Source organism: Cupriavidus sp. 05N39 (assembly GCF_056397325.1).
This window is the reverse complement of sequence record NZ_JBFTNE010000018.1, coordinates 1-56,095: the sequence shown is the minus strand read 5'-3', so window position 1 is coordinate 56,095 and position 56,095 is coordinate 1. Positions and strand designations below refer to the sequence as shown.

The following is a 56,095-nucleotide window of genomic DNA, read 5'->3' as shown; positions in this document are numbered from 1 at the left end:
CAAGACCCGCAGCAACGCCATCATGTCGCCCTACGCGGCAGCCTTGTCCGAGCAGGAAATGAAGGACGTCGGCGCCTACCTGGCCAAGCAGAGCCTGAAGCCTGCCACCGCCAAGAGCAAGGACACCATCGAAGCCGGCCAGAAGATCTACCGTGGTGGCATCGCCGCCAAGGGTGTGCCCGCTTGCGCGGCCTGCCACGGCCCCACCGCCGCCGGCATCCCGGCCCAGTACCCGCGCATCGGCGGACAATGGTCCGAATACACCGAGGCGCAACTGGTCGCGTTCCGCCAGGGCACCCGCAAGAACAATCCCGTGATGACCACCATTGCCGCCAAGATGTCGGATGCCGAGATCAAGGCCGTGGCCGACTACGTCGCAGGGATTCGCTAAGTCGTTCAGCGCCGGGTAGCCGGAGCGCCCACGCGGGCCTCGCCGTTGCGAGGTGGACCGCAGGGGTGCAACCAGGCAGCACGGCAACAATCGAAGAGGGTGGCCTGCGCAAGCATGTCCACCCTTTTTCATTTCAAGGCCGAGGGCCCCACTGCACATGTCGACCGCTTCCACGTCAGGACTGCACCTGAAGACTTCTCACCGCTTGCTGCGCGACGCGGTGGAACTGCTGTCCTCGATGCGTTTCGCCATCGCGTTGCTGACGGTCATCGCGATCGCCAGCGTGATCGGCACGGTCCTCAAGCAGAACGAGCCCTATCCCAACTACGTCAACCAGTTCGGCCCATTCTGGGCTGACCTGTTCCACACGCTGTCGCTGCAGAAGGTTTACGGCTCCTGGTGGTTCCTGCTGATCCTGGCCTTCCTGGTGGTCTCCACCTCACTGTGCCTGACGCGCAACGCGCCCAAGATGATCAAGGATATGCGTTCGTGGAAGGACCACGTGCGCGAGCGCAGCCTGCGCGCCTTCCATCACCGCGCCGAGTTCGATGCAGGCCGCCCGCGCGCCGATGCGGTGACGCGGCTCACTGCGCTGCTGGCCAATCGCGGTTATCGCATCAAGACCGTGCCCCATGACGGCGCCACCTTGCTGGCGGCCAAGGCGGGCGCGGCCAACAAGCTGGGCTACATCCTGGCGCACACCGCCATCGTGGTGATCTGCATCGGTGGCCTGCTCGACGGCGACATGCTGATCCGTGCCCAGATGTGGTTTGGCGGCAAGAGTCCGATTACCGGCAACGCCGTGATCAGCGACATTCCGCCGCAGCACCGCTTGTCGGTCAACAATCCCGGTTTTCGCGGCAATGCCTTCGTGCCCGAAGGCGCGACCGTCTCCACTGCCATCCTGAATATCTCGGACGGTGCGCTGGTGCAGGATCTGCCGTTCAATATCACGCTGAAGAAATTTACCGTCGAGCATTACTCGACCGGCATGCCCAAGCTGTTCGCCTCCGATGTGGTCATCACCGACCGCACCACTGGCCGCAAGACCGAAGCCACTGTCAAGGTCAACGAACCGCTGGTGGTGGACGGCATTGCCATCTACCAGTCGAGTTTCGAGGACGGCGGCTCCAAGCTGAAGTTCGTCGGCTACCCGATGCAGGGCGGCAATGACAAGACCTTCGCCTTCGCCGGTACGGTGGGCGCCAACTCGCCGCTGACCGGCACGGGCAGCGCCGCCGACGCCGAGGGACTGACGGTCGAGTTCAGCGATTTCCGCCTGATGAATATCGAGAACGTCACCGACGCGTCGGGCAAGCCCGATGCCCGCGGCGTGGCGCGCAAATCGCTCAACGAGAAGCTGGAATCCCACCTGGGCTCGGCGGTCAATCCTGATCGCGCGAAGGAACTGCGCAACGTGGGTCCGTCGGTGCAGTACAAGCTGCGCGACCGCAACGGGCAGGCGCGCGAGTTCAACAACTACATGGTGCCCGTGCAGCTCGATGGGCAGTCGGTCTTCCTTGCCGGCATGCGCGATTCGCCCAGCGAGCCGTTCCGTTACCTGCGCATCCCGGCCGACGAGCAGAACAGCGTAGCCGACTGGATGCGCCTGCGCGCCGCGCTGCAGGACCGCGCGCTGCGGGTCGAAGCGGCACGCCGCTTTGCCCTGGCCTCGATGCCGGGCGAGGATCGCGAGGTGTTGCGCGGCCAGCTTGCCGAGAGCGCCCTGCGCGCGCTTGATCTCTTCGCTGGCGCCGCACGAAGCAATCCGCAAGCGCCGCCTGGCGGCTTCACGGCAATCGCCGCCTTCCTGGAAAAGTCCGTGCCGCCGGCCGAGCAGCAGAAGGCCGCCGACGTGCTGCTGAAGATCCTCAACGGCTCGATGTGGGAACTCTGGCAACTGGCACGCGCGCAGGACAAGCTGCCGGTGGTGCCGAATAGTGCTCAGAGCGGCGCTTTCTTGCAGCAGGCCATCAATGCGCTATCCGACAGTTTCTTCTACACCGCGCCGGTCTTCCTGCAGCTCGACGACTTCACCGAGGTGAAGGCCAGCGTGTTCCAGATGACCCGTGCACCAGGGAAGAACATCGTGTATCTTGGCTGTCTGCTGCTGGTGCTGGGCGTGTTCTCGATGTTCTACATCCGCGAGCGCCGCGTCTGGCTGTGGGTCCGGGACCCTGCCGGCGGATCGGCCGGAAGCGAGGGCGGCGGTGCTGCCAGCCATGTGCTGATGGCCATGTCCACGCAGCGGCGTACACTGGATTTCGAGAAGGAATTTGTCGCTCTGCGCGACGATGTAGGCCGGGCCGCCGGTAATCTCGACACGGCCGGCAAGGGCACGCCGGACCCGGCCACGCATTGAACGCGGCCGGCAATTAAGCAGGAACCAATATGTCCTCGAATGTGAATCAGGCCAGGCCGCCCATGCAGGCGAGCCCGGCTCCAGCCGGTGGCGCCGGCGGTGCGGAGCAGGCCTACCTGGAGCCGTCGTTCCTTCGCCGGCTGGGCTGGGTCGACTGGGTCTTTGCCTTGCTGCTGGCAGCGGGCGCGGGCTTCGCACTGGCACGCTACGGCGAGTGGATGAATGTCTACGACAAAGGCGTGCTGATTGCAGCGGTGCCCACCTTTGCGTTGCTGGGATGGCACTGGAAGCCGGTGCGGTTGCTGATGGTGCTGCTGGCGGTGCTGTCGCTGTTCGCGATCCAGCTCTACCAGGGCCAGCTGCCGCGCGCCGAGCAGGCCTTCTTCCTCAAGTACTTCCTGTCCAGCCAGTCGGCCATCCTGTGGATGAGCGCGCTGGTGTTCCTGTCCACCCTGTTCTATTGGGGCGGCCTGCTGACGCGCTCGGAGACCGGGCTGCAGATCGGCAGCAAGATGGCGTGGGCGGCAGTGGTGCTGGGCTTCACCGGCATGCTGGTGCGCTGGTACGAGTCCTACCTGATCGGCGCCGACATCGGCCACATTCCTATCTCGAACCTGTACGAAGTGTTTGTACTGTTCACGCTGATCACTTCTTTGTTCTACCTCTACTACGAAGGCCGCTACCAGACGCGCGCGCTTGGGCCGTTCGTGATGCTGGTGGTGTCGGCGGCGGTCGGTTTCCTGCTGTGGTACACGGTCAGCCGCGATGCGAGCGAGATCCAGCCGCTGGTCCCAGCGTTGCAGAGCTGGTGGATGAAGATCCATGTGCCGGCCAATTTCATAGGCTACGGCACTTTCGCCCTGGCCGCGATGGTCTCGGTGGCTTACCTGTGCAAGGAGCGTGGCATCCTGGCCGAGCGCCTGCCCTCGCTCGAAGTGCTCGATGATGTGATGTACAAGGCGATTGCAGTGGGCTTCGCCTTCTTCACCATCGCCACCATCCTGGGCGCGCTTTGGGCGGCGGAAGCGTGGGGCGGCTACTGGAGCTGGGACCCGAAGGAAACCTGGGCGCTGATTGTCTGGCTCAACTATGCGGCCTGGTTGCACATGCGCCTGATGAAGGGTTTGCGCGGCACCATGGCGGCCTGGTGGGCGTTGGTGGGTTTGCTGGTCACGACCTTCGCCTTCCTGGGCGTCAACATGTTCCTCTCGGGCCTGCATAGTTACGGCGAACTCTGATCCGGATGTTGCGCCGCAATAAGAAAAACCTGCCCCGTCGGTCCGACGCGGCAGGTTTTTTTTCGTCCAGATGGAATAAAGCCGTCACATCCGGTGTTTACTGAAGGGACGGTGCCGGCTGGCGGCGCCGCATCGCATGGAGATCGACATCATGGCCCTTTCCCGTCCCTTCGCAGCCGCTTCTCTCGCATCGCTGTCCCGTCCCGCTGTTCTCGCGCTGGCGTCTGCCGCAGTGCTGCTGTCTGCCTGTTCTGGCATGGGCGGCATGGGTGGCAGCAGTGCGGGCAATATGCCGCCCACGGTGAAAGTCGCCGGCGGCGCGCTGACCGATCCCCAGGGCCTGACGCTCTACACCTTTGACCGTGATGCGGGTGGCAAGAGCGCCTGCAACGGTCCCTGCGCCACCAACTGGCCGCCCCTGATGGCGGCGCCCGGCACCAGCCCCACGGGGGACTACAGCGTCATCACTCGTGACGACGGCGCCAAGCAGTGGGCCTATCGCGGCAAGCCGCTCTATCGTTTCGCCAAGGATGCCAAACCGGGTGACCGCATGGGCGATAACTTCAACAACGTCTGGCACGTGGCCGCTCCCTGATCCGGGCGCGGGCAGCCTGACGGCATGGACGGCTTCGACCGCCAGCTGGTCGCGCTGGCGCCGCGCCTGCGGCGCCACGCCCGTGGCCTGACCGGGGATGCGGCATTGGCCGACGACCTGGTGCAGGACACGCTGGAACGCGCGCTGCGCTACCGCTGGCGCTTCCGGCTGCGCGCCGGCGCCTGGTGGGGCGACGGCGCGGATGGCCTGCTGTCCTGGCTRCTGACCATGATGCACCGGCTGCGCATCAATGCGTACCGGCGTGCCGATCTTGTGACCTTCACCGACACGCTTCCCGACGTACCCAGTGCTGCGCCAGAGCCCGCCTTGCGCCTGGACCTGGTACGGGCGCTGGCTCGCTTGCCCGAAGCCCAGCGCGCGGTCATGCTGCTGGTCGGCCTGGAGCAACTCACCTATGCCGAGGCGGCGCAGGTGCTGGAGGTGCCGGTGGGCACGGTGATGTCCCGCCTGGCACGCGCCCGTGAGCAGATGCGCCTGCTGATGGACGGAGCGTCCGAGGCGAACCCGCAGGCCTCCGGCCGGGCGGCCGGACTGCAGCGAGTCAAATGATGTCCCCAGTCAACGAAGCCGATCTCCACGCCTATGCCGATGGCCAGCTGGATCCCGCCCGCCGTGCCGAGGTGGAGGCGTACCTGGCCGCCTATCCCGATGCCGGAGAGAAGGTCGGTAGCTGGCGGCGGCAGGCAAGTGAACTGCATGCTGCGTTCGACGGCGTGCTCAATGAGCCTGTACCGCTGAATGCACTTCCGTCCCGGCTGCGCGACGGCGCCGCTGACCGGGTGCGCGGCAAGGCGGGGTGGGGCATGGCACTGGCGGCCAGCATGGCTTCGCTGGCTCTGGGCGGCGCGATCGGCTGGTTCGCGCATGGGCGCACGGACACCCTGGCGGCGCGCGTCCCCTCGGTGGAGCGCTTCGCGCGCGAAGCGCTGGCCAGTCATGTGGTATACGCACCTGAAGTGCGCCATCCGGTCGAGGTGGCCGCTACCGATGAAGCCCATCTGGTGGCCTGGTTGTCAAAGCGGCTCGGCGCGCCCTTGCGGGTCCCCGATCTGCGCACCCAGGGATTCCACCTGATTGGCGGGCGCCTGGGCGTCGCCGAGGGCGGCCCATCGGCCATCCTGATGTATGAGACCGACGATGGAACCCGATTGTCGCTGCAGTTACGGCACATGGCACGGGATACGCCGGACACCGGCTTCCGGCTCGAGCGGATGGGCACGGGACCGGGAGATCGTCCGGCCGCCGCCGCCGGCACCATGGCTTTCTATTGGGTGGACCGGGATATCGGCTTCGCGCTGGCCGGACCGCTTGAGCGGGCGCCATTGCTGGCGCTGGCGCAGTCAGTCTACCGGCAATACCAAGGCGGCTGAGGCCGCCAGCCATGCTGTGCAGTCCGGCCGGCCCCCTGCCTGACAAAGGCCCCGGGTGCAGGCGTGGCGCCCTGGCAAAAAAAGATGTCAGGATTCGCGTGCGCCATCCGACTCAAGCCGGAGTCCAATCGTGCACGCGGGGCTGCCAAGGGCCAGGCACGAACGGCGGATCGATTTTTACCCATGGCATGCAACGAGGAACAACGATGCTGATTCCCTCTCCCAAGTGGCTGCGCGGCGACGATATTGCCGCCAGCGAGATCACCCCGCGCGGTGTGTTCGAGTCGCGTCGCCGGCTCTTGGCCATGGCGGCCGCGGGGGCTGCCGGGAGCATGCCGGCCCCGTGGTTCGCGCGCGATGCGCTGGCCCAGGCCCCGCGCGGCCAGAAGCTGCCGGCCGCGCCCAACAATGCCTACGTAGTGACGGAAAAGCGCACGCCGTACGAGGACGTCACCACGTACAACAACTACTACGAGTTCGGCACCGACAAGTCGGACCCCGCGCGCAACGCCGGTACGCTGCGCACGCGTCCATGGCAGGTTGCCGTCGAAGGCCTGGTGAAGAAGCCCAAGGTCTACGATATCGACGAGCTGGTGCGCCTGATGCCGATGGAAGAGCGGGTCTACCGGCTGCGCTGCGTAGAAGGCTGGTCGATGGTGATTCCCTGGAGCGGCTATTCCCTGGCCGAACTGATTCGTCGCGTTGAGCCGCAAGCCGGCGCGAAGTACGTGGAATTCGTCACGCTCAACGACAAGAAGCAGATGCCTGGCGTCAGCGCCCGCGTGCTGGAATGGCCTTACACCGAGGGCCTGCGCATGGACGAGGCGATGCATCCGCTGACCTTGCTGGCCTTTGGCCTCTACGGCGAGGTGCTGCCCAACCAGAACGGTGCGCCGGTGCGCGTGGTGGTCCCCTGGAAATATGGTTTCAAAAGTGCCAAGTCCATCGTCAGGATCCGCTTTGTCGACAAGCAGCCCAGCACCAGCTGGAACCTGGCTGCGGCACAGGAGTACGGTTTCTATTCCAATGTCAATCCGGACGTGGATCATCCCCGCTGGAGCCAGGCCACGGAGCGCCGCATCGGCGAAGACAAGGGCGGCGGCTTTGGCGCGTTGTTCGCGCCCAAGCGCAAGACGCTGCCTTTCAACGGCTATGGCCAGCAAGTGGCGTCGCTGTACCAGGGCATGGACCTGAGGAAGTTCTTCTGATGGCCCCACAGGATCTCTCGCCGCCGCGCCCGGGCGCACCGGCCGCCGGCGCACGCCCGGCACGGGCGAGCGGGCAGCCTGGTCTCGCGACGCTCACGCCAGGGCGTGTGCGCACGGTCAAGCTGGCCGTGTGGCTGCTTGCCATGCTGCCGTTCCTGCGCTTGCTGTACCTCGGCTTTACCGATCAGTTCGGCGCCAATCCGCTGGAGTTCGTCACGCGCTCGACCGGTACCTGGACCCTGGTGATGCTGTGCGTCACGCTGGCGGTCACGCCGCTGCGCCGTTTCACCGGCTGGAACTGGCTGATTCGCTTGCGGCGCATGCTCGGGCTGTTCGCCTTCTTCTACGCACTGCAGCATTTCCTGCTGTGGCTTGGCGTGGACCGTGGCTTCGATGTCGCGTACATGGTCAAGGACATCGCCAAGCGGCCGTTCATCACGGTGGGTTTCGCCGCCTTCGTGCTGATGATTCCGCTGGCGGCAACCTCAGCCAATGCCATGGTCAAGCGCCTGGGCGGGAAGCGGTGGCAATGGCTGCACCGTTCCGTGTACGCCGTCGCCGTGCTGGCCATCATGCACTACTGGTGGCACAAGGCCGGCAAGCATGATTTCGGCACGGTCTCGATCTACGCCGCGGTGGTGTTCGGACTGCTGGCGATGCGTGCCTGGTGGTGGTGGCGCAAGCCCGGGGCACAGCAGCCAGGGCGCTGAGGGCGCGTCAGAGATGGAGCGTGATCTCGCGCGCGGCCGGATGGCGTGGCGGCACGGCTTTGGGCAGCCTGCTGCCGTTGGCATAGCGATAGTCGATCCGCGCCGCGCCCGCGCCGCCCGCCCAGGATCAGGACGCTCCCGGGCACGGGGCTGGGCAGGCGCTTAGCCTTGCAGCAGGCGCTCGTCGCGGAACAGGTCTTCCACGCGCTCGCGGCCGCGCACCAGGTGCACGTCGTCGCCGTCGACCATCACTTCGGCCGCGCGCGGGCGGGTGTTGTAGTTGGAGCTCATGACAAAGCCATAGGCGCCGGCCGACATCACCGCGAGCAGGTCGCCCGGCTGCACCGCCAGCGCGCGATCGCGGCCAAGCCAGTCGCCGGATTCGCACACGGGGCCCACCACGTCGTAGGTCAGGGCCGCGGCTTGCGCCGTCTCGCGCAGTTGCACGGGTTCGATGCGGTGATAGGCCTCGTACATGGCGGGGCGGGCCAGGTCGTTCATGGCCGCATCGACGATGCAGAAGTTCTTGGCGGCGCCCGGCTTGAGGAACTCGACCTGGGTCAGCAGCACGCCGGCGTTGCCCACCAGCGAGCGGCCCGGCTCGAACAGCACCTCGCGATGGCCATGGCCGCGCTCGGCCACGCGGTCCAGCAACGTGCGGGCAAAGCCGGTAATGTCAGGCGGCGTTTCATCGTCATAGGTGATGCCAAGACCGCCGCCCACGTCGATGTGCTCGAGCTTGATGCCTTCGCGTTCGAGCGCTTCCACCACGTCCAGCACCTTGTCCAGCGCTTCCAGGTAGGGCGCCACCTCGGTGATCTGCGAGCCGATATGGCAGTCGATACCCGCCACTTCCAGGTGGGGCAGCGCCGCGGCGGCGCGGTAGGTGGGCAGCACGTCCTCGAACGCCACGCCAAACTTGTTGCCCTTCAGCCCGGTGGAGATATATGGATGCGTCTTGGCATCCACATCCGGATTGATGCGCAGCGATACGCGCGCGCGCTTGCCCAGCCGGCCGGCCACGGCATTGAGGCGGTCCAGCTCGGGGATCGACTCGACATTGAACGACAGCACATCGTGCGTCAGCGCCAGTTCCATCTCGGCAGCGGTCTTGCCGACCCCCGAGAACACCACCTTGCGCGGATCTCCGCCCACTGCCAGCACGCGCTGCAGCTCGCCACCGGAGACGATGTCGAAGCCAGCGCCGAGCCTGGCGAAAACCTGCAGCACGGCCAGGTTCGAGTTGGCCTTCATGGCGTATTGCACGCGCGCGCGGCGCCCCTGGCACGCCGCGGCGTAGGCCTGGTAGGCGGCGGTCAGCGCGGCGCGCGAGTAGACATAGGTGGGGGTGCCGTATTCGGCGGCGATGCGCGCGAGCGGCACGTGCTCGACGGCTAGCACGCCGTCGTGGCGATGGAAGAAGGCGTTCATGGTTATTTGGCGGTGGGGGTGGCGGCTGGCACTGCAACCGGTGCCGTGGCGGACGCCGCTGCCGGTGCGGTGCCCTGGATGGCCGCCGGATTCGGGACAGCCGGATTGGCCAGGCCGGGATCCGGTACGCCGGGCTGGGCCGGTGCGGGAGGCTGCTTGGGCATTGTCAGCGGGCCGCGGATGCCACATCCGGACAACAGGGGCATCGCAAGGCTGGCGGCAATCACCGATACAATCGCAACACGACGCAACATCGGGTCGTCCTTACTTAAAGAGTCTAAGAGGCTAAGAGTCCAACGAGACGTCCAGAGTCGTCCCGGACGGTCCCGGGCAGTCCCTGAAGCAGGGGCGGCGGGACCAACGGAAATACGAAGTACTTTTTCAATACGCTACTGGCCGAATGCCGCGGAATGCTGCAAATGACGCTGGCCGGCGGCCTTGGAGTTTAGCATGCCCCCCATGAGTGAAAGTGAGTTCCTGGCGCTGGCCCAGCAGGAGCTGGACCGRCTGGAGAGCGCGGTGGAAACCGCCGCCGACGCGGCCGACGCCGATATCGAGATCAACCGTGCCGGCAACCTCATCGAGCTCGAGTTCGAGGACGGTTCCAAGATCATCGTCAACAGCCAGGCGCCGATGCAGGAACTGTGGGTGGCCGCGCGCGCGGGCGGATTCCATTTCCGCCACGATGGCCAGCGCTGGATCGATACGCGCGGCGGCGGCGAACTGTATGCGGCACTGTCTGGCTACGTGAGCCAGCAGGCCGGGATAGCCCTGACGCTGGCCTGAGCGCGGCGCCCAGGCACGAAAAAGCCGGCTTGAGGGCCGGCTTTTTCGTTGGCGAAGCCTCCCACGACGGGGATCAGCCGCCGCCAAACATTTCCAGAATGCGCTTCTTCTCGGCCTCGGTATCGGCCGGCGATTGCGTGCTCTCGTCCGGTTTGCCCGGCCACGGATCGCCCAGGCCAACCGAAGCCACGCCGGCGCCGCCCGCGTTTTCCTCGAAGGTCCAGTCGCCGCCGACGGTGATCACGCCTTCCGGGGGCTGGCGCTCGGGCATTTCGGGCACGCCCTTCAGCATCTTGCCCATGTAGCCCACCCAGATTGGCAGCGCGAGGCCACCGCCGGTCTCGCGCACACCCAGGCTCTTGGGCTGGTCGTAGCCCATCCAGGCGATGGCCACCAGCTTGGGCGTGTAGCCGGCGAACCAGGCGTCGACGGCGTCGTTGGTGGTGCCGGTCTTGCCGGCCAGGTCGTTGCGGCCCAGGCGCTGCTTGGCGCTGTTGGCCGTGCCGCTGCGCACTACCTCACGCAGCATGGTGTCGGCGATAAAGGCGGTGCGGGCATCCAGCACGCGTACCGCATCCGCGCCAGCGCGCTGGGGCTTGGTTTCGGAGAGCACATTGCCGCGCGCATCGACCACCTTCTGGATCAGATAGGGATTGACGCGGTAGCCGCCGTTGGCAAAGACCGAGTAGGCGCCAGCCATCTGCAGCGGGGTGACGCTGCCGGCGCCCAGCGCCATCGGCAGGTAAGCCGGGTGCTTGTCGGCGTCAAAGCCAAAGCGCGTGATGTAGTCTTGGGCGTACTGGGTGCCGATGGCGCGCAGGATGCGCACCGACACCAGGTTCTTGGACTTGGCCAGCGCGCGGCGCATGGTCATCGGGCCTTCGAACTTGCCGTCGTAGTTCTTCGGCTCCCACACCTGGCCGCCGTTGTCGCTGATCGAGAGCGGCGCGTCGTTGATCACGGTGGCGGGCGAGAATCCTTTTTCCAGTGCCGCCGAGTAGATGAACGGCTTGAAGCTCGATCCCGGCTGGCGCCAGGCTTGCGTCACATGGTTGAACTTGTTGCGGTTGAAATCGAAGCCGCCGACCATCGAGCGGATCTCGCCGTCTTCCGGATTGAGCGAGATAAAGGCCGCGGATACTTCAGGCAACTGCGTGACCGTCCACGCGCCTTTCTCGTCCTGCGTCACGCGGATGATCGCGCCCGGCCGGATCTTGGCCTTGGGCTGCGCGTTGGCCGCGAGCGACGGCGCGATGAATCGCAGCGCCTGGCCTTCGATGGTAGCGACTTCGCCCGACAGCAGCGTGGCCTGCACCTGCTTGGCGGTCACGCTGGTGACCACGGCCGAGCGCAGGTCGTCGCTGCCGGGGTGCTCCAGCAGTGCGTCGTCGATGGCCTGCTCGCGCTCGTCCGCGCTGGCGGGCAGGTCGATGAACGCCTCAGGCCCGCGGTAGCCGTGGCGGCGCTCGTAATTCATGATGCCCGAGCGCACGGCCTCATAGGCGGCGTCCTGGTCGGTCTTGTTGAGCGTGGTGTAGACGGTCAGGCCGCGGGTGTAGGTTTCCTCGCGGTATTGCGCATACATAAGCTGGCGCACGATTTCGGCGACGTACTCGGCATGCGTGGAGAACTCATTGCCTTCGCCGCGCACCTTCAGTTCTTCGTGGATAGCCTGGTCGTACTGCTCGGGTGTGAGGTAGCGCAGGTCGCGCATGCGCTGCAGGATGTATTCCTGGCGTACCTTGGCGCGCTTCGGGTTGACCACCGGGTTGTAGGCCGAGGGCGCCTTGGGCAGGCCGGCCAGCATGGCGGCCTCGGCCGGCGTCACGTCCTTGATCGACTTGCCGAAATACACACGTGCCGCGCTGGCGAAGCCATAGGCGCGCTGCCCCAGGTAGATCTGGTTCATGTAGAGCTCGAGGATCTGGTCCTTCGAGAGGTTGGCCTCGATCTTGTAGGCCAGCAGCATTTCATACAGCTTGCGGGTGTAGGTCTTCTCGCTGGAGAGGAAGAAGTTGCGCGCCACCTGCATGGTGATCGTGGACGCACCCTGCGACAGCCCGCCGCGCAGGTTGGCGAGCCCCGCGCGTAGCACGCCGACGAAGTCGACCCCGCCGTGTTCGTAGAACCGGTCATCCTCGATGGCCAGCACCGCCTTCTTCATCACATCGGGTATTTCGGTAATCGGCACGAAATTGCGCCGTTCCTCGCCGAATTCGCCAATCAGCACGTTATCCGCGGTATAGATCCGCAACGGAATCTTCGGCCGGTAGTCAGTGATGGTATCCAGCGATGGCAGGTTGGGCGCGGCCACCAGCAGCGCATATCCCACCAGCAGCGCCACCGCCACGATCCCGGCCACCAGCAGGCCCAGAGCCCAAAAGGTCAGCCGCATCCAGATCGGACGCCGGGCGGGTAGGGCAGGCTTTTGTTGTGCTGTGGCCATAAGGGAAATACCTAGTTAGAGGTGCCGGGATTATATCTCCCGGGATCCGCGGGGCCCGGCGCGTTGTGGCGTGCGCGCCGCTATCGCGCTGTTACAAGATGTAATGGGATTGAGATCTGCATGAAACGAAAAGATGAGCGGATCGGGGGAGGGGCAGGGCTACCGTGGGATTTTGGCAACGCTTTGCAAGGGGCGCTCATTAAAAGCAATCGTGGTCAAACCGGCACATTGCCAGCGCCCCGATTTTTGGTGAGAATCCACCAACCAAAAGAGCAAAACGTTTCATCCAAGAAACAATAAAGACTCGCCAAATTAGAGCAACCAAGCCAAGGCGAGTTCAACGGTCAGGGGGTCACCTTGCGGCGAGGTATCTTGTCGGGGTTGTTGCGCCGTACGACGGTCGGCGTGGACATCGGGTCGTCCAGCGTGAAGGTAGTCGAGCTGTCGGTAGGCAGCGGCAAGAACGACTATCGGCTGGAAAAATGCGCCAGCGAACTGCTGGATCGCAATGCCGTTGCCGATGGCAACGTGGTCAATATCGAAGCGGTGGGCATCGCCCTCAAGCGTGCACTCGGCAAGGCCGGGATTCGCACGAAAGAGGTCGTGCTGGGAGTGCCGTCGATGCTGACCGAATCGCAGACCGTCAGCCTGCCGGACAACCTGTCCGAGGATGAGCTTTACGTCCAGGTGGAATCCGAGGCGCATCGCCTCTATCCGCCGTCGCAGGCCGTCAATTTCGATTTTGCCGTGATCGGCCCCAGCGAAACCGAGGGGGGCATTGGCGTGCGCGTTACCGCCGCCAACAGCGATCGCGTGCAGGAACGCGTCACCGCGGCCGAAATGGCCGGGCTGAAGCCGCACGTGATGGACGTCGAGGAATACGCGGTACAGCGCTCCGTGGTGCAGATGCTGGGCGTATCGGCCGACATCAGCGCGACCGATGCCAAGGAGTTGCCCGTGGTGGCGGTGATCCACCTTGGCGGCAGCCGCTCCAAGGCGATCTTCTACCAAGGCTGGAAAGAACTCTACGAGCAATCGCTCAACAGCTACGGCGACCAGCTCACCCAGAGCGCCGCGCGCATGTTCACGCTGGACGCGCTCAAGGCCGAGATCAAGAAGCGCAAGAACACGTTGCCGGAATCCTGGCGTACCCAGCTGCTCGGTCCCTCCCTGGAGGCGCTGGCGGCGGAGGTGCATGGGGCCGTGCGCAACTTCCTGTCTGCTTCGAGCATCGGCCGGRTCGACGAGAYCCTGCTCTCGGGCGGCCACGCCTCGCTGGTCGGCGTGCAGGCGGCCATCGAGCAACAGACCGAGATCACCACCACGCTGGCCAACCCGTTCGCGAACATGATGACAGCCGGAAAGGTCAACGAGCGCTATCTGCAGCGCGACCTGCCGGCCTATATCGTGAGCGCCGGGCTTGCGCTGCGCGGCCTGCAGTAAGCGAGCGAGGAAGCCGCATGCCTACCAATACGATCCCGACAGTCAATCTGCTGCCTTACCACGAAGCCCGCAAGGCATCGCGGCGCAAGAAGGTCTACACCCTGTTGGGCGGGGCCGCCGGCGCCGGCGCGCTGGTGGTGCTGCTGGGCGGCATGTACATCGATCACCGCATCGATGCCGTTGCCAGCTTGAACCAGGTGCTCACCGCCGAGAACAGCCGCATGGACGGGCAGATCCGAGAGGTCAATACGCTGCGCAAGGACATCGAAGGCCTGCTGCAGCGGCAGAAGGCCATCGAAGGCCTGCAGAACGAGCGCAACCGTCCCGTGCAACTGCTGGAGGAACTGGTGCGGCAGGTACCCGAAGGCGTCTACCTGACCACGCTCAAGCAGACCGGCGAGTCGTTCACCGTGAGCGGCGTCGCGCAGTCGAACGAGCGCGTCTCGGAGCTGCTGCGCAACCTCAGCCAGGTGCAGTGGCTGGACAAGGCCGAACTGGTCGAATCCAAGGCCGTGATGATGACCAATAATCTGCGTGAGCAGCGCCGCCTGTTCGATTTCTCGATGCGTTTCGCCTACCGTGCGGCTGAAGTGCCGGACGACGGCAAGAAGGGCAAATCCGGGCCGGCGGCCGCAAGCGCCGTCGTTGGCGGAAAGGGCTGACCATGGCACGTGATATCGAAATCTCGATGGCCACGCTGAACGACCTCGGCGCGCAGTTCCGTGGCCTCAACCTCAATGAGCCGGAAACCTGGCCAACCGCCCCGCGCCTGCTGTTCGCCGTGCTGGCGGCGGTGCTGGTGCTGGTGCTGGGCTGGCAGTTCTACTGGAGCGGCAAGCTCGACGACCTCGATCGCAAACATATCGAGCAGGACAGCCTGAAGCAGTCCTACCTGAGCAAGGTGGCGCAGGTGGCCAACCTGGACGCGCTGCGCAAGCAGAAGGCGGAAGTGGAGCAGCGCGTGGCCCTGGTCGAGCGCCAGTTGCCCAACAAGACGGAGATGGATGCACTGCTGGCCGACGTCAATCACGCCGGCGTGGCGCGTGGCCTGCAGTTCGAGCTGTTCAAGCCGCAGGCCGCCGTGATGAAGCCCTACTTTGCCGAGATCCCGGTCAACCTGAAAGTCACCGGGCGCTATCACGACGTGGCGCAGTTCAATGCCGACGTGGCTGCGCTTTCCCGCATCGTGTCAATGCAAGGGTTGCAGTTCACTACCGGCAAGGATGGTGGCCTGGCGATGGAAGCCGTGGCGATGGCCTATCGCGCGCTTGATCCCGATGAACAGGCGGCACAGCGCAAGGCGGAAGCCGCGGCGGCCAAGACGGCTGCGGGAGTGAAGAAATGATGCCTGTGATCCAGGCCCCGGGCCTGCGTGCCTGCGCTTGCGCGCTGATTGGCGCCGCGTTGCTGGCGGCCTGCGGCGGCAGCGAGGAAGACAGCCTGCGCCAGTGGATGGCGCAAGCCCAGGCGGCCAAGGTGCCGCCGCCGGCCCCGTTGCCCGAGCCCAAGCCCTATGCGCCGCGCGAGTACGCGGCGCGCAGCGCGCCTGAGCCGTTTGCCCAGAACAAGATCGGCGACCTTAACCGTGTGCTGTCCGAATCGCCGGAGTCCGGGCGGCGGCGAGAGCCGCTGGAGGATTACCCGCTGGAGAACTTCAAGATGCTGGGCGCCATGAAGAAGAGCGGCGAGACCTACGGCGTCGTGCAGGTAGATAACAAGATCCACCACGTCAAGGTGGGTCAGTATCTCGGCCAGAACTACGGCCGGGTGGTCCGCATCAGCGATCAGGAGATCGTGTTGCGCGAATTGGTCCGGGAAGGGGTAGCCGAGTGGAAAGAGAAAATCACCAGCCTGAAGCTGGAGGGGTCGGCATGATCATCGGTCGTTGGTACCGCGCGCTTGCTGGCGCCGCGGTGATGGTGCTGGTATTGGGCGCGCCGGCTGCGCAGGCGCAATCGACAACGGGCAATGCGGTCAAGCGCGTCGATGCCACGACGGTGGGCGAGCAGACTGTCTTCACAGTCGAGCTGCAGGGGCCGCCATCGCAGAAGCCGGCCGACTTCACTACGCAGAACCCGCCCAAGCTCGCCATCGATTTCATCGATACCGGCTTTGCGGCCGGACGGGCCCAGTACGACCTCGGCGGCAAGTTGCTCAAGAGCGCCAACGTGGTGCAGATCGGCGACCGCACCCGCGTCGTCCTCGACCTGACCCGCGTGGCGACCTATCGTACCGAAGTGCGCGGCAACCTGTTCGTGGTGATGCTCGACAACGTTGCCCAGACGGCACGGGCGGCGGTGCCGACGTTCGCCCCAAGTTCGGCGCAAGCGCCGCTGGCGCCGTCGAACCGGTCGACCGTGCGCAATATCGACTTCCGCCGTGGCCAGGATGGCGCGGGCAGGATCGTGGTGGACCTGTCGTCGCGGGATTCCGGCATCAATATCGCGCAGCAGGGCCAGAACGTCGTGGTCGATTTCCTCAATACGACATTGCCCGACAGCCTGCGGCGGCGCTATGACGTGACCGACTTCGGCACCCCCGTGCAGGGCATGCGGGCGAGCGAAAACAGCGGCAACACCCGCCTCACCATCGAGCCGCGCGGAAACTGGGAATACAGTTCCTACCAGACCGATACGCAGTTCGTGGTGGAGGTGCGCCCGGTCAAGGAAGATCCGGCCAAGCTGATCAGCGGCGCGGGCTTCCGCGGCGACCGGCTCTCGCTGAACTTCCAGAACATCGACATCCGCTCGCTGCTGCAGGTGTTTGCCGATTTCACCAACCTCAACATCATCACCAGCGAAAGCGTGCAGGGCAATCTGACGCTGCGCCTGAAGGATGTGCCGTGGGACCAGGCGCTGCAGATTGTGCTCGACGCCAAGGGCTTGGCCTCGCGCCGCAATGGCAATGTGCTGCTGGTTGCGCCCAAGGCGGAGCTGGCCACCAAGGAAAAACTCGAGCTCGAATCGCAGCAGCAGATCAACGACCTCGAGCCGATCCGCAGCCAGGTGTTCCAGCTCAACTACCAGCGCGCCGAGGACGTGCGGCGCATGCTGCTCGGGCTGGCCGCGGGCGGCGTCGGTGGCGGGGCGCTGGGCGGCGCGGGTGCGATCGGCGGGGTGGGTGGAGTGGGCGGCGCGGCGGCCAGCAACACGCGCATGCTGTCCAAGCGCGGCTCGCTGACAGCCGATCCCCGTACCAACCAGCTATTCGTGTCAGATATCGCGACCAAGCTGGAAGAGGTGCAGAGCTTCCTCGGCAAGATCGACATTCCGGTGCGCCAGGTGATCATCGAGGCGCGCATCGTCGAGGCCAATGACACTTTCAGCCGCAACCTGGGCGTCAGGCTGGGCTTTGCCTCCAAGACGGCTGGCGCCGGCTACGGCAACAACTACACCAATGTGGTCAGCCCGATCACGAACCCGCTCACGGGTGGCACCTGGGATAGCAGCCCGGCACTGAGCCTGCCGGCCGCAGCGATCAACGGCGTCAATCCGGGCTCGGTCGCGGTCAGCTTGTTCAGCAACACGGCCGGCCGTTTCCTGGCGCTGGAGCTGTCGGCGCTTGAGGCCGACGGGCGGGGCAAGATCATTTCCAGCCCGCGCGTGGTCACCGCCAACAATATCAAGGCACTGATCGAGCAAGGCACGGAACTGCCCTACCAGGCCGCCACTTCCAGCGGCGCCACCTCGGTGCAGTTCCGCAAAGCCAACCTGAAGCTGGAAGTGACGCCGCAGATCACGCCGGAAGGCAATGTCCTGCTGGACGTCGACGTCAACAAGGACAGCGTGGGTATCCAGACCACGTCGGGCTTCGCCATCGACACCAAGCACGTGCAGACGCAGGTGCTGGTCGAGAACGGCGGCACCGTGGTGATCGGCGGCATTTACAGCCAGACCGAGTCCAACAATGTGAACAAGGTGCCCCTGCTGGGCGACATCCCGATACTCGGCAACTTCTTCAAGGACAATGCCAAGGTCAATAACCGGACCGAGTTGCTGGTGTTCCTGACGCCGCGCGTGCTGAACGACAGCATGTCGCTGAAATAGCCCCGGCCGCGCCGGATGCAGTAGACTGACAGGCCGCATCGATCCGATGCGGCTTTTTTATTGCCCAGGCGGGCGAGCAGGCGCGAGGGTGCATGGCAGGCGCGCAAGGCGGGTCGCGAGGCGGGTTGCCTTGTGCCGATTGCGCCGCGCCACTTGCCCGCAGCGCCCCAACATAAGAAGATGATGCAGTTTCCTACCGCGAGGACCGGCCAGAGACCCGGCTCCCGCCCGACACGCCAGTGACATTCACCCGCCCGAACCTTTTCTTTGTTGGCCTGATGGGTGCCGGCAAGACCACCGTTGGCCGCACCGTGGCCCGGCGCCTGAACTACCCGTTCTTCGATTCGGACCACGAACTCGAGGCGCGTTGCGGCGTGCGTATTCCGATCATCTTCGAGCATGAGGGCGAGTCCGGCTTCCGGGACCGCGAGGCGTTGATGATCGACGAGCTGACCCAGCGGCACGGCATTGTGCTGGCGACCGGCGGCGGCGCGGTGCTGCGGCCCGAGAACCGCGCCCACCTGAAGGCTCGCGGCACCGTGGTCTACCTGCGCGCCAGCCCGCACGACCTGTGGCTGCGCACCAGGCACGACCGCAATCGCCCGCTGCTGCAGACCGAAGACCCCAAGGGGCGGCTTGAAGCGCTCTATGGCGAGCGCGACCCGCTTTACCGCGAGGTGGCGGATTTCATCATCGAAACCGGCAAGCCTTCGGTGGCGCAGCTTGCTAATATGGTGTTGATGCAACTTGAGATGGCCGGTTTTGCCGTTGCCGCCGAGGAGCCCGAAGAGGGCGACGGCGCGTGCGCGGACAATCTTCCGGCGCAGGACCAGAAACACGATGATCACCCTTGAAGTCAGCCTTGGGGAGCGCAGCTACCCCATCCACATCGGTACCGGCCTGCTCGATCAGGTCGAATTGTTCCGTCCCCATGTACGTGGCCAGCACGCTGTTATCGTCACCAATGAGACGGTGGGGCCGCTTTACGCCGCCCGGGTCGAGGCCACCCTGGCGGCGCTTGGCAAGACCGTGCGCACCGTCACCCTGCCCGACGGCGAAGCCTTCAAGCAGTGGGAAACGCTCAACCTGATCTTCGACGCGCTGCTGACGGCGGGTGCCGACCGCAAGACCACGCTGATCGCCCTTGGCGGCGGCGTGGTGGGCGATATGACCGGGTTTGCCGCGGCCTGCTACATGCGTGGCGTGCCTTTCGTGCAGGTGCCCACCACGTTGCTGGCCCAGGTGGATTCCTCGGTGGGCGGCAAGACCGGCATCAACCACCCGCTGGGCAAGAACATGATCGGCGCCTTCCACCAGCCCAACGCGGTGATCGCCGATATCGACACGCTGCGTACGCTGCCCGCGCGCGAACTGGCGGCCGGCTTGGCCGAGGTGATCAAGCACGGCGCGATGGCCGATGCCGAGTACTTCGGCTGGATCGAACGTAATATCCGCGCGCTCAATGCCTGCGACCCGGACACCATGGCGCTGGCGGTGAAGCGTTCCTGCGAGATCAAGGCCGCGGTGGTGGCCCAGGACGAACGCGAGGGCGGCCTGCGCGCCATGCTCAATTTCGGCCACACCTTCGGCCATGCCATTGAGGCAGGCCTGGGCTACGGCGAGTGGCTGCATGGCGAGGCGGTGGGGTGCGGCATGGTGATGGCGGCGGACCTGTCGCACCGGCTCGGCTTTATCGACACCGAAACGCGCGCCCGCGTAGTGCAGCTCACGCGCGCCGCAATGCTGCCGGTGGTGGCGCCGGAACTCGGCACCGACCGCTACATCGAACTGATGAAAGTGGACAAGAAGGCGGAAGCTGGCAGCATCAAGTTCATCCTGCTGAGGAAGCTTGGCGAAGCCTTCATTACCACCGTGCCGGATCCTGACCTGCGCGCTACGCTGCAGCACGCGGTGCTCAGGCCGCCTACCGAGGCGCCGGTCGCCTGACGCGATCGGTTGTGCCTTGCAACCCCGGCCGGACGGCGCGTAGCCGCCCGGCCGGATGCCTGACCGGATTGCCGCATGACCGACCTCGAAAGCCACCTCGCTCCCTATGCCGCCCGCTCCGCGCAGACCCTTGGGCGGGCGCATCTCGAAGCGGCTTCGTCTTCGCGCACGGAGTTCCAGCGCGACCGCGACCGCGTTATCCACAGCACAGCCTTCCGGCGGCTCGAGTACAAGACGCAGGTCTTCGTCAACCATGAGGGTGATCTGTTCCGTACCCGGCTAACCCATAGCCTGGAAGTCGCGCAGATCGCCCGCTCGATTGCGCGCAACCTGCGCCTGAACGAAGACCTGGTCGAGGCCATCTCGCTGGCGCATGACCTGGGGCACACGCCTTTCGGCCATGCCGGCCAGGACGCACTGAACAATTGCATGAAGAACCATGGCGGCTTCGAACACAACCTGCAGAGCCTGCTGGTGGTGGACGAGTTGGAAGAGCGCTATGGCGGGTTCAACGGGCTAAACCTGACCTTCGAGACCCGCGAGGGCGTGCTCAAGCACTGCTCGCGCGTCAATGCCTCGGCGCTGGGCGAACTGGGCCGGCGTTTCCTGGAGGGCACCCAGCCTTCGCTGGAGGCGCAACTGGCCAACCTGGCCGATGAGATCGCCTACAACAACCACGATATCGACGACGGCCTGCGCTCCGGCCTGCTCACGCTCGAGCAGATGGACGAAGTACCGATGTGGGGGCGCCACCGGGCCGAGGCGATGGCGGCGTTTCCCGGCATCAACGGGCGGCGCGTCATTAACGAAACGGTCCGGCGCATGATCAACACCCTGATCGTCGACCTGATCGAAACCACCAGCCAGAATATTGCCGCCGCCAACCCGCGCAACATTGACGCGGTAAGGGCCGCCGGCCCGCTGGTGGCCTTCAGCCCGGCAGTGCGCGAGGAAGCGGCGGCGCTCAAGCGTTTCCTGTTCCGCCATCTGTACCGCCACTACCTCGTGATGCGCATGTCCTCCAAGGCGCACCGCATCATCACCGACCTGTTCGACGCCTTCATGGCGGATCCGCGCCTGTTGCCGCCGCAGTACCAGGCCGGGCAGGGGCGCGACCAGTCTCGCCTGATCTCGCATTACATCGCCGGCATGACCGACCGCTATGCGATTCGCGAGCACCGCCGCATTTTTGCGGTTGACGAGGGGAACTAGGCAGCCATAAACGGCGGGGAAATTGGGGACGGATCAGGCGGCGACTAGGCTATCATCGGGTATGGCATCCGCTTGAGCCATTCATCCGGTGATCGCTGGTCACCGATTCTCCTCGCTCACCATGGCCCGACTTCCTCGTTTTTCCCCGGCGTCGCTGCCGGCGCTTGTGTTGCAACGCGGCAACAATCGCCAGCCGATCTTCCTTGGCGCCGACGATCGCCCGCACTACCTCGACTGCCTGCGGATGGCCGCGCGCGAGCACGATCTGGCGATCCACGCCTACGCCTTGCGGCCAAATCATGTTCACCTCGTGGCAACCCCTCGCCATGCCGACTCGCTCAGCCTGACCATGCAGGCGGTCGGGCGCCGCTACGCGCGCCATTTCAACCGGGTTGCCGGCCGCACGGGCACGCTGTGGGATGGCCGCTTCCGTTCGGCGGTGTTCGATCCCGCGGCCTGGATGTTGCCCGCGATGCTGTATGTGGAGGGTAACGCCGTGCGCGCGGGCGAAGTGAGTTCGCCCGAAGGTGACCGCTGGAGCAGCTATCGCCACCACGCCGGCATCGAAGCCAGCCCATTTGTGAGCGATCACTCTGCATACTGGGCGCTGGGCAATACGCCATTCGAGCGCCAGTCGAATTACCGCTCCGTGACTGCCGAGGGCTTGTCCTCGATGACGCTGGCCACGCTGCGCAGCCATGCGCATAGCGGCTGGCCCCTGGGCGATGCGGCCTTCCTCGCCCAACTGGAGCGCCAGGGTGGGCGGCGCGTGCATCAGTTGCCCAAGGGAAGGCCGGTGGGCCGCTCGGCGGCCGCCAGGGAGGCAGAGCCGGACTCGATCTAAGGTCGGCCGCCGCCACGTGCGGCGGAGTCATCACCTACAGCAACAGCGCATCACAAATCGTCGTTGCAATGCACCAGGATTAATCTGTCCCCAAATAAAGACCATCCCTGAAGTGGTGCGAGATTAATTATGTTCTGACCCCATTTAAAAATTTTGCGGGACGGGTACGATTCTTTTATAGTTCCTCCACCCACATTCATTGTGCGGCGCGTCACGCCTGTGTACGCCGCTGCGGCCCCGCTGTCTCTCTCGTTGCCCCGATCCCGGTTTACGACCGGCCCCGGTGGAAGAGTGCGGTTCCCGTTCCGGTCTGCCTTGCTGGCTGCGCAGCCCTCACCGGAATCAAGCCCGTGGACCAATCGCAATCCCAATCGAAGCCAACGATGGCCCAAGCGCAGGCCGCAGAGTCTGCCGCCGCGTACGCGCCTGCCTCGCGTCCCCAAGCCCAGGGCATGTACGACCCCGCCAATGAAAAAGATGCCTGCGGCGTCGGCATGGTCGCCCACATCAAGGGCAAGAAGAGCCACGAGATCGTCCAGCAAGGCCTGAAGATCCTGGAAAACCTGGACCACCGGGGCGCGGTTGGCGCCGATGCGCTGATGGGCGACGGTGCCGGTATCCTGATCCAGATCCCGGACCAGTTCTACCGCGAGGAAATGGCCAAGCAGGGCGTGACCCTGCCGCCGTCCGGCGAGTACGGCGTGGGCATGATCTTCCTGCCGAAGGAACACGCATCCCGCCTGGCTTGCGAGCAAGAGCTCGAGCGCACCGTGCGCCTGGAAGGCCAGGTCGTGCTGGGCTGGCGCGATGTGCCGGTGGATGCCGCCATGCCGATGTCGCCGACGGTGCGCACCACCGAGCCGGTGATCCGCCAGATTTTCATCGGTCGCGGCCGCGACATCATGACCACGGACGCACTGGAACGTAAGCTCTATGTGATCCGCAAGACCGCCAGCCACGCCATCCAGGCGCTCAAGCTCAAGCACGGCAAGGAATACTTCGTGCCGTCGATGTCGGCGCGCACGGTGGTGTACAAGGGTCTGCTGCTGGCCAACCAGGTCGGCGAATACTATCTCGACCTGCAGGACCCGCGTGCCGTGTCGGCGCTGGCCCTGGTGCACCAGCGCTTCTCCACCAACACCTTCCCGGCCTGGGAACTGGCCCACCCGTATCGCATGGTCGCCCACAACGGCGAAATCAACACGGTCAAGGGCAATGTGAACTGGGTCAACGCACGTACCGGCGCGATCTCGTCGCCGGTGCTGGGCGACGACCTGCCCAAGCTGTGGCCGCTGATCTACCCCGGCCAGTCGGATACCGCATCGTTCGACAATTGCCTCGAACTGCTGACGATGGCGGGCTACCCGCTCGTCCACGCGATGATGATGATGATCCCGGAAGCCTGGGAACAGCACACGCTGATGGACGACAACCGCCGCGCCTTCTACGAATACCACGCCGCCATGATGGAGCCGTGGGACGGCCCCGCCGCAATCTGCTTCACCGATGGCCGCCAGATCGGCGCCACGCTGGACCGTAACGGCCTGCGCCCGGCGCGTTTCTATGTGACCGAGGACGACATTGTGGTGCTGGCGTCGGAAGCCGGCGTGCTGCCGTTCCCCGAGTCGCGCATCGTGCAAAAGTGGCGCCTGCAGCCGGGCAAGATGTTCCTGATCGACATGGAGCAAGGCCGCATCATCGACGACAAGGAACTCAAGGACAACCTGGCCAACGCCAAGCCCTACAAGAGCTGGATCGACGCCGTGCGCATCAAGCTCGACGAGCTCGACGCCAAGCCCGAGGACGTGGCCGCCGAGAAGAAGCCCGACGCGCGCCTGCTGGATCGCCAGCAAGCCTTCGGCTACACCCAGGAAGACGTCAAGTTCCTGATGGCGCCGATGGCGCTGGCCGGCGAGGAAGCCACCGGTTCGATGGGCAATGACAGCCCGCTGGCCGTGCTGTCGTCCAAGAACAAGACGCTGTACCACTACTTCAAGCAGCTGTTCGCCCAGGTCACCAACCCGCCGATCGACCCGATCCGCGAGAACATGGTGATGTCGCTGGTGTCCTTCATCGGACCCAAGCCCAACCTGCTCGAGCTGAACAACATCAACCCGCCGATGCGCCTCGAAGTGTCCCAGCCTGTGCTGGACTTCAAGGACATCGCCAAGATCCGCAACATCGAGCACTACACCGGCGGCAAGTTCCGTTCGTACGAGCTGAACATCTGCTATCCGAAGGCATGGGGCAAGGAAGGCATCGAAGCCCGCCTGGCCTCGCTGTGTGCGGAAGCCGTGGACGCGGTGCGTTCGGGCTACAACATCCTGATCGTGTCGGACCGCCGCGTCGATGCGGATCACGTGGCGATTCCCGCGCTGCTGGCCACGTCGGCCATTCATCACCACCTGGTGGACAAGGGCCTGCGCACCTCGGCTGGCCTGGTGGTGGAAACCGGCACGGCGCGCGAAGTGCACCACTTCGCATTGCTGGCCGGCTACGGCGCGGAAGCCGTGCACCCGTACCTGGCGATGGAAACGCTGGCCGACATGGCGCAAGGCTTGTCCGGCGACCTGTCGCCCGAGAAGGCGGTCAAGAACTTCGTCAAGGCGGTCGGCAAGGGCCTGCAGAAGGTGATGTCCAAGATGGGCATCTCCACCTATATGTCGTACACCGGCGCGCAGATCTTCGAAGCCATCGGCCTGTCGCGCGAACTGGTGCAGAAGTATTTCCACGGTACCRCATCGAATGTCGAAGGCATCGGCATCTTCGAGGTGGCCGAGGAAGCGCTGCGCCTGCACCAGGACGCCTTTGGCGACAACCCGGTGCTGGACACCATGCTCGACACCGGCGGCGAGTATGCCTACCGTGTGCGTGGCGAAGAGCACATGTGGACCCCGGATTCGGTGGCCAAGCTGCAGCACGCCGTGCGTGCCGACGACGGCAAGGGCGCGTACCAGACGTACAAGGAATACGCCAACATCATCAACGACCAGAGCCGCCGTCACATGACGCTGCGCGGCCTGTTCGAGTTCAAGGTTGATCCGGCGCGCGCCATTCCGCTGGAAGAAGTGGAATCGGCCAAGGACATCGTCAAGCGCTTCGCGACCGGCGCCATGTCGCTGGGCTCGATCTCCACCGAGGCGCACACCACGCTGGCCGTGGCGATGAACCGCATCGGCGGCAAGTCCAACACCGGCGAAGGTGGCGAGGACGAGAAGCGCTACCGCAACGAACTGCGCGGCATCCCCATCAAGAAGGGCGACACCCTGCAGGGCCTGCTGGGCTCCGAAGCCGTGGTGCGCGACCTGGAACTGGAGGCCGGCGACTCGCTGCGCTCGAAGATCAAGCAGGTGGCCTCCGGCCGTTTCGGCGTGACCGCCGAGTACCTGGCTTCGGCAGACCAGATCCAGATCAAGATGGCGCAGGGCGCCAAGCCCGGCGAAGGAGGCCAGCTGCCCGGCCACAAGGTCTCGGACTACATCGGCAAGCTGCGTTACTCGGTGCCGGGCGTTGGCCTGATCTCGCCGCCGCCGCACCATGACATCTACTCGATCGAGGATCTGGCACAGCTGATCCACGACCTGAAGAACGTCAACCCGGCATCCGATATCTCCGTCAAGCTGGTGTCGGAAGTGGGCGTGGGCACCGTGGCCGCGGGCGTGGCCAAGGCCAAGGCGGATCACGTCGTGATCGCCGGCCATGATGGCGGCACCGGCGCTTCGCCGTGGTCGTCGATCAAGCACGCCGGCACGCCTTGGGAGCTCGGCTTGTCCGAGACGCAGCAGACGCTGATGCTCAACGGTCTGCGCAACCGCATCCGCGTGCAGGCCGACGGCCAGATGAAGACTGGCCGCGACGTCGTCATCGGCGCGCTGCTGGGCGCTGACGAGTTCGGCTTCGCCACCGCGCCGCTGGTGGCCGAAGGCTGCATCATGATGCGCAAGTGCCACCTGAACACCTGCCCGGTGGGCGTGGCCACGCAGGATCCGGTGCTGCGCAAGAAATTCCAGGGCAAGCCCGAGCATGTGGTGAACTTCTTCTTCTTCGTTGCCGAGGAAGCCCGCGAGATCATGGCGCAACTGGGTATCCGCACCTTCGACGAACTGATCGGCCGTGCCGACCTGCTCGACACCAAGCCGGCCATCGAGCACTGGAAGGCGCGCGGCCTCGATTTTTCGCGCATCTTCTACCAGGTGCCGTTCCCGGCCGAGCTGCCGCGTTTCCACACCGATGGGCAGGACCACGGCCTGTCGGTCGAAGCCGGCAAGGCGCTCGACCATGTGCTGATCGCCAAGGCCCGCCTGGCCATCGACAAGGGTGAGCGCGTGTCGTTCATCCAGCCGGTGAAGAATGTCAACCGCACCGTCGGCGCGATGCTCTCGGGCGTGGTGGCCAAGCAGTACGGCCACGAAGGCCTGCCTGACGACACCATCCACATCCAGTTGCAAGGCACCGCCGGCCAGTCCTTCGGCGCCTTCCTGGCGCATGGCATCACGCTGGACCTGGTGGGCGACGGCAACGACTACGTGGGCAAGGGCCTGTCGGGCGGCCGCGTGATCGTGCGCGCTCCGCACGAGTTTCGTGGCGATCCGACCCGCAACATCATCGTGGGCAACACCGTGCTTTACGGCGCGATTGCCGGCGAAGCCTTCTTCAACGGCGTGGCAGGCGAACGCTTCGCGGTGCGCAACTCGGGCGCGTCCGCAGTGGTGGAAGGCACCGGCGACCATGGCTGCGAGTACATGACCGGCGGTACCGTGGTGGTGCTGGGCGGCACCGGACGCAACTTCGCGGCCGGCATGTCGGGCGGCATGGCCTACGTCTATGACGAGGACGGCCTGTTCGACAAGCGCTGCAACACCTCGATGGTGGCACTGGAAACGGTGCTCGCCGCGGCGGACCAGGAGAAGGGCCAGTCCCCGGCCTCCTGGCACAAGGTGGACGGCCAGCGCCAGCTCGACGAAGTCATCCTCAAGGGCCTGATCGAGCAGCACTTCCGCTTCACGGGTTCCGAGCGCGCCAAGGCGTTGCTGGCCGACTGGGCTACCTCGCGCCGCAAGTTCGTCAAGGTCTTCCCGACCGAGTACAAGCGCGCGCTGGGCGAAATGTACGCCAAGGAGCAGGAAGCGAAGGATAGCGACCGTATCGCAGCCTAAGCCGGCCCGGGCGGCGAGCCCGACCAAGCATGAGCGGCGGCGCATCGGCGCCGCCGGCCTCACAAGATACTGACCTCACAGCGGGACCGGCGCGAGCGCCGGTCCCGCCCAGCAAGACCAAGGACGCAACATGGGTAAGGCGACTGGCTTTCTCGAATTTCCGCGCCAGAATGAAGGTTACGAGCCCGTAGCCAAGCGCGTGAAGCACTACAAGGAATTCGTTTTCGCGCTGTCCGACAGCGAAGCGAAGATCCAGGGCGCGCGCTGCATGGACTGCGGCATTCCGTTCTGCAACAACGGCTGCCCGGTCAATAACATCATTCCCGACTTCAACGACCTGGTGTATCGCCAGGACTGGAAGTCGGCCATCGAGGTGCTGCACCAGACCAACAACTTCCCCGAGTTCACGGGCCGCATCTGCCCGGCACCGTGCGAGGCCGCCTGCACGCTGGGCATCAATGAAGCACCGGTCGGCATCAAGTCGATCGAGCACGCCATCATCGACAAGGCCTGGGAAGAAGGCTGGGTTGCCCCGCAGCCGCCCAAGCACAAGACCGGCAAAACCGTTGCGGTGGTCGGTTCCGGCCCCGCCGGCATGGCCGTTGCCCAACAGCTGGCGCGCGCCGGCCACGACGTGACGGTGTTCGAGAAGAACGATCGCATCGGTGGCCTGCTGCGCTACGGCATCCCCGACTTCAAGCTGGAAAAGTGGCTGATCGACCGCCGCATGGAGCAGATGCAGGCCGAAGGCGTGACCTTCCGCGCCGGCGTGATGGTGACCGACGGCGAATTGCCGGCCGGCATCAAGAACTATGCGCGTGAGACCATTTCGGCACAGGCGCTGCAAGACCAGTTCGACGCCGTCGTGCTGGCGGGCGGCTCCGAAGTGCCGCGCGATCTGCCGGTTCCCGGCCGCGACCTGTCCGGTATTCACTACGCGCTGGAATTCCTGATCCCGCAGAACAAGGAAGTGGCTGGCGACGCGCCCAACGAGATCCGTGCCGAAGGCAAGCACGTCATCGTGATCGGCGGCGGCGATACCGGCTCCGACTGCGTGGGCACCTCGAACCGCCACGGCGCCGAATCGGTCGTCCAGTTCGAACTGCTGCCGCAGCCGCCGGAAGAGGAAAACAAGCCGCTGGTGTGGCCGTACTGGCCGATCAAGCTGCGCACCTCGTCGTCGCACGATGAAGGCTGCGATCGCGACTGGTCGGTTGCTACCAAGGAATTCATCGGCGAGAACGGCAAGATCACCGCGCTCAAGGCCTGCCGCGTCGAGTGGAAGGACGGCAAGATGCAGGAAGTGCCGGACAGCGAGTTCATCCTCAAGGCTGACCTCGTACTGCTGGCGATGGGCTTCACCAACCCGGTGGGCTCGCTGCTGAGCGCCTTCGGGGTGGACACCGACGCTCGCAAGAACGCCCGTGCCGCCACGGAAGGCGAGCGCGCGTACCACACCAACGTGCCCAAGGTGTTCGCCGCTGGCGACGTGCGCCGCGGCCAGTCGCTGGTGGTGTGGGCGATCCGCGAAGGCCGCCAGGCCGCGCGTTCGGTCGATGCCTTCCTGATGGGACACTCCGAGCTGCCGCGCTAAGGCGCTGCTCTCGTTGCAAAACCCGCCCCGCGCAAGCCGGGCGGGTTTTTTTTATTGGCGTCCGGTCAGGCCGGCTGCAGGGCGCGGCCCATCAGCACGGCGTCGGCGCCATAGGCCGACAGCTTGGCGTCGAATGCGTCGTCAGCCGAGGCAATTTTTTCGTACCCGAGTCTGCGCCACCACGGTGCTGCCGATTGCACGGCGACCAGCCGCGACGAGCGCAGCCCGGCGTCCAGCGCCGCCGCGCGGGCGGCTACGTAAAGTCCCTGAGCCAGACCCTTGCCCTGGCCGGCAGGCGCCACCGCCATATCGTGCACAAACCAGGTGAGTGCCGCAGCCGGCTCGGCTGGAGCCCGCCCGGACTCATCACTCCACGCCCAGTGAGGTTCCAGGACGCCGTCGAGCGGTGGCAGGCTGTCCTGCGGCCACATATGGGTAAACAGATAAGCTGCCAGCGTCTCGTTCCGTCCGGCGCGCGCCGCCACCCAGCAGGTGGCCGGCGACAGCGTCAGCCGGCTGGCCAGGGCGGCGCCGGATTCGAGCAGCATGCCGCGATAGCACTGGGCCTGGATTTCCAGCACGGCGGGCAGGTCGGTGGGCCGCATGGGCCGGAGAATGCATTCGCTCATGGCCGGCGATTATAGGGGGCGTTGCGTGCCGAAGGCACGGCGATGCCGCACTCGACACGCCGCAAACCGCCGGAGCAGGGTGCTGCCGGACGGCCCGGCCACTCTCGAGGCTGGCCATGCGTCAGTGTGCCGGAGCCGGCCGGGAAGCTGCGGCATGCCCTCCCCACAGGGTTGTCCCGGCTATGGTTAACGTGGTCTGTGCGGCTCTAGGCAATCTTCGTAGAATGACCTGACAATTAAATCAAAGACTGCCTCGCTAACCCCCTTTTCAGCCGATAGAGATGTCACCGGCAATGCCTGTGGCCCGGAGGAATTGATGTCCGAAGTGCGCATTTTTTCGCGGCTTTGGCGAGGTAAGGCGATGTTGCTTCACCCCGCTGCAAAGCCGGCTGGTCAGCAGCCCCACTTGCGTGCCAGGCATCCGCTGTTTGTTTCGCCTGTTTTTTGCTTCCCTTGGCAGGGGATGGCATCGCGCGTCGCGTCCCGGATCCGGGTCTTCGCGCTGCTTTGCCTCGCCGGCCTGGTGGCCGGCACCGGCGGCCCCGTCCAGGCGCGGCCGGCAACCCCACAGGCAACCCCGACTCAAACCGCATTCACCCGCCCCATATCGTTTCCTGTCCGGCCGATCCGCCTGATCGTGCCCTTTCCCGCCGGCGGCGTGCCGGACGCCGTGGCGCGCTTGCTGGCCGAGCGGCTGGCGGTACGCCTCGGCGTGCCGGTCGATGTCGATAACCGGCCCGGCGCGGGCGGCACCACAGCGGGCGACGTGGTGGCCAAGGCGAGTTCCGACGGGCATACCTTGCTGTTCCACCAGGCCACCATGCTGATCCAGCCCGGCCTGGAGCCCGTGCCCTACGACGTGGTGCGCGACTTCACGCCGGTGGCGCGCGTGGCCACCATGCCGCTGTTCCTCGTGATCGATGCGCGTCTGCCGATGCGCACGCCGCAGCAATGGCTGACGGCGGTCAATGCCAACCCCGCCTCCTACAGTTATGGCTCCGGCCAGGCCGGTAGCCCTTCGCACCTCTATGCCCAATACGCCGTGCACGGCGTCCCCAACGGGGTGYCGCTGGTTATAGCCAAGGGCGAGGGAGCCGTGGTGCAAGAGATGCTTGCCGGACGCATCAGCGCCTGTTTTTGCTCGTTTGCATCGGTACAGGCACACGTCAAGAATGGCAACCTGCGCCTGCTTGGCGTGACTGGTGTGGTGCGTTCACAAGTTGCGCCCGCGGTGCCCACCCTGCAGGAATCCGGGCTGGACGGCTACGGGGCGGGAGCCTGGTATGGCGTCATTGCCCCGGCCAAGACGCCGCATGCCATCGTGGCGCGGATCGCCAGCGAACTGGACGCGGTGATGGGCGAACGCGAAGTCCGGGATCGCTTGCTGGCGGCCGGCCTGACGCCGTTGCGGGACTCGCCCGAAGCGTTCGCCACAGCGATTCGCTCGGAGTCGATCCAGTGGCAGGTGATTCTTCGGCAGGCGGGCGGGCCAACCGAACCCTAGGTGGCGCCTGGTCTGGCGCCGGCACACGTCAAATGTGATGAAACAATTATTTGCGATCCATCGATGTGGATTGCGGCACACTGGCGCGGGCGCCGCTAGGTAGTAGCCCTTATAATGGCGGACCGCCTAACACGGTGCCAACGTGACCGATTCCGCCTCAAACCTCGTCGAGCTCCAGTCTGTCGATTTTGCCTACACGGCGAATGGCAAGCCTATCCTGTCGGGCCTTAGCATGCGCTTCCCGCGCGGCAAGGTGGTGGCCGTCATGGGCGGCTCGGGCTGCGGCAAAACCACCGTGATGCGCCTGATCGGCGGTCAGGTCCGCCCGCAGAAGGGACAAGTGCTCTTCAACGGCGCCAATATTCCCGCCCTGGACCGCCATGACCTCTATGCCGTGCGGCGCCAGATGGGCATGCTGTTCCAGTTTGGCGCCTTGTTCACCGATCTCTCCGTGTTCGACAACGTTGCCTTCCCGTTGCGCGAACATACGGACTTGCCGGAGTCGATGATCCGCGACCTGGTGCTGATGAAGCTCAACGCCGTCGGCCTGCGCGGCGCGCGCGAACTGATGCCCTCGGAGATCTCCGGCGGCATGGCGCGCCGGGTTGCACTGGCGCGCGCGATCGCGCTCGATCCCGCCCTGTTGATGTATGACGAGCCCTTCGCGGGACTCGACCCGATCTCGCTGGGCCTGACCGCGCGCCTGATCCGCAGCCTGAATGACGCGCTTGGCGCCACCACCATCATCGTGTCGCACGACGTCAACGAGACCTTCCTGATCGCCGACTACGTCTATTTCATCGCCAACGGCCGCATTGCCGCCGAAGGCGAGCCCGAGGCCCTGCGCGCTTCGTCGGATCCCTTCGTGCACCAGTTCGTCCACGCCGAGCCCGACGGGCCAGTGCCCTTCCACTATCCGGGCCCGTCGCTGGCCGAGGACTTCGCGAGCGGGGCGGGGCGATGATAGGGTTCTTCACAAGCATCGGCTCTGCCGTGCGGCAGTCGGTCATCGGCCTCGGTCATGCCACCCGCATGTTCTTCACAGTGCTGGCGATGTCGCCGGCGCTGCTGCGACGCTTCCGGCTGGTAAGCGACCAGATTTTCTTCGTCGGCAACCTGTCGCTGGTGATCATCGCGGTATCGGGGTTATTTGTCGGCTTCGTGCTGGGATTGCAGGGTTATTACACATTAAATCGCTATGGTTCCGAGCAGGCACTCGGCCTGCTCGTGGCCCTGTCGCTGGTGCGCGAACTGGGTCCGGTGGTGACGGCGCTGTTGTTCGCCGGCCGCGCCGGTACCTCGCTCACGGCCGAAATCGGCCTGATGAAGGCCGGCGAACAGCTCACGGCCATGGAAATGATGGCGGTCAATCCGCTGCAGCGCGTGATCGCGCCGCGCTTCTGGGCTGGCGTGGTGGCGATGCCGGTCCTGGCGGCGATTTTCAGTGCCGTCGGTATCCTCGGCGGCTATGTGGTCGGCGTGCAGATGATCGGCGTGGATGCGGGCGCGTTCTGGTCGCAGATGCAGAACGGGGTTGACGTTCGGAATGACGTGCTGAACGGCGTCATAAAGAGCTTCATTTTTGGCGTCGCGGTGACGTTTATAGCGCTGTACCAGGGCTATCAGGCCAAGCCCACGCCGGAAGGTGTGTCGCGCGCCACCACGCGTACCGTCGTGATTGCCTCGCTGGCCGTGCTGGCGCTGGATTTCCTGCTGACTGCGCTGATGTTCAGCTGACCTGCCGGTGCGGTCGTCGGAGCCGGAGTACTTGAAGAAGAGACGCAGATGAAAAGAAATACACTCGATTTCTGGGTTGGGCTGTTTGTTGTGGCGGGTTTCGTGGCACTGCTGTTCCTGGCGCTGAAGGCCGGCAACATGAGCTCGCTGTCGTTCCAGGAGACCTACTCGGTGCAGGCGCGCTTCGACAATATTGGCGGCCTGAAGCCGCGCGCCCCGGTGAAGAGCGCCGGCGTGGTGGTGGGGCGGGTGGCCGACATCCGCTTCGACGACAAGACCTACCAGGCGACCGTGACGGTCAACCTGGAAAAGCGCTACCAGTTCCCCAAGGACACTTCGGCCAAAATCCTGACCTCCGGCTTGCTGGGCGAGCAATACCTGGGTCTTGAGGCGGGTGGCGATTCCGCCATGCTGGCCGAGGGTTCGCGCATCACAATGACGCAATCGGCCGTGGTGCTGGAAAACCTGATCGGGCAGTTCTTGTATAACAAGGCCGCCGACGCCGGTGCCGGCGGCAACAACGCTGGCGGGGGTGCCGCGGGCGCCGCCAGCGGTGCGGCAGGGGGGCTGAAATGAATGGCAACCGAGCCGCCGCGCGCTGGTGCGCGGGGCGAAATTGGTTGCTGGCAGTGTTGGCAGCGGGTTTGATGGCAGGTTGCGCGAGCGGCCCGACCGCCAACCCGAAAGATCCCCTCGAACCCTTCAACCGGGAAGTCTTCAAGATCAACGACGACTTCGACAAGGGCGTGTTGCGCCCGGTCGCCGAGTTGTACACTGACTTCATTCCGTCGCCGATCCGTACCGGGATAGACAACGCTTTCTCCAACGTCAGCGACGTCTACTCGGCTGTCAACAACCTGCTGCAGGGCAAGCCCGCCCGCGCCGTGGAAGACACCATGCGCGTGGCCATGAACAGTGTGCTGGGTATCGGCGGCCTGATTGACATCGCTACCCCTGCCGGGCTGCCCAAATACAAGGAAGACTTCGGGCAGACGCTGGGCGTATGGGGCGTGCCGGCCGGACCTTACCTGGTGCTGCCGCTTTTCGGGCCGAGTTCGGTGCGCGATACCGCAGGCATGCTGGTGGACCGCCAGATCGATCCGTCGGCGTACCTCGATCCCGTCTGGCTTCGCAACTCGCTGTTCGGGGTGCGTGTCGTCAACACCCGGGCCTCGCTGCTCGGCGCCTCCGGCCTGATCGAGATGGCGGCGCTCGACAAATATGCGTTCCTGCGCGACGCCTACCTGCAGCGCCGCGAGTACCAGATCTATGATGGCAACCCGCCGGAGAGCGACGACACCGCGCCGGCAAGCGAGCCGTCCGACACCAGGCAGGAAAACCAGACGCTGCCCACGCCACCGGTGCAGATGCCGGGCGGCATTCGCTTTGGCCGTTGAGTATGTCTGGCCGCGCGCGTGTCATGGCTGTGAGCGGTGCAACAAATTATGTAAATGTGGCGTCGGAGTTCCTGGCGCTGCGAACTCCCCCGGCTCGCCCGAACTCCAACTCGGCGCGTGACCATTACCGGCCTTGATGCCGGGACACGCAAGGTTGCCGTAGCCCGGTGACCGGTGCGTTCGATTGATAAGGACAAAATGATGCTGAAGCGACTCTTGCTGCCTTTTCTTACCGTGGTTGCCTTTGCCGGTGCCGCCCATGCCCAAACGCAGGATGCCAGCACGCCCGATGGCCTGGTCAAGGCCGTGGTCGGCGACGTGATGGCCTCCGTCAAGGCGGACAAGGACATGCAGGCCGGGAATATCACCAAGATCTCCGCGCTGGTGGAGCAGAAGATCCTCCCCAACGCGAACTTCCAGAAGACCACGCAGATCGCCATGGGCCGTAACTGGTCCAAGGCTACGCCGGAGCAGCAAAAGCAGATTGCCGACGAGTTCAAGACGCTGCTGATCCGTACCTACTCCGGCGCCATCGCGCAGATTCGCGACCAGACCGTGCAGTTCCGCCCGTACCGCGGCAGCCCGGAGGATACCGACGCCACCATCCGCACCCAGGTCATCAACAAGGGGGAGCCGATCCAGCTGGACTACCGCCTGGAAAAGACACCGCAAGGCTGGAAGGTCTATGACATCAATGTGCTGGGTGCCTGGCTGACCGAGGCCTACAAGGGCAGCTTCAACACGATCGTGGGCCAGCAGGGCGTGGACGGCGTGATCAAGACACTGCAAGACCGCAACCGCCAGCTCGCCAACGCCAAGAACTGACCGGCAGGCCCGCGCGTCGCGCCGCCTCCGGCGCAGCGTGACTGGCCGAACTGATCTACAATGAGCGCTCCCGCACCCGCGGGAGTGCTTTTTTCCAGACCCGCATCCCCGGACCGCTGCCAGATGCTCTCGCTCGACACCTCGCTGACCAACCGCAACGCCGCCGCCGTGCTGCGTGACGGCCTGGCACGCCTGGCCCAGGGTGAAGCCCGGGTTGACTGCAGCGGCCTGGTCCAGGTCGATTCGGCAGCTGTCGCCGTGCTGCTGGCCTGGCAGCGTGACGCCGCCAGCCGCGGCAAGTCGCTCGAAATTATTGGCGTACCGGCACAAGTCATCGAGCTGGCCGCCCTGTATGGCGTCGAATCCCTGCTGCAACTGGTACCCCAGGCGGGTGCCCAGGGCAAGCAAGGCACCCTTTCCCACCGACATTGAACCGGCATCCGTGGCAAGCTGCTGACCTGCGCTTGCTACAGCGATGCCCGGGCGATGGCTCGCGCCACGCCTCGCGCTCAAAGCGGGACTACTCCCGTATCCCCTATAATTCCGGGTTGTTCGACCGTTCCGGCATATAAGGCACGGACAAGACACGGTCGAAGCACCCAGGCGGTCCCCGCCATTTCAAGGAGGCCGGCGTGCGAGGCTGAAAAGCCGACGCGCCTGCCAAACAGTATCCGGCCATGAAAGCCATCGAACTCAAAGACGTTCGCAAGCGCTACCGCAACCTGCAAGCGCTGAAGGGTGTCAGCTTCACCGTCGAGCGCGGCGAATTCTTCGGCCTGCTCGGCCCCAACGGTGCAGGCAAGACCACGCTGATCTCCATCCTGGCGGGCCTGAACCGTGCCGATTCCGGCAGCGTCAGCGTGCTCGGCCACGACGTGGTGTCCGATTACCGCCTGGCGCGGCGCATGCTGGGCGTGGTCCCGCAGGAGCTGGTCTTCGATCCCTTCTTCACCGTGCGCGAGACGCTGCGCCTGCAGTCCGGCTATTTCGGATTGACCCGCAACGACGACTGGATCGACGAGATCATGGCCAACCTGGATCTCACCAACAAGGCCGACGCCAATATGCGCCAGCTTTCCGGCGGCATGAAGCGGCGCGTGCTGGTGGCCCAGGCCCTGGTGCACCGGCCGCCGGTCATCGTGCTCGACGAGCCGACCGCCGGGGTCGACGTGGAACTGCGCCAGACCCTGTGGAAGTTCATCTCGCGGCTGAATCGCGAGGGCCATACCATCATTCTCACCACGCACTACCTGGAAGAAGCCGAGGCGTTGTGCGATCGCATCGCCATGCTCAAGTTCGGCGAGGTGGTGGCGCTGGACCGCACCAGCAACCTGCTGAGCCAATTCGCAGGGCTGCAGCTGGCGCTGACGTTCTCCAGGGGCGCGCTGCCCGCCGCGCTTGAACCGCTGCGCATGCCCGCCAACCCCGGCGAGCGCGCGGTTCGGCTGCGGCTGTCGGGTTATCCGGCGGTGGAGCCGATCCTGGCCGCCTGCCGCGAGGCCGGTTGCGAGATCGAAGACATGGAAATCAACAAGGCCGACCTGGAGGACGTGTTCGTGCAGATCATGCGGCGCGAAGGCCACATGCCGGGCGCGCTGCCGGATACGGCGGTGGAGGCCGCAGCATGAAGATGCCAACCGAATTCGACGGCACCCAAGACGCCATCAACACGCACCTCGCACCGATGGCGGTGGGTGGCCTGGTGGGCTTCCGCACCCTTCTTTACAAGGAAGTGCTGCGCTTCTGGAAGGTCAGCTTCCAGACCGTGGCGGCGCCGGTGCTGACCGCGATCCTGTATCTGCTGATTTTCGGCCACGTGCTGGAAAACCGCGTGAAGGTGTACGACCAGATCAGCTATACCGCCTTCCTGGTGCCGGGGCTGGTGATGATGAGCGTGCTGCAGAATGCCTTCGCCAATAGCTCGTCGTCGCTGATCCAGTCCAAGATCACCGGCAACCTGGTGTTCATCATGCTGCCGCCGCTGTCGCACTGGGAAATGTTTGGTGCCTACGTGGTGGCTTCCATCGTGCGCGGCCTGGCCGTGGGCCTGGGCGTGCTGCTGGTGACGGCCTGGTTCGCCAACCTGCATTTCGCCAATATCGGCTGGATCCTGCTGTTTGCCTTGCTGGGCGCGGCGATTCTTGGCACGCTGGGGCTGATCGCGGGAATCTGGGCCGAGAAGTTCGACCAGCTCGCGGCCTTCCAGAACTTCCTGATCATGCCGGCGACCTTCCTCTCCGGCGTGTTTTATTCGATCCACTCGTTGCCTCCCTTCTGGCAGGCGGTGTCGCACGCGAACCCGTTCTTCTACATGATCGACGGCTTCCGCTACGGCTTTTTCGGTGTCTCCGACGTGGCGCCGGCCTTCAGTCTCGCGGTAGTAGGTACAGCGTTCGTGGTGCTTGCGGCGATAGCGCTGCAGCTGCTCAAGAGCGGCTACAAGCTGCGCCACTGAGGGGGCGTCTGCCCCGCCGAACCCACAAGCGAACCGACGCGACACACAGAGAAACAAAGCGAAAAGACAATCATGCTGCCTACACCCCAACAAGTCAGGGACTACATCGCCCAAGGCCTCTCCTGCGAACACCTGGAAGTGGAAGGCGACGGCCAGCACTTCTTTGCCACCATCGTCAGCGCCGAATTCGACGGCAAGCGCCTGATCCAGCGGCACCAGCAGGTCTATGCCGCGCTGGGCGACCGCATGCGCGCCGAGATCCACGCGCTGTCGATGAAGACGCTGACGCCGGCCGAGTGGCAGGCGCAGGCGGGCCAGGCCAAGTAAGACGGACCAACAAGCTGGCCGCCCGACAGGCCGGACGTGACAAGCAGGTCGTCCCGCAACGCGGCGGCCTCGGGTACCAGATGCCGCGGTTGTGCGCTTTGAGGCACAGGCGGGGAGCGAAATGAATGACGCCGGACGCCTTTGGGCAGCCGGCCTGAAACGACTGAACATGGACAAACTCGAGATCCAGGGCAATGGCCCGCTGCGAGGCGAGATCCGCGTCTCCGGCGCCAAGAACGCTGCGCTGCCGATCCTGTGCGCAGGGCTGCTTACGGCCGATACCGTTACGCTGGACAATGTGCCCAACCTGCAGGACGTGCGCACCACGCTCAAGCTGCTGCGCCAGATGGGCGTGAAGGCGGAGCAGGACGGCGCGCGCGTCACGCTGAATGGCGCCGACGTGAATTCGCCCGAGGCCCCCTACGAGCTGGTCAAGACCATGCGCGCCTCGATCCTGGTGCTGGGTCCGCTGGTGGCGCGCTTCGGCGAGGCGCGCGTATCGCTGCCCGGCGGCTGCGCCATTGGCGCGCGCCCGGTCGACCAGCACATCAAGGGCTTGCAGGCCATGGGCGCCGAGATCAGCATCGAACACGGCTTTATCCATGCCCGCGCCAGCCGCCTGAAGGGTGCGCGCGTGGTCACCGACATGATCACCGTGACCGGCACCGAGAACCTGCTGATGGCCGCTACCCTGGCCGACGGCGAAACCGTGCTGGAAAACGCCGCGCGCGAGCCGGAAGTGACCGATCTTGCCAACCTGCTGGTCAAGATGGGCGCTCGCATCGAAGGCATCGGCACCGACCGCCTTGTAGTGCAGGGCGTGGAGCGCCTGCACGGCGCGAGCCACGCCGTGATCGCCGACCGCATCGAGGCCGGCACCTTCCTGTGCGCGGCCGCCGCCACGCTTGGCGATGTGGTGCTGCGCGGCGTGCAGCCGGGCATCCTGGACACCGTGCTCGACAAGCTGCGCGAAGCCGGCGCCACCATCGAAACCGGTGACGACTGGATCCGCCTGCAGATGGCCCGGCGCCCGCAGGCGGTGAGCTTCCGCACTTCCGAGTACCCGGCCTTCCCGACCGACATGCAGGCGCAGTTCATGGCGCTGAACAGTGTCGCCAACGGCGTGRCCCGCATTACCGAAACGATTTTCGAAAACCGCTTCATGCACGTGCAGGAGCTCAACCGGCTGGGCGCCGATATCGCGGTCGAAGGCAATACCGCGGTTGTCACCGGCGTGCCCCGGCTGTCCGGCGCCAAGGTGATGGCGACCGATCTGCGCGCCTCCGCCAGCCTGGTGATCGCCGGGCTGGTCGCCGAGGGCGAAACCGTGATCGATCGCATCTATCACCTGGACCGCGGCTACGACCGCATGGAAGACAAGCTGTCGGCCGTGGGCGCCAAGATCCGCCGTATCGCCTGAGCTCGCAAGAAAAGACACAAGGACGCAGATGAGCCCCTCCCCGACCCAGTTGACGCTGGCCCTCTCCAAGGGCCGGATCTTCACCGAAACCATGCCGCTGCTGGAAGCGGCCGGCATCCACGTCACCGAGGATCCGGAAACCTCGCGCAAGCTGATCCTGCCCACCTCCGATCCGGATGTGCGCGTCATCATCGTGCGCGCCTCGGATGTGCCGACCTACGTGCAATATGGCGCGGCCGATTTCGGCGTGGCCGGCAAGGACGTGCTGATGGAGCACGGCATGGCGGGGCTGTATGCGCCGATCGACCTGAATATCGCCAAGTGCCGCATGTCGGTGGCGACCTCGGCCGGTTTCGACTACGCCAGCGCCGTGCGCCAGGGCGCGCGGCTGGCCGTGGCCACCAAATATGTGCAGACCGCGCGCGAGCACTTCGCCAAGAAGGGCGTGCACGTGGACCTGATCAAGCTGTATGGCTCGATGGAACTCGGGCCCCTGGTGGGACTGGCCGACGCCATCGTCGATCTGGTCAGCACCGGCGGGACCTTGCGCGCCAACAACCTGGTCGAAGTGGAAGAGATCGTGCAGATATCGTCGCGCCTGGTAGTCAACCAGGCTGCCCTCAAACTCAAGCGTGAGCGGCTAGCCCCGATTCTCGACGCGTTTGAACGGGCCTCCGCCGCGCTGGTCTGATGCCGCGCGAGCAGGGCCTGGGGAATGGAGTCATGAACGAAAATTCTATGGAAAACCTGGAAATCCGCCGGCTGGATTCGACCGAGCCGCGCTTTGCGGCCGAGCTGCGCGAGGTGCTGGCCTTCGAAGCCGGTGAAGACGAAGCGATCGATCGCGCCGTCGCGCAGATCCTCGCCGATGTAAAGACCCGCGGCGATGCCGCGGTGCTGGAGTACACGCAGCGTTTCGACCGCGTCGATGCCGGCGCCATGAGCGCGCTGGAAGTGTCGCCGGCCAAGCTCGAGGCCGCGCTCGACGAACTCGAGCCCAAACGCCGCGCTGCGCTGGAAACCGCGGCGGCGCGCGTGCGCGCTTACCACGAGAAGCAGAAGATCGAGTGCGGCAGCCATAGCTGGGAGTACACCGAGTCCGACGGCACCGTGCTGGGGCAAAAGGTGACCCCGCTGGACCGCGTGGGCATCTACGTGCCGGGCGGCAAGGCGGCGTATCCGTCGTCCGTGCTGATGAACGCGATTCCCGCGCGCGTGGCAGGCGTCAAGGAAGTCATCATGGTCGTGCCCACGCCGGGCGGCGTGCGTAACGAACTGGTGCTGGCCGCGGCGCAGATCGCCGGCGTGGACCGCGTGTTCACCATCGGTGGCGCGCAGGCGATCGGGGCGCTGGCCTACGGCACCGCCACGCTGCCTCAGGTCGACAAGATCGTCGGCCCGGGCAACGCCTATGTGGCGGCGGCCAAGCGTCGCGTGTTCGGCACCGTCGGCATCGACATGATCGCCGGCCCGTCCGAGATCCTGGTGATCTGCGACGGCACCACCGACCCCGACTGGGTGGCGATGGACCTGTTCTCGCAAGCCGAGCACGACGAACTCGCGCAATCCATCCTGCTGTGCCCGGACTCCAACTACCTGGCCCAGGTGGAGGAAAGCATCCACCGGCAGATCGAGTCCATGCCGCGCCGCGACGTGATCCGTGCCTCGCTGTCCGGGCGCGGGGCGCTGATCCGGGTACGCGATATGGACGAGGCCTGCGAGATCGCCAACGCGATCGCGCCGGAGCACCTGGAGATTTCCGCCGAGAACCCGCGCCACTGGGCCGAGAAGATCCGCCACGCCGGCGCCATCTTCCTGGGCCGCTATACGAGCGAGTCGCTGGGTGACTACTGCGCCGGGCCGAATCACGTGCTGCCCACCTCGCGCACCGCGCGGTTCTCGTCGCCGCTGGGCGTGTACGACTTCCAGAAGCGCTCGAGCCTGATCGAGGTGAGCGAGCAGGGTGCGCAGATGCTTGGCCAGATCGCCGCCGAGCTGGCCTATGGCGAAGGCTTGCAAGCACACGCCCGCAGCGCCGAATACCGCCTCAGGCGCAACTGAGGCAAAAGCGGCCGGCGCCCGGGTTTGTCCGGGCGCCGGCCAGAAACCACCGACCCAAGTCGACCCAAGAGGTAAATCCCATGTCCGTAGTGCAGCCTTCCCTGATCGACCGCATCATCCGTGACGACGTACGCGCCATGGGCGCCTACCATGTGCCGGATTCGCACGGTCTGGTAAAGCTGGACGCGATGGAGAACCCCTACCGCCTGCCCGACGCACTGCGCGACAAGCTGGCCGCGCGGCTGGCCGAGGTAGCGCTCAACCGCTATCCGGTGCCCAGCAGCGAAGCGCTGCGCGCGCGCCTGAAGACGGTGATGGACGTGCCGGCGGGCATGGATGTGCTGCTGGGCAACGGCTCGGACGAGATCATCAGCATGCTGGCGCTGGCGGTGGCCAAGCCGGGCGCCAAGGTGCTGGCACCGGTGCCAGGCTTTGTCATGTACGCCATGTCGGCCCAGTTCGCCGGGCTCGAATTCGTCGGCGTGCCGCTCAACGCGGACTTCACGCTGGACCGCGCCGCCATGCTGGCGGCAATGGCCGAGCACCAGCCCGCCATCGTCTACCTGGCCTACCCGAACAATCCCACCGGCAACCTGTTCGACGCGGCCGATATGGAAGCCATCGTGCGCGCCGCCCAGGGCGAGGTCTGCCAGAGCCTGGTGGTGGTTGACGAAGCCTACCAGCCGTTCGCCCAGGACACCTGGATGCCGCGCCTGGCCGAGTTCGGCAACCTGTTGGTGATGCGCACCGTTTCCAAGCTGGGCCTGGCCGGCATCCGGCTGGGCTACCTGGCCGGCGCGCCGGAGTGGCTGTCGCAGATCGACAAGGTGCGCCCGCCGTACAACGTCAATGTGCTGACCGAGGCCACGGCGCTGTTCGTGCTCGAGCATGTCGATGTGCTCGACCAGCAGGCCGCGCAACTGCGTGCCGAGCGCGCCACCGTGGCCGATGCCCTGGCAGGCTTGCCGGGCGTGACGGTGTACCCAAGCGCAGCCAATTTCCTGCTGGTGCGCGTGGCGGATTCCGCTCGTGTGTTCGAAGGCGTGCTTGCGCGCAAGGTATTGATCAAGAACGTGGGTAAAATGCACCCATTGCTGGCCAACTGTCTGCGCGTCACGGTCAGCACTCCCGAAGAGAACGCGCAATTTCTCGCCGCCTTCCAGGCGGCGTCGCAGGATTAACACCATGCGTGTTGCAGAGGTCACCCGCAATACATCGGAAACGCAGATCCGCGTTTCGTTGAATCTCGATGGCACCGGCCGCCAGAAACTGGCGTCCGGCGTGCCGTTCCTCGACCACATGCTGGATCAGATTGCCCGCCATGGCATGTTCGACCTCGAAGTCGAAGCCAGCGGCGATACCCATATCGATGACCACCACACGGTGGAAGACGTCGGCATCGCGCTCGGCCAGGCGGTCGCCAAGGCCATCGGCGACAAGAAAGGCATCACCCGCTACGGCCATAGCTATGTGCCGCTGGACGAATGCCTGTCGCGCGTGGTGATCGACTTCTCCGGCCGTCCCGGCCTGGAATTCCACGTACCGTTCACCCGCGCTCGGGTGGGCAGCTTCGACGTCGACCTCACCATCGAGTTCTTCCGCGGCTTCGTCAATCATGCCGCGGTGACGCTGCATATCGACAACCTGCGCGGCATCAATGCCCACCACCAGTGCGAAACCGTGTTCAAGGCCTTCGGGCGGGCGTTGCGCATGGCGGTGGAAATGGATCCCCGTGCGGGCAACACGATTCCGTCGACCAAGGGCACCCTCGTCGGCTGAACCTCGCCGACGCGCTACCTCTCACGTGCCGGTGCGTACGTTCTGCTGCGCCGGCGAGAACATCAGATCAACGCGGTACAACGCGGTACTTACGCGACATTAGCGCGACATTCGCCCAACCCGATGGATACGCTTAAGTCGTTCATTTCGCTGCTGGCGCTGATCAACCCGATCGGGGCGATTCCGTTCTTCATCAGCCTGACCACCCAGCAGACTGAAGAAGAAAAGCGGCATACCATCAAGATCGCGTCGATCTCGGTGGCGACGGTGGTAGGCATCTCCGCCTTGCTGGGSCAGCAGATCATCGAGTTCTTCAATATCTCGGTGGCSTCGYTGCAGGTGGGYGGGGGCCTSATCATGATCATGATGGCCATGAACATGCTGAACGCGCAGACTGGCCGCACCAAGGCGACGCCCGAGGAAGAGGACGAGGCGGAAGCCAAGGCCAGTATCGCGGTAGTGCCGCTGGCGCTGCCCTTGCTGACCGGACCTGGTTCGATCAGCACGGTGATCGTCTATGCCGGCAAGACCCAGCACTGGTACCAGTTGCTGATTCTGGTCGGGATCGGGATCGCGCTTGGCGCAGTGGTATATATAGTGTTCCGCGCCGCGGACCCGATCGCGCGCGTGATCGGGCGCACCGGCATCAATATCGGCACGCGCCTGATGGGGCTGATCCTGTCGGCGCTGGCCGTAGAATTCATTGTGGACGGGCTGAAGACATTGTTGCCTGTTTTGAAATCATGACTACCATAGCAATTGTGGATTACGGCATGGGCAACCTGCGCTCGGTAGCGCAGGCCTTGCGTGCCGCGGCGCCGGAAGCGGACGTGCAGGTGGTGGACCAGCCGGAGGCGATCCGCGCGGCGGACCGCGTGGTGCTGCCAGGCCAGGGTGCGATGCCCGACTGCATGAGCGCACTGGGCGCCTCGGGCCTGCAACAGGCCGTGATCGAGGCCGCCGCTAGCAAGCCGATGCTGGGAGTGTGCGTTGGCGAACAGATGCTGTTCGACTTCAGCAAGGAAAGTAGAACGGACGGTGGCCGTACGCCCTGCCTGGGCCTCTTGCCCGGCGAGGTGATCCGCTTCGAACTGGAAGGCATGACCCAGCCGGACGGTTCGCGCTACAAGGTGCCGCAGATGGGCTGGAACCGCGTGAAGCAAACGCGCCCCCATCCGCTGTGGGCTGGCATCCCCGATGAAAGCTGGTTCTATTTCGTGCACAGCTACTACGTGCATGCGGAGGATCCGGCGCATATTGCCGGCGAAACGGAATATGGCGCCTTATTTACGAGCGCGGTGGCGCGCGATAATATTTTTGCCACGCAGTTCCACCCGGAAAAGAGCGCCGCCATGGGCTTGCAGCTGTACCGGAACTTCGTGCACTGGAATCCCTGAACGTCGATAGTGGCTTTTTTGGGACAGGGCTGACCGGCTACGCTGGCTAGTTCAACTTTCTCTTTCACTCAAACACGCTCGTCACACTTATGTTGCTCATTCCGGCCATCGACCTGAAGGACGGTCAATGTGTACGCCTTAAACAAGGCGACATGGACCAGGCCACCGTCTTTTCCGAAGATCCCGCCGCCATGGCACGTCACTGGGTGGAGCAGGGCGCACGGCGCCTGCACCTGGTCGACCTCAATGGTGCGTTCGTGGGCAAGCCCCGCAATGAAGCTGCCATCAAGGCCATCATCGCCGAGGTGGGCGATGAGATCCCGATCCAGCTCGGCGGCGGCATCCGCGACCTGAACACCATCGAGCGCTGGCTCGACGGCGGCCTGTCGTACGTCATCATCGGCACAGCGGCGGTCAAGAACCCCGGGTTCCTCAAGGACGCCTGCACGGCGTTCGGCGGCCACATCATCGTCGGCCTGGATGCCCGTGAAGGCAAGGTCGCCACGGATGGCTGGAGCAAGCTGACCGGCCACGAGGTTGCCGACCTCGCGCGCAAGTACGAGGACTACGGCGTGGAAGCCATCATCTACACCGACATCGGCCGCGACGGCATGCTGCAGGGCATCAACATCGATGCCACCGTCAAACTGGCGCAGTCGGCAACGATCCCGGTGATCGCCAGCGGCGGGCTGCACAACCTCACCGATATCGAACGCCTGTGCAGCGTGCAAAAGGACGGCGTCGAGGGCGTCATCTGCGGCCGCGCAATCTATTCGGGCGATCTCAATTTCGCCGAAGCCCAGGCGCTTGCCGACAAGCTCGGCGCCGAGCAGTAAGACAACGCGCCTTGCGCGCGACAATTGCAGCCACCGGCGCCCCCGCAAGGGCAGGCGCCGTGGCGGGCAAGGAATCTCATGCTAGCCAAACGTATCATCCCCTGCCTCGACGTGACCAACGGGCGGGTGGTCAAGGGTGTCAACTTCGTCGAATTGCGTGACGCTGGCGATCCGGTCGAGATCGCCCGCCGCTATGACGAGCAGGGCGCCGATGAAATCACTTTTCTCGACATCACCGCGACCAGCGACGGGCGCGACCTGATCCTGCACATCATCGAGGCGGTCGCCTCCCAGGTCTTTATCCCGCTGACGGTGGGCGGCGGCGTGCGCGCCGTGGAAGACGTGCGGCGCCTGCTCAATGCCGGCGCGGACAAGATCAGCGTCAATTCCGCGGCCATCGCCAACCCGCAACTGGTGTCGGACGCCACGGCGCGCTACGGCTCGCAGTGCATTGTCGTCGCGATCGACGCCAAACGCAGTTCCGCGCCAGGCGAGCCGGCACGCTGGGAGGTCTTCACCCATGGCGGGCGCAAGGCCACCGGGCTGGACGCCGTGGCATGGGCGCGCGAGATGGCCGCCCGCGGCGCGGGCGAACTGCTGCTCACCAGCATGGACCGCGACGGCACCAAGAGCGGCTTCGATCTCGAACTCACCCGTGCCGTCAGCGATGCGGTATCCATCCCGGTGATCGCCTCGGGCGGCGTGGGCGGACTGCAGGACCTGGCCGACGGCATCAAGCTGGGCCACGCCGATGCGGTGCTGGCCGCCAGCATCTTCCACTACGGCCAGCACACCGTTGGCGAAGCAAAAGCATTCATGGCCCGCGAGGGCATTCCGGTGCGGATCTGAACACGGCAAACCGACATGGCAAAGAAGTGGCTCAACAAGGTTAAGTGGGACGACAACGGCCTGGTGCCGGTGATTGTCCAGGAAGTCGGCTCGAACGACGTGCTGATGTTCGCGTTCATGAACCGCGAGGCGCTGCAGCGCACCGTGGAGATCGGCGAGGCCGTGTTCTGGTCGCGCTCGCGCAAGCGCTTGTGGCACAAGGGCGAGGAATCCGGCCACGTGCAAAAGGTGCATGAAATCCGCCTCGACTGCGACGAAGACGTGGTCTTGCTCAAGGTCACGCAGAACGACGGCATCGCCTGCCATACCGGGCGCCACTCCTGCTTCTTCCAGAAGTTTGATGGCGACGCCGACAACGGTGACTGGCAGACCGTGGAGCCCGTGCTCAAGGATCCGTCCACCATTTACGCAGCCAAGCCATGAGCGACGAACAGTTGAGCAGCGCCGATATGCTTGCCCGCCTGGCCAGCGTGCTGGAATCGCGCAAGCCCGAGAACGGCGGCGATCCGGATAAGTCCTATGTGGCGCGCCTGTTTCACAAGGGCGACGACGCGATCCTGAAGAAGATCGGCGAGGAAGCCACCGAAACCGTGATGGCCGCCAAGGATGCCCGCGCGGCGGGGCTGAGCCAGGAGTCGGTCTCCAAGGTGGTGTACGAGGTGGCCGATCTCTGGTTCCATAGCATGGTGCTTCTGTCCCGCTTCGGCATGCAGCCGGCCGACGTGGTCAACGAACTGGCCCGCCGCGAAGGTCTGTCCGGCCTGGAAGAAAAAGCCCGGCGCAAGGCCGACGGCAGCTGAATCCCGCACTAGCCGGCCTGGCCGGCGAGGCGCATCTGGACAGGACGGGCAGGGTATGGGACAGCCACCAGCAGCCACCAGGAGCAAGCACGAGATGGGAGAGGTGATCACCACGGACCACGACCGGCTTGCCAGCCTGCGCAAGCTGACGCACATTCTTTATGCGTTGTACGCCATTTTCTGGCTGACCGGCGGCATTACCGCGCTGATTGCCATCGTGATTGGCTACGTCAAGCGCGACGACACCCAGGGCACGCTCTACGCCTCGCACTTTGCCTGGCAGATACGGTCCTTCTGGTGGTCGGTGGCGTGGGCGATCCTCGGCGGCATGCTGTTTGTCACAGTGTTCCTGATACCCCTGGCTTTTGCCGTGTGGGGCGTATTGTCCTTATGGATGTTGTATCGTATCGTCAAGGGCTGGCTCTACCTGAACGACAGTAAGCCGATGTACCCGGATCAGCGTTTTTGATAGCCAGCGGACCGGTGGCGGTCCGGCCAAGGCGGTCCGGACATGCCTGAAAGGCAGGCGGATGGCCGGCAAGGCTGCCCGCCTGCACTGACATCGCGGCAAAAGTGCACCTGATTTGCTGCGCGCAATGAAATTTTCATGAATCCACAGCAAAATTGCCTCTTCTGCCGGATCGTGGCCGGTCAGCTTCCGTCGCGCAAAGTTTACGAAGATGACGAAATGCTGGCTTTCCACGATATCCACCCGAAAGCCCCGGTACACTTCCTGCTCATTCCCAAGTTGCATGTCGATTCGCTGGCCGATTGCGGACCCGGTGAAAGCGCGGTGCTTGCTAAAATGATGTTGAAGGTGCCGGAGTTGGCGCGCGCGGCAGGCTGTGGCAACGGTTTCCGGACGGTTATCAATACCGGTCCGGATGGCGGGCAGGAGGTGTATCACCTCCATCTGCACGTGCTTGGCGGTCCGCGTGACCAGTGGAAGGTGCAGCTGCCGTAAAGACCTGGCAGCCAACCCATGCAGGACCGAAGGCCGCGCGGCCTCCGGTCAGATGCCGTGCCGGCAACCGTCGCCCGGCACGGCCTTCAGTGACGGAACAACGAGCCGGGGTGGCATGGCGCCGCCCCCGGCTTCATCAGGAGCAGAAAATGGGTTCGTTTAGCATTTGGCACTGGCTCATCGTGCTGGTGATCGTCATGCTGGTCTTTGGCACCAAGAAGCTGCGCAACATCGGCCAGGATCTGGGCGGTGCCGTGAAAGGCTTCAAGGATGGCATGAAGGACGCCAACGGAAATCCGGTTGACGCACCGGCCGCGCCCTCCAAGGAACTGCGCGACGCCACCACCATCGACGTCGAAGCCAAGGAAAAGTCGCGCCAGCAGTGAGCGCGCGTCAACTCTTGTCAGCACGCCTGATGCCTTTCTTCCTGGCAGCAATGCCAAGCCGGCCATGCCCGCCGCGCCGCGCCCGTCCGCGTGACGGCTTGTGCGCGAGCCCGGGCGGCCGTTGCGGCGGCCCGGCCGTTCGCCGTGGCCGCAGCTTATTCCTTCCGAACCTCGCATGATCGATCTTGGCATTTCAAAGCTTGCACTGATCGGCGCGGTGGCGCTGGTGGTGATCGGTCCCGAGCGGCTGCCGAAGGTGGCGCGCACGGTCGGCGCACTGGTCGGCCGCGCGCAGCGCTATATCAATGATGTGAAGGCGGAAGTCAGCCGCGAGGTCGAACTCGACGAATTGCGCAAGATGCGCACGGAATTCGAGGACGCCGCGCGCGATGTCGAGCGCACCATCCACAAGGAAGTGCACGAGCACACCCAGTCCCTGAACGATGCGCTGACCGGTACGGATTCCAGCGTGCACGACGGGGCCAGCCAGGGCAGCGGCTACGTGCCATCCTGGGACACGGCGCACAAGGTCCATAACGGCCGCAAGAGCTGGCGCGTCAAGCAAGGTGCGCGGCCCGTGTGGTACAAGCGCCAGCACAATGTACGCGTGTGGGCGCAATCCGGCGCCGCGCGTGTCAAGCGCCACCGTCCCGCCACAGGCCCCGCCCGCTCATTCTTCGAGTGAGCATGATGGAGCCTGTCCACACGCCGCTACCCGGCCGGCCGTCGCTGTCGTGCGTTCCGACTTGCGCGCCGTGCCGTTGTATCGCCAATGATTTCTCGATGCCAGCCAGCCCGGCTGAGCGGTCCACGCCATGAGCGACTCCCGTTCCCAAGATCCCCAAGACCCGCAAGACGAAGCGCAGCAGGAAACCTTCATCTCTCACCTGGTGGAGCTGCGCTCGCGTATCGTCAAGGCGGCGTCAGGCGTGATCCTGGTGTTCCTCGGCCTGATCTACTGGGCGCCGAACATCTTCAACCTGTTCGCCCGGCCTTTGATGGAATCGCTGCCCAAGGGCGGCAAGATGATCGTCACCGATGTCACCGGCTCGTTCTTCGTGCCCATGAAGGTCACGCTGCTGGTGGCTTTCCTGATTGCGCTGCCCTGGGTGCTCTACCAGGTCTGGCAGTTCGTTGCGCCCGGCTTGTACCAGCATGAGAAGCGATTGATCGTCCCGCTGGTGAGCAGTAGCTACATTCTGTTTATCTGCGGCGTGGCGTTTGCCTATTTCCTGGTGTTCCCCACGGTGTTCCATTTCATGGCGCACTACAACGCGCCGCTGGGGGCGGAGATGTCGACCGACATCGATAAATACCTCAGCTTCGCCATGACCATGTTCCTGGCCTTCGGCATCACCTTCGAGGTGCCGGTGGTGGTGATCGTGCTGGTGCGCTTTGGTGTGGTCGAACTGGAAAAGCTCAAGCAGATCCGCCCCTACGTGATCGTGGGCGCTTTCGTGATTGCCGCCGTGGTGACGCCGCCGGATGTGTTGTCCCAACTGTTGCTGGCGGTACCCCTGGTCGCGCTATATGAACTAGGGCTGATCATGGCCCGATTCACCGCGCGGCCGGTTGCGGCGGACGCTCCGGCCAGCGAAGCGCAGCCGGACTAACTGTAGCGACCGCTAGCTTAAGGGAAAGCTCGGAGACGCGACTTTTGCACCAAAATGGGGAAAGTCGCCCCTCGTGCTGTTGCGACATCACAACAAAATCCGTCCGTATCCATGGTTTACGACGAAAAAGCCTTCTGGCGGCCGGGGGGGCTGACCCATAATACGCAACAGACGTGAAGGTAAATGCGTCGCCCAAGCACTTGGGCAAGCCAAGATTTCCCAATCAGTTGACAAGGAAAGTGTCGATATGAAGATGAAACTGTTTGCAGCCGCTGTAGCTGCCCTGGCCGCTGGTGGTGCGTATGCCCAATCGAGCGTGACCCTGTACGGCGTGGTTGACGCTGGTATTGAATACAACAACAAGTCGTCGACGAACGCACTCGGCACCAACGGTAACAACCTGTGGGCCATGCAGTCGGGTAACCAATCCGGTTCGCGTTGGGGCCTGCGTGGCGTCGAAGATCTGGGCGGCGGTCTGAAGGGTATCTTCGTCCTGGAAAGCGGCTTCAACGTTGACACCGGTACTTCGGCTCAAGGTGGCCGTCTGTTCGGTCGTAACGCCTATGTTGGTCTGCAAAGCCAGTACGGCGCGCTGACCCTGGGCCGTCAACAGACCACCCTGTATGATTTCGCGCTGGTCTATGACCCGATGGCGATCTCGACCCGTTACTCGAGCACTTCGCAAGAATCCGCATTCGCCAGCCGTGCTGACAACGCTGCGAAGTACACCGGCACGTTCGGTGGCCTGACCGTTAGCGCCCTGTACAGCTTCACCAACAGCGGCAACGAAACCGCTGGTAACTTCACCAACGGCCGCGAATACGGTTTCCTGGCAAGCTACGCTGCTGGCCCGTTCGCAATTGGTGCTGCTTATGACCAAACGAACGGCACTGGCGCAGCAAGCGCTCAGCTGACCCGCCGCGCTACCGTTGCTGGTACCTACGCTTTCGGCCCGGCCAAGCTGTACGCTGGCTACCGTTATGCCAAGGCTTACAACGGCGCCAACCTGGTTGGTTCGCCGACCGTGGCTAACACCGCATCGAACCTGGGCTGGTTTGGCGTGGGCTATCAGCTGACGCCGGCTCTGTCGCTGTCGGGCGCTGCTTACTACCAGAACCTGCGTGAGTCGTCGGCTAACCCGTGGCAATTCGTCACGACGGCTGACTACGCACTGTCGAAGCGCACCGACGTGTACGCAACGGCTTCGTATGTCCTGAACAACGGCAGCAAGTCGCGTCTGGGCGTGAATGGCTTCAACGACCTGTCGGGCCAGACCCAGTTCGTCCAAGCTGGTGCGAACCAGTTCGGCGCTGTGGTTGGTGTTCGTCACAAGTTCTAATTTAGTGCGGGCGTAAGCTCGCTCTAGATTGGCTTGAACGCTAAACGCCGGCATCCGCAAGGATGCCGGCGTTTTGTTTTTGGCGGCTGGCACTCGGCGATAGTGCGCAATGGCAATGGGGTGCTCGCCACATGGTGCTTCCGCGTAGTGGCGCGGCATCGTTTAACCGTGTCCCGCGGCGGCGCAATCAGTCTCGCTCGTTGATCTCCAGCTCGCGGAGCGCCGGCTGGCGATGGGTAGTCAGGTCCTTGCGCTGCCAATGCATGCGCCGCCACCGCTAGTCCCGTCCCAATCCCTCAATCACGGCAACTCCGATCGCACGATTGCGGGCAGATGTCTCCGCTATGGCCCGGGTATGCTGATCGTCAGACAAGCTTCCTGGTCCGGCAGGCCATCAATCCGGTCGCCTGGCGCAGCGCCGGGTACGCTCGCGCCAAGCCGACCCGTACTTCCCCGACAACAAAAACCCCGCCACAAAGGGCGGGGTCTGGAGAAGCAGCGTGCTGTCCGGGGATTCCGTGCTGACTTACTCTTCCTCGTCCAGCGGCAGCGCGCGGCGCGGCGGTGGCGGCCGCTTGCCGATCATCACCGTCAGTTCGGTCGGCTTGCCACGACGCACCACCCTCATCTTCACCTCCGCGCCAGGTTTGAGTTGGGCGATGGCGTTGAGCAGGGCGGTGGTGTCGCTAATGCCTTGCCCATCCACCGAGACCAGCACATCGCCCGGCTTCACGCCCGCCTTGTCGGCCGGGCCGCCCTGGACCACGGCTGCGATCAGCGCGCCTTCCTTGGCGTCGAGGCCGAACGACTCGGCGATCTCGGGTGTCATGTCCTGCGGCTCTACGCCAATCCAGCCGCGCGTCACCGAACCGGTCGAGATGATCGATTCCATCACCTGCTTGGCGGTGGAAACGGGAATGGCGAAGCCAATGCCCAGCGAGCCGCCCGAGCGGGAATAGATGGCCGTGTTGACACCCAGCAGGTTGCCCTGGGCATCGACCAGTGCGCCGCCCGAATTGCCAGGGTTGATCGCCGCGTCGGTCTGGATGAAGTTCTCGAAGGTGTTGATGCCCAGGTGGCTGCGGCCCAGCGCCGACACGATGCCCATGGTGACGGTCTGGCCGACGCCAAAGGGATTGCCGATGGCCAGCACCACATCGCCTACCTTGACGTTTTCAATGCGCCCCAGCGTGATCGCCGGCAGGTCCTTGAGCGTGATCTTCAGCACGGCCAGGTCGGTTTCCGGGTCCGAGCCGACCACCTTGGCGTTGGCMTTGCGGCCGTCGGTCAGCGCCACCTCGATCTCATCGGCGCCGTCCACCACGTGGTGGTTGGTTAGAATATAACCTTCCGCGCTGACGATGACGCCCGAGCCCAGGCTGGACACCGGCTCCTGGCGTTCCGGCAGGCGGTCGCCAAAAAAGAAACGGAACCAGGGGTCTTCTGCCTGCGGATTAGGCGTGTGCTTGCTGCCGTTCTTGCTGGTAAAGATATTCACCACTGCCGGCATCGCCTGCTGGGCCGCCTCGCTGTACGAGCCCGGCGCCGAAGAGCCGGCCACGCTGGGGACGACCTCCTTCAGCGCGACAATGGGCGAACCGGATTGCACTGCGACCCGGCCGCGCTGCAGCCATTCGGGTTTGAGTGTGGCCACGACGAACCACACTGCCAGCACGACGGTGACAGCCTGGGCAAAGAACAGCCAAAAGCGGCGCAACATATTGGAGTTTGGGCAGAAAATGAAAATAAAAGATCTTGAATTGTACTTGAACGACCTGCTTCAAGTCCCCCGATACAAGGACTATTGCCCGAACGGATGGCAAGTGCAAGGCCGGGCGGAAATCGAGCATATCGTGACAGGCGTGACCGCAAGCCTGGCCCTGGTCGAAGCCGCCATCGAGGCTGGCGCCGATGCCATCCTGGTCCACCACGGTTATTTCTGGAAAAACGAAGACGCCCGTGTCATCGGACAAAAACACGCACGCCTGAAACGCCTGCTGGGCGCCGATGTGAACCTGCTCGCCTATCACCTGCCGCTGGATAACCACCCCGAATTCGGCAATAACGCCCAGCTCGGCCTGCAACTCGGGTTTACGCCCACCGGCCGCTTCGGCGACGACCAGCTCGGGTGGACCGGGACCTTGCCACAACCCATGCCGCTCGCCGCGCTGGCCGCGCACGTAGGCGGCGTGCTCGCGCGCGAGCCGCTGGCCATTGGCGATCCCGAGCAACTGATTCGCACGGTGGGATGGTGCACGGGCGGTGCGCAGGGCTATTTCGACGCGGCCGTGGCGGCGGGCGTGGACGCTTACCTGAGCGGCGAGATTTCGGAGCAGACCACGCACCTCGCACGCGAGAGCGGGGTTGCCTATCTGGCGGCCGGGCACCACGCTACGGAGCGTTATGGTATCCAGTCCCTGGGCGAGCACCTGGTGCAGCAATTCGGGCTGCGCCACACCTTCATCGATATTCCCAACCCGGTCTGAAACGCGGCCCCGGCCATGGGCCGGGCGGGCCGCGGCGCGTTGGCTTAAGTCTGGCGCGCCTTCAGGCTGTCGCGGATCTCGCGCAGCAGCACCACGTCTTCCGGCGTGGCGGCGGGCGCTTCGGGCTTGGGCTCTTCAGCACGCACCTTATTGATCGCCCGCACCATCATGAAGATGATAAAGGCCAGAATCACGAAATTGACCAGGATGGTCAGGAAGTTGCCATAGGCAAAAACCGGCACGCCCGCTTTTTTCAGCGCGTCGAGCGTATGCGGGATGCCCGCTGGCGGCTCGGATAGCGCTACGAAAAGATTGGAGAAATCCAGTTTTCCGATAATCCGGCCAACGACCGGCATGATCAGGTCATTCACAACCGACTCGACAATTTTGCCGAAAGACGCGCCGATAATCACACCGACGGCCAGGTCGATCACGTTGCCACGCATTGCGAAGGTCTTGAATTCCGACATCATCCCCATGCTTTTCTCCCAGTGTTGCTTTCGTTGAACGGTCGTCAGGATAAAAGCCTGCCGTATCACCGCCCGTAACGCAAGCGTACAAGCCACATCGCCGATGTTTGGCCGATTATCGTACGCGGGTGAGCCACTGTCCGCCTTTCAATGCCACATGTGCCTAAGGTACAATTTACGGTTGACACAAAATCTAATTTGACATCCCCTGGGGTTTGGAATGAGTGACCAGCAAAACGTGAAGAACGTGGATAAGGGTCGCCGCAATTGGTTGATTGCGACGTCTGTCGCTGGCGGCATCGGAGGCGTGGCGGTAGCTGTTCCGTTCGTCAGTACGTTTGCGCCGTCAGAGAAGGCAAAGGCCGCCGGAGCACCGGTAGAAGCCGACATCAGCGCGCTCAAGCCGGGCGAGATGATGACCGTTGAATGGCGCGGCAAACCGGTCTGGATCCTGAAGCGCACCGAGGAAATGCTCTCGTCGCTGAAGAAGACAGATTCCGAGGTGGCCGACCCCAACTCGGATGTCCCCTTCACCATGCCGACGCCGGAATACTGCAAGAACGAAACCCGTTCGCGCGCAGACCACAAGGACCTGCTGGTCGTGGTAGGCATCTGCTCCCACCTTGGTTGCTCCCCCTCAGGTCCCTTCGGCGCCGGTTCCAACCCGCAACTCGGCTCCGACCCCGGATTCCTCTGCCCCTGCCACGGTTCGACCTTCGACCTGGCTGGCCGCGTGTTCAAGAACAAGCCGGCCCCGCAAAACCTCGACGTACCCCCATACCAGTTCCTGTCCGACACCAAGATCGTGATCGGCAAGGATGAAAAAGGAGACGCTTGACCATGGCGGCCGAAAAACAAGTAAAGACGACCGGCTTGCTTGGCTGGATCGACGCGCGCTTCCCCGCAACCCAACTCTGGGAAGATCACCTTTCCAAGTACTACGCACCGAAGAACTTCAACTTCTGGTACTTCTTCGGCTCGCTGGCCCTGCTGGTGCTGGTGATCCAGATCGTGACCGGCATCTTCCTGGTGATGAACTACAAGCCGGACGGCACGCTCAACGCCGCCGGCATTCCCGTGGCTTACGCCAGCGTGGAATACATCATGCGCGAAGTGCCCTGGGGCTGGCTGGTGCGCTACATGCACTCCACCGGCGCCTCGGCCTTCTTCGTGGTGGTGTACCTGCATATGTTCCGTGGCCTGCTGTACGGTTCCTACCGCAAGCCGCGTGAGCTGGTCTGGGTCTTCGGCTGCCTGATCTTCCTGTGCCTGATGGCAGAGGCCTTCATGGGCTACCTGCTGCCCTGGGGCCAGATGTCGTACTGGGGCGCCCAGGTGATCGTGAACCTGTTCTCCGCCATCCCCGTGATCGGCCAGGACCTGTCCCTGTTCATCCGCGGCGACTACGTCGTGAGCGACGCCACGCTGAACCGCTTCTTCTCCTTCCACGTCATCGCCGTGCCGCTGGTGCTGCTGGGCCTGGTGGTCGCGCACATCATCGCGCTGCACGAAGTGGGCTCGAACAACCCGGACGGCGTCGAGATCAAGGCCAAGAAGGACGAGAACGGAATCCCGCTGGACGGCATCCCCTTCCACCCGTACTACTCGGTGCATGACCTGATGGGTGTGGGCGGCTTCCTGATGATCTTCTCCGCGGTGATCTTCTTCTTCCCGGAGGTGGGCGGCTACTTCCTGGAGTCGAACAACTTCTTCCCGGCCGATCCGCTCAAGACCCCGCCGCACATCGCGCCGGTCTGGTACTTCACGCCGTTCTACTCGATGCTGCGTGCCACCACCTCGAACTTCCTGCCCATCCTGTGGGTGTTCTTCGCGGTGCTGCTCGGCATGGTGTTCCTGCGCAGCAAGGATGCCCGCATCAAGGTTGGCGCGCTCGCCATCGCCGTGATCCTGGCTGTGGGCTTCTACTTCATCGACGCCAAGTTCTGGGGCAAGGTTGGCGCGCTCGCCATCGCCGTGATCCTGGCTGTGGGCTTCTACTTCATCGACGCCAAGTTCTGGGG

The 56,095-nt window shown here is 64.6% G+C and carries 57 protein-coding genes (1 of these 57 cut by a window edge); 51 read left to right on the top strand and 6 right to left on the bottom strand.

The features are described from left to right. The 8 genes from AC1DN0_RS11480 to msrQ form a co-directional block, all read left to right on the top strand. On the top strand, positions 1-391 hold the 3' portion of the coding sequence (locus AC1DN0_RS11480; RefSeq protein ID WP_035870737.1) for a c-type cytochrome. 269 nt of this gene lie to the left of the window's left edge; only the last 391 of its 660 coding nucleotides appear in the window; the start codon falls outside the window, past its left edge; the stop codon is at positions 389-391. A 157-nt stretch (positions 392-548) separates the two neighbouring features. Next, positions 549-2,753: a cytochrome c biogenesis protein ResB gene (locus AC1DN0_RS11475; protein WP_441632719.1), complete on the top strand. Its 2,205-nt coding sequence runs from the start codon at positions 549-551 to the stop codon at positions 2,751-2,753. A gap of 62 nt (positions 2,754-2,815) precedes the next feature. Further along, a complete protein-coding gene (ccsB, locus tag AC1DN0_RS11470) occupies positions 2,816-3,991 on the top strand; it encodes a c-type cytochrome biogenesis protein CcsB (protein WP_477102481.1) in 1,176 nt (391 codons plus the stop codon). A 151-nt stretch (positions 3,992-4,142) separates the two neighbouring features. Further along, positions 4,143-4,586 (top strand): COG4315 family predicted lipoprotein, encoded by a 444-nt coding sequence (locus AC1DN0_RS11465; protein WP_035870803.1) that lies wholly within the window; start codon positions 4,143-4,145, stop codon positions 4,584-4,586. A 24-nt stretch (positions 4,587-4,610) separates the two neighbouring features. Continuing rightward, positions 4,611-5,156, top strand: coding sequence for an RNA polymerase sigma factor (locus AC1DN0_RS11460; protein ID WP_441632717.1), 546 nt, complete (start codon positions 4,611-4,613; stop codon positions 5,154-5,156). Further along, positions 5,153-5,977 (top strand): anti-sigma factor family protein, encoded by an 825-nt coding sequence (locus tag AC1DN0_RS11455; RefSeq protein WP_441632715.1) that lies wholly within the window; start codon positions 5,153-5,155, stop codon positions 5,975-5,977. The genes AC1DN0_RS11460 and AC1DN0_RS11455 overlap by 4 nt, the downstream gene beginning before the upstream one ends. Positions 5,978-6,183: 206 nt before the next feature. Beyond that, a complete protein-coding gene (gene msrP / locus AC1DN0_RS11450; protein WP_441632713.1) occupies positions 6,184-7,185 on the top strand; it encodes a protein-methionine-sulfoxide reductase catalytic subunit MsrP in 1,002 nt (333 codons plus the stop codon). After that, a complete protein-coding gene (gene msrQ / locus AC1DN0_RS11445) occupies positions 7,185-7,895 on the top strand; it encodes a protein-methionine-sulfoxide reductase heme-binding subunit MsrQ (protein ID WP_441632711.1) in 711 nt (236 codons plus the stop codon). The genes msrP and msrQ overlap by 1 nt, the downstream gene beginning before the upstream one ends. Positions 7,896-8,057: 162 nt before the next feature. Here msrQ and lysA read toward each other — a convergent pair whose 3' ends face one another. Both lysA and lptM read right to left on the bottom strand, forming a co-directional pair. Further along, the gene (gene lysA, locus AC1DN0_RS11440) at positions 8,058-9,326 is read right to left on the bottom strand and encodes a diaminopimelate decarboxylase (RefSeq protein WP_441632709.1); all 1,269 of its coding nucleotides are present in this window, start codon (positions 9,324-9,326) and stop codon (positions 8,058-8,060) included. 2 nt (positions 9,327-9,328) lie between these two features. Then, positions 9,329-9,580: an LPS translocon maturation chaperone LptM gene (gene lptM, locus AC1DN0_RS11435; RefSeq protein WP_441632707.1), complete on the bottom strand. Its 252-nt coding sequence runs from the start codon at positions 9,578-9,580 to the stop codon at positions 9,329-9,331. 196 nt (positions 9,581-9,776) lie between these two features. Between lptM and cyaY the strand changes: the two genes are divergently transcribed. After that, positions 9,777-10,112 (top strand): iron donor protein CyaY, encoded by a 336-nt coding sequence (gene cyaY / locus AC1DN0_RS11430; RefSeq protein WP_035870721.1) that lies wholly within the window; start codon positions 9,777-9,779, stop codon positions 10,110-10,112. 73 nt (positions 10,113-10,185) lie between these two features. On the opposite strand, the gene AC1DN0_RS11425 is transcribed toward cyaY, so the two are convergent. Then, positions 10,186-12,558 carry a penicillin-binding protein 1A gene (locus tag AC1DN0_RS11425; RefSeq protein ID WP_477102478.1) on the bottom strand — a complete coding sequence of 791 codons (2,373 nt, stop codon included), beginning with the start codon at positions 12,556-12,558 and terminating at the stop codon, positions 10,186-10,188. A gap of 120 nt (positions 12,559-12,678) precedes the next feature. Between AC1DN0_RS11425 and AC1DN0_RS11420 the strand changes: the two genes are divergently transcribed. The 12 genes from AC1DN0_RS11420 (at position 12,679) to AC1DN0_RS11365 (ending at position 28,800) form a co-directional block, all read left to right on the top strand. Beyond that, entirely contained in the window at positions 12,679-12,858 is a 180-nt protein-coding gene (locus tag AC1DN0_RS11420) for a hypothetical protein (protein ID WP_152561905.1), read from the top strand. Between the two features lie 72 nt (positions 12,859-12,930). Continuing rightward, positions 12,931-14,001 (top strand): type IV pilus assembly protein PilM, encoded by a 1,071-nt coding sequence (pilM, locus tag AC1DN0_RS11415; RefSeq protein WP_477145725.1) that lies wholly within the window; start codon positions 12,931-12,933, stop codon positions 13,999-14,001. Positions 14,002-14,018: 17 nt separating this feature from the next. Continuing rightward, positions 14,019-14,663, top strand: coding sequence for a PilN domain-containing protein (locus AC1DN0_RS11410; protein WP_441632701.1), 645 nt, complete (start codon positions 14,019-14,021; stop codon positions 14,661-14,663). 2 nt (positions 14,664-14,665) lie between these two features. Continuing rightward, on the top strand, positions 14,666-15,346 hold the full coding sequence (locus AC1DN0_RS11405) for a type IV pilus inner membrane component PilO (RefSeq protein ID WP_441632699.1): 681 nt from the start codon (positions 14,666-14,668) through the stop codon (positions 15,344-15,346). Continuing rightward, positions 15,346-15,876: a pilus assembly protein PilP gene (locus AC1DN0_RS11400; protein WP_441632752.1), complete on the top strand. Its 531-nt coding sequence runs from the start codon at positions 15,346-15,348 to the stop codon at positions 15,874-15,876. Before AC1DN0_RS11405 ends, AC1DN0_RS11400 begins: the two co-directional genes overlap by 1 nt. Continuing rightward, the gene (locus tag AC1DN0_RS11395; RefSeq protein ID WP_477102477.1) at positions 15,873-18,047 is read left to right on the top strand and encodes a type IV pilus secretin PilQ; all 2,175 of its coding nucleotides are present in this window, start codon (positions 15,873-15,875) and stop codon (positions 18,045-18,047) included. Before AC1DN0_RS11400 ends, AC1DN0_RS11395 begins: the two co-directional genes overlap by 4 nt. Positions 18,048-18,325: 278 nt before the next feature. Next, positions 18,326-18,901, top strand: coding sequence for a shikimate kinase (locus AC1DN0_RS11390; RefSeq protein WP_430869761.1), 576 nt, complete (start codon positions 18,326-18,328; stop codon positions 18,899-18,901). After that, positions 18,888-19,994, top strand: a complete 1,107-nt coding sequence (gene aroB, locus AC1DN0_RS11385) for a 3-dehydroquinate synthase (RefSeq protein ID WP_441628852.1) — start codon at positions 18,888-18,890, stop codon at positions 19,992-19,994. The genes AC1DN0_RS11390 and aroB overlap by 14 nt, the downstream gene beginning before the upstream one ends. Positions 19,995-20,069: 75 nt before the next feature. Further along, entirely contained in the window at positions 20,070-21,206 is a 1,137-nt protein-coding gene (locus AC1DN0_RS11380) for a deoxyguanosinetriphosphate triphosphohydrolase (protein WP_035870705.1), read from the top strand. Positions 21,207-21,327: 121 nt separating this feature from the next. Beyond that, positions 21,328-22,050, top strand: coding sequence for a transposase (locus AC1DN0_RS11375; protein WP_276286477.1), 723 nt, complete (start codon positions 21,328-21,330; stop codon positions 22,048-22,050). Between the two features lie 383 nt (positions 22,051-22,433). Next, positions 22,434-27,206 carry a glutamate synthase-related protein gene (locus AC1DN0_RS11370; RefSeq protein WP_477145724.1) on the top strand — a complete coding sequence of 1,591 codons (4,773 nt, stop codon included), beginning with the start codon at positions 22,434-22,436 and terminating at the stop codon, positions 27,204-27,206. A gap of 130 nt (positions 27,207-27,336) precedes the next feature. Then, positions 27,337-28,800: a glutamate synthase subunit beta gene (locus AC1DN0_RS11365; RefSeq protein ID WP_276286475.1), complete on the top strand. Its 1,464-nt coding sequence runs from the start codon at positions 27,337-27,339 to the stop codon at positions 28,798-28,800. A 65-nt stretch (positions 28,801-28,865) separates the two neighbouring features. Here AC1DN0_RS11365 and AC1DN0_RS11360 read toward each other — a convergent pair whose 3' ends face one another. Then, the gene (locus AC1DN0_RS11360) at positions 28,866-29,429 is read right to left on the bottom strand and encodes a GNAT family N-acetyltransferase (protein ID WP_441628857.1); all 564 of its coding nucleotides are present in this window, start codon (positions 29,427-29,429) and stop codon (positions 28,866-28,868) included. A gap of 316 nt (positions 29,430-29,745) precedes the next feature. On the opposite strand from AC1DN0_RS11360, the gene AC1DN0_RS11355 reads away from it, so the two are divergent. From AC1DN0_RS11355 to AC1DN0_RS11225, 27 genes are all read left to right on the top strand, one after another. After that, positions 29,746-30,933 (top strand): Bug family tripartite tricarboxylate transporter substrate binding protein, encoded by a 1,188-nt coding sequence (locus AC1DN0_RS11355; protein ID WP_477145723.1) that lies wholly within the window; start codon positions 29,746-29,748, stop codon positions 30,931-30,933. A gap of 142 nt (positions 30,934-31,075) precedes the next feature. After that, entirely contained in the window at positions 31,076-31,897 is an 822-nt protein-coding gene (locus AC1DN0_RS11350) for an ABC transporter ATP-binding protein (RefSeq protein ID WP_441628861.1), read from the top strand. Next, on the top strand, positions 31,894-32,670 hold the full coding sequence (mlaE, locus tag AC1DN0_RS11345; protein ID WP_045238796.1) for a lipid asymmetry maintenance ABC transporter permease subunit MlaE: 777 nt from the start codon (positions 31,894-31,896) through the stop codon (positions 32,668-32,670). Before AC1DN0_RS11350 ends, mlaE begins: the two co-directional genes overlap by 4 nt. 48 nt (positions 32,671-32,718) lie before the next feature. Continuing rightward, on the top strand, positions 32,719-33,246 hold the full coding sequence (mlaD, locus tag AC1DN0_RS11340; RefSeq protein ID WP_045238797.1) for an outer membrane lipid asymmetry maintenance protein MlaD: 528 nt from the start codon (positions 32,719-32,721) through the stop codon (positions 33,244-33,246). After that, positions 33,243-34,067, top strand: coding sequence for an MlaA family lipoprotein (locus tag AC1DN0_RS11335; RefSeq protein WP_441628864.1), 825 nt, complete (start codon positions 33,243-33,245; stop codon positions 34,065-34,067). Before mlaD ends, AC1DN0_RS11335 begins: the two co-directional genes overlap by 4 nt. Positions 34,068-34,268: 201 nt before the next feature. Next, positions 34,269-34,892: an MlaC/ttg2D family ABC transporter substrate-binding protein gene (locus AC1DN0_RS11330; RefSeq protein ID WP_035870800.1), complete on the top strand. Its 624-nt coding sequence runs from the start codon at positions 34,269-34,271 to the stop codon at positions 34,890-34,892. Positions 34,893-35,015: 123 nt separating this feature from the next. Continuing rightward, on the top strand, positions 35,016-35,324 hold the full coding sequence (locus AC1DN0_RS11325; protein ID WP_441628866.1) for an STAS domain-containing protein: 309 nt from the start codon (positions 35,016-35,018) through the stop codon (positions 35,322-35,324). A gap of 245 nt (positions 35,325-35,569) precedes the next feature. Then, positions 35,570-36,520 carry an ABC transporter ATP-binding protein gene (locus AC1DN0_RS11320; RefSeq protein WP_441628868.1) on the top strand — a complete coding sequence of 317 codons (951 nt, stop codon included), beginning with the start codon at positions 35,570-35,572 and terminating at the stop codon, positions 36,518-36,520. A gap of 56 nt (positions 36,521-36,576) precedes the next feature. Next, complete coding sequence (locus AC1DN0_RS11315; RefSeq protein WP_152561906.1) at positions 36,577-37,347, top strand: ABC transporter permease; 771 nt, start codon at positions 36,577-36,579, stop codon at positions 37,345-37,347. Between the two features lie 72 nt (positions 37,348-37,419). Beyond that, the gene (locus AC1DN0_RS11310) at positions 37,420-37,674 is read left to right on the top strand and encodes a BolA family protein (protein WP_045238801.1); all 255 of its coding nucleotides are present in this window, start codon (positions 37,420-37,422) and stop codon (positions 37,672-37,674) included. Positions 37,675-37,843: 169 nt separating this feature from the next. Beyond that, positions 37,844-39,094 carry a UDP-N-acetylglucosamine 1-carboxyvinyltransferase gene (murA, locus tag AC1DN0_RS11305; protein ID WP_477145722.1) on the top strand — a complete coding sequence of 417 codons (1,251 nt, stop codon included), beginning with the start codon at positions 37,844-37,846 and terminating at the stop codon, positions 39,092-39,094. A gap of 28 nt (positions 39,095-39,122) precedes the next feature. Further along, complete coding sequence (gene hisG / locus AC1DN0_RS11300; RefSeq protein ID WP_035870681.1) at positions 39,123-39,785, top strand: ATP phosphoribosyltransferase; 663 nt, start codon at positions 39,123-39,125, stop codon at positions 39,783-39,785. Positions 39,786-39,817: 32 nt separating this feature from the next. Then, on the top strand, positions 39,818-41,155 hold the full coding sequence (gene hisD, locus AC1DN0_RS11295; RefSeq protein WP_441628871.1) for a histidinol dehydrogenase: 1,338 nt from the start codon (positions 39,818-39,820) through the stop codon (positions 41,153-41,155). An 80-nt stretch (positions 41,156-41,235) separates the two neighbouring features. Then, complete coding sequence (gene hisC, locus AC1DN0_RS11290; RefSeq protein ID WP_441628873.1) at positions 41,236-42,336, top strand: histidinol-phosphate transaminase; 1,101 nt, start codon at positions 41,236-41,238, stop codon at positions 42,334-42,336. A gap of 4 nt (positions 42,337-42,340) precedes the next feature. After that, the gene (hisB, locus tag AC1DN0_RS11285; protein ID WP_006159655.1) at positions 42,341-42,934 is read left to right on the top strand and encodes an imidazoleglycerol-phosphate dehydratase HisB; all 594 of its coding nucleotides are present in this window, start codon (positions 42,341-42,343) and stop codon (positions 42,932-42,934) included. Positions 42,935-43,057: 123 nt separating this feature from the next. Next, on the top strand, positions 43,058-43,681 hold the full coding sequence (locus tag AC1DN0_RS11280) for a YchE family NAAT transporter (RefSeq protein WP_035870676.1): 624 nt from the start codon (positions 43,058-43,060) through the stop codon (positions 43,679-43,681). After that, entirely contained in the window at positions 43,678-44,331 is a 654-nt protein-coding gene (gene hisH, locus AC1DN0_RS11275) for an imidazole glycerol phosphate synthase subunit HisH (RefSeq protein ID WP_441628875.1), read from the top strand. Before AC1DN0_RS11280 ends, hisH begins: the two co-directional genes overlap by 4 nt. Before the next feature lie 89 nt (positions 44,332-44,420). Further along, positions 44,421-45,167: a 1-(5-phosphoribosyl)-5-[(5-phosphoribosylamino)methylideneamino]imidazole-4-carboxamide isomerase gene (gene hisA / locus AC1DN0_RS11270; protein ID WP_035870672.1), complete on the top strand. Its 747-nt coding sequence runs from the start codon at positions 44,421-44,423 to the stop codon at positions 45,165-45,167. A gap of 78 nt (positions 45,168-45,245) precedes the next feature. Continuing rightward, positions 45,246-46,016: an imidazole glycerol phosphate synthase subunit HisF gene (hisF, locus tag AC1DN0_RS11265; RefSeq protein WP_441628878.1), complete on the top strand. Its 771-nt coding sequence runs from the start codon at positions 45,246-45,248 to the stop codon at positions 46,014-46,016. 15 nt (positions 46,017-46,031) lie between these two features. Continuing rightward, complete coding sequence (gene hisI, locus AC1DN0_RS11260) at positions 46,032-46,439, top strand: phosphoribosyl-AMP cyclohydrolase (RefSeq protein WP_035870669.1); 408 nt, start codon at positions 46,032-46,034, stop codon at positions 46,437-46,439. Then, the gene (locus AC1DN0_RS11255) at positions 46,436-46,816 is read left to right on the top strand and encodes a phosphoribosyl-ATP diphosphatase (RefSeq protein ID WP_441628880.1); all 381 of its coding nucleotides are present in this window, start codon (positions 46,436-46,438) and stop codon (positions 46,814-46,816) included. Before hisI ends, AC1DN0_RS11255 begins: the two co-directional genes overlap by 4 nt. 94 nt (positions 46,817-46,910) lie before the next feature. Then, entirely contained in the window at positions 46,911-47,285 is a 375-nt protein-coding gene (locus AC1DN0_RS11250) for a DUF4870 family protein (RefSeq protein WP_035870665.1), read from the top strand. 138 nt (positions 47,286-47,423) lie between these two features. Continuing rightward, entirely contained in the window at positions 47,424-47,780 is a 357-nt protein-coding gene (locus AC1DN0_RS11245; RefSeq protein ID WP_441628882.1) for a histidine triad nucleotide-binding protein, read from the top strand. A gap of 149 nt (positions 47,781-47,929) precedes the next feature. Next, positions 47,930-48,166 carry a Sec-independent protein translocase subunit TatA gene (tatA, locus tag AC1DN0_RS11240; RefSeq protein ID WP_035870661.1) on the top strand — a complete coding sequence of 79 codons (237 nt, stop codon included), beginning with the start codon at positions 47,930-47,932 and terminating at the stop codon, positions 48,164-48,166. A 175-nt stretch (positions 48,167-48,341) separates the two neighbouring features. Further along, entirely contained in the window at positions 48,342-48,851 is a 510-nt protein-coding gene (tatB, locus tag AC1DN0_RS11235; protein WP_035870659.1) for a Sec-independent protein translocase protein TatB, read from the top strand. Between the two features lie 130 nt (positions 48,852-48,981). Then, positions 48,982-49,779 carry a twin-arginine translocase subunit TatC gene (gene tatC / locus AC1DN0_RS11230; protein ID WP_441628885.1) on the top strand — a complete coding sequence of 266 codons (798 nt, stop codon included), beginning with the start codon at positions 48,982-48,984 and terminating at the stop codon, positions 49,777-49,779. Between the two features lie 247 nt (positions 49,780-50,026). Then, positions 50,027-51,118: a porin gene (locus AC1DN0_RS11225; protein ID WP_441628887.1), complete on the top strand. Its 1,092-nt coding sequence runs from the start codon at positions 50,027-50,029 to the stop codon at positions 51,116-51,118. Positions 51,119-51,644: 526 nt separating this feature from the next. On the opposite strand, the gene AC1DN0_RS11220 is transcribed toward AC1DN0_RS11225, so the two are convergent. Continuing rightward, a complete protein-coding gene (locus AC1DN0_RS11220; protein ID WP_477145721.1) occupies positions 51,645-52,838 on the bottom strand; it encodes a Do family serine endopeptidase in 1,194 nt (397 codons plus the stop codon). Positions 52,839-52,857: 19 nt separating this feature from the next. Here AC1DN0_RS11220 and AC1DN0_RS11215 point away from each other — a divergent pair, with 19 nt between their 5' ends. Continuing rightward, positions 52,858-53,604 carry a Nif3-like dinuclear metal center hexameric protein gene (locus AC1DN0_RS11215; RefSeq protein WP_441628891.1) on the top strand — a complete coding sequence of 249 codons (747 nt, stop codon included), beginning with the start codon at positions 52,858-52,860 and terminating at the stop codon, positions 53,602-53,604. A gap of 44 nt (positions 53,605-53,648) precedes the next feature. Here the strand turns inward: AC1DN0_RS11215 and mscL are convergent, their stop codons facing one another. After that, entirely contained in the window at positions 53,649-54,083 is a 435-nt protein-coding gene (gene mscL / locus AC1DN0_RS11210) for a large conductance mechanosensitive channel protein MscL (RefSeq protein WP_441628893.1), read from the bottom strand. A gap of 211 nt (positions 54,084-54,294) precedes the next feature. Between mscL and petA the strand changes: the two genes are divergently transcribed. Together petA and AC1DN0_RS11200 are read left to right on the top strand one after the other, a co-directional pair. After that, entirely contained in the window at positions 54,295-54,912 is a 618-nt protein-coding gene (petA, locus tag AC1DN0_RS11205; RefSeq protein ID WP_441628895.1) for a ubiquinol-cytochrome c reductase iron-sulfur subunit, read from the top strand. A 2-nt stretch (positions 54,913-54,914) separates the two neighbouring features. Continuing rightward, on the top strand, positions 54,915-56,095 hold a 1,181-nt coding region (locus tag AC1DN0_RS11200; RefSeq protein ID WP_477145720.1), incomplete at its 3' end, for a cytochrome b.

What these genes read in the sequence shown, in the direction of transcription:
- AC1DN0_RS11475 (WP_441632719.1), top strand. Translation starts at nt 549, where the DNA reads ATGTCGACCGCTTCCACGTCAGGACTGCACCTGAAGACTTCTCACCGC.
- ccsB (WP_477102481.1), top strand. Translation starts at nt 2,816, where the DNA reads ATGCAGGCGAGCCCGGCTCCAGCCGGTGGCGCCGGCGGTGCGGAGCAG.
- AC1DN0_RS11465 (WP_035870803.1), top strand. Translation starts at nt 4,143, where the DNA reads ATGGCCCTTTCCCGTCCCTTCGCAGCCGCTTCTCTCGCATCGCTGTCC.
- AC1DN0_RS11455 (WP_441632715.1), top strand. Translation starts at nt 5,153, where the DNA reads ATGATGTCCCCAGTCAACGAAGCCGATCTCCACGCCTATGCCGATGGC.
- msrP (WP_441632713.1), top strand. Translation starts at nt 6,184, where the DNA reads ATGCTGATTCCCTCTCCCAAGTGGCTGCGCGGCGACGATATTGCCGCC.
- msrQ (WP_441632711.1), top strand. Translation starts at nt 7,185, where the DNA reads ATGGCCCCACAGGATCTCTCGCCGCCGCGCCCGGGCGCACCGGCCGCC.
- lysA (WP_441632709.1), bottom strand. Translation starts at nt 9,326, where the DNA reads ATGAACGCCTTCTTCCATCGCCACGACGGCGTGCTAGCCGTCGAGCAC.
- lptM (WP_441632707.1), bottom strand. Translation starts at nt 9,580, where the DNA reads ATGTTGCGTCGTGTTGCGATTGTATCGGTGATTGCCGCCAGCCTTGCG.
- AC1DN0_RS11425 (WP_477102478.1), bottom strand. Translation starts at nt 12,558, where the DNA reads ATGGCCACAGCACAACAAAAGCCTGCCCTACCCGCCCGGCGTCCGATC.
- AC1DN0_RS11420 (WP_152561905.1), top strand. Translation starts at nt 12,679, where the DNA reads ATGAAACGAAAAGATGAGCGGATCGGGGGAGGGGCAGGGCTACCGTGG.
- AC1DN0_RS11410 (WP_441632701.1), top strand. Translation starts at nt 14,019, where the DNA reads ATGCCTACCAATACGATCCCGACAGTCAATCTGCTGCCTTACCACGAA.
- AC1DN0_RS11405 (WP_441632699.1), top strand. Translation starts at nt 14,666, where the DNA reads ATGGCACGTGATATCGAAATCTCGATGGCCACGCTGAACGACCTCGGC.
- AC1DN0_RS11400 (WP_441632752.1), top strand. Translation starts at nt 15,346, where the DNA reads ATGCCTGTGATCCAGGCCCCGGGCCTGCGTGCCTGCGCTTGCGCGCTG.
- AC1DN0_RS11395 (WP_477102477.1), top strand. Translation starts at nt 15,873, where the DNA reads ATGATCATCGGTCGTTGGTACCGCGCGCTTGCTGGCGCCGCGGTGATG.
- AC1DN0_RS11390 (WP_430869761.1), top strand. Translation starts at nt 18,326, where the DNA reads ATGGGTGCCGGCAAGACCACCGTTGGCCGCACCGTGGCCCGGCGCCTG.
- aroB (WP_441628852.1), top strand. Translation starts at nt 18,888, where the DNA reads ATGATCACCCTTGAAGTCAGCCTTGGGGAGCGCAGCTACCCCATCCAC.
- AC1DN0_RS11380 (WP_035870705.1), top strand. Translation starts at nt 20,070, where the DNA reads ATGACCGACCTCGAAAGCCACCTCGCTCCCTATGCCGCCCGCTCCGCG.
- AC1DN0_RS11375 (WP_276286477.1), top strand. Translation starts at nt 21,328, where the DNA reads ATGGCCCGACTTCCTCGTTTTTCCCCGGCGTCGCTGCCGGCGCTTGTG.
- AC1DN0_RS11365 (WP_276286475.1), top strand. Translation starts at nt 27,337, where the DNA reads ATGGGTAAGGCGACTGGCTTTCTCGAATTTCCGCGCCAGAATGAAGGT.
- AC1DN0_RS11360 (WP_441628857.1), bottom strand. Translation starts at nt 29,429, where the DNA reads ATGAGCGAATGCATTCTCCGGCCCATGCGGCCCACCGACCTGCCCGCC.
- mlaE (WP_045238796.1), top strand. Translation starts at nt 31,894, where the DNA reads ATGATAGGGTTCTTCACAAGCATCGGCTCTGCCGTGCGGCAGTCGGTC.
- mlaD (WP_045238797.1), top strand. Translation starts at nt 32,719, where the DNA reads ATGAAAAGAAATACACTCGATTTCTGGGTTGGGCTGTTTGTTGTGGCG.
- AC1DN0_RS11335 (WP_441628864.1), top strand. Translation starts at nt 33,243, where the DNA reads ATGAATGGCAACCGAGCCGCCGCGCGCTGGTGCGCGGGGCGAAATTGG.
- AC1DN0_RS11330 (WP_035870800.1), top strand. Translation starts at nt 34,269, where the DNA reads ATGCTGAAGCGACTCTTGCTGCCTTTTCTTACCGTGGTTGCCTTTGCC.
- AC1DN0_RS11325 (WP_441628866.1), top strand. Translation starts at nt 35,016, where the DNA reads ATGCTCTCGCTCGACACCTCGCTGACCAACCGCAACGCCGCCGCCGTG.
- AC1DN0_RS11320 (WP_441628868.1), top strand. Translation starts at nt 35,570, where the DNA reads ATGAAAGCCATCGAACTCAAAGACGTTCGCAAGCGCTACCGCAACCTG.
- AC1DN0_RS11315 (WP_152561906.1), top strand. Translation starts at nt 36,577, where the DNA reads ATGGCGGTGGGTGGCCTGGTGGGCTTCCGCACCCTTCTTTACAAGGAA.
- AC1DN0_RS11310 (WP_045238801.1), top strand. Translation starts at nt 37,420, where the DNA reads ATGCTGCCTACACCCCAACAAGTCAGGGACTACATCGCCCAAGGCCTC.
- hisG (WP_035870681.1), top strand. Translation starts at nt 39,123, where the DNA reads ATGAGCCCCTCCCCGACCCAGTTGACGCTGGCCCTCTCCAAGGGCCGG.
- hisD (WP_441628871.1), top strand. Translation starts at nt 39,818, where the DNA reads ATGAACGAAAATTCTATGGAAAACCTGGAAATCCGCCGGCTGGATTCG.
- hisC (WP_441628873.1), top strand. Translation starts at nt 41,236, where the DNA reads ATGTCCGTAGTGCAGCCTTCCCTGATCGACCGCATCATCCGTGACGAC.
- hisB (WP_006159655.1), top strand. Translation starts at nt 42,341, where the DNA reads ATGCGTGTTGCAGAGGTCACCCGCAATACATCGGAAACGCAGATCCGC.
- hisH (WP_441628875.1), top strand. Translation starts at nt 43,678, where the DNA reads ATGACTACCATAGCAATTGTGGATTACGGCATGGGCAACCTGCGCTCG.
- hisA (WP_035870672.1), top strand. Translation starts at nt 44,421, where the DNA reads ATGTTGCTCATTCCGGCCATCGACCTGAAGGACGGTCAATGTGTACGC.
- hisF (WP_441628878.1), top strand. Translation starts at nt 45,246, where the DNA reads ATGCTAGCCAAACGTATCATCCCCTGCCTCGACGTGACCAACGGGCGG.
- hisI (WP_035870669.1), top strand. Translation starts at nt 46,032, where the DNA reads ATGGCAAAGAAGTGGCTCAACAAGGTTAAGTGGGACGACAACGGCCTG.
- AC1DN0_RS11255 (WP_441628880.1), top strand. Translation starts at nt 46,436, where the DNA reads ATGAGCGACGAACAGTTGAGCAGCGCCGATATGCTTGCCCGCCTGGCC.
- AC1DN0_RS11250 (WP_035870665.1), top strand. Translation starts at nt 46,911, where the DNA reads ATGGGAGAGGTGATCACCACGGACCACGACCGGCTTGCCAGCCTGCGC.
- AC1DN0_RS11245 (WP_441628882.1), top strand. Translation starts at nt 47,424, where the DNA reads ATGAATCCACAGCAAAATTGCCTCTTCTGCCGGATCGTGGCCGGTCAG.
- tatA (WP_035870661.1), top strand. Translation starts at nt 47,930, where the DNA reads ATGGGTTCGTTTAGCATTTGGCACTGGCTCATCGTGCTGGTGATCGTC.
- tatB (WP_035870659.1), top strand. Translation starts at nt 48,342, where the DNA reads ATGATCGATCTTGGCATTTCAAAGCTTGCACTGATCGGCGCGGTGGCG.
- tatC (WP_441628885.1), top strand. Translation starts at nt 48,982, where the DNA reads ATGAGCGACTCCCGTTCCCAAGATCCCCAAGACCCGCAAGACGAAGCG.
- AC1DN0_RS11225 (WP_441628887.1), top strand. Translation starts at nt 50,027, where the DNA reads ATGAAGATGAAACTGTTTGCAGCCGCTGTAGCTGCCCTGGCCGCTGGT.
- AC1DN0_RS11215 (WP_441628891.1), top strand. Translation starts at nt 52,858, where the DNA reads ATGAAAATAAAAGATCTTGAATTGTACTTGAACGACCTGCTTCAAGTC.
- mscL (WP_441628893.1), bottom strand. Translation starts at nt 54,083, where the DNA reads ATGGGGATGATGTCGGAATTCAAGACCTTCGCAATGCGTGGCAACGTG.
- petA (WP_441628895.1), top strand. Translation starts at nt 54,295, where the DNA reads ATGAGTGACCAGCAAAACGTGAAGAACGTGGATAAGGGTCGCCGCAAT.